Source organism: Streptomyces sp. PA03-3a (genome assembly GCF_033792735.1).
Classification (GTDB): domain Bacteria; phylum Actinomycetota; class Actinomycetes; order Streptomycetales; family Streptomycetaceae; genus Actinacidiphila.
In genome coordinates this window covers 1-55984 of sequence record NZ_JARAVM010000012.1, presented here as the reverse complement: position 1 = coordinate 55984, position 55984 = coordinate 1, and the positions used below count along the sequence as shown (strand labels likewise).

The 55984-nt window shown below is 71.7% G+C and carries 55 protein-coding genes and 1 tRNA gene (1 of these 56 cut by a window edge); 22 read left to right on the top strand and 34 right to left on the bottom strand.

Translation table 11 applies throughout. The features are described 5' to 3' along the window. Window positions 1-201, top strand: the final stretch of a protein-coding gene (locus PV342_RS16625) for an SLATT domain-containing protein (protein ID WP_329186973.1). 549 nt of this gene lie to the left of the window's left edge; 201 of the gene's 750 nt are visible here — the last part of the coding sequence; its start codon lies off the left edge, out of view; its stop codon occupies window positions 199-201. A 30-nt stretch (window positions 202-231) separates the two neighbouring features. Here the strand turns inward: PV342_RS16625 and PV342_RS16620 are convergent, their stop codons facing one another. The 4 genes from PV342_RS16620 to PV342_RS16605 all read right to left on the bottom strand — a co-directional run bounded on the left by PV342_RS16620 (window position 232) and on the right by PV342_RS16605 (window position 4524). Further along, window positions 232-885 (bottom strand): putative DNA-mimic protein, encoded by a 654-nt coding sequence (locus PV342_RS16620; RefSeq protein ID WP_500317660.1) that lies wholly within the window; start codon window positions 883-885, stop codon window positions 232-234. A gap of 57 nt (window positions 886-942) precedes the next feature. Further along, a complete protein-coding gene (locus PV342_RS16615) occupies window positions 943-1629 on the bottom strand; it encodes a GntR family transcriptional regulator (RefSeq protein ID WP_018558385.1) in 687 nt (228 codons plus the stop codon). 127 nt (window positions 1630-1756) lie between these two features. Next, on the bottom strand, window positions 1757-3115 hold the full coding sequence (locus tag PV342_RS16610; protein WP_500317658.1) for an aspartate aminotransferase family protein: 1359 nt from the start codon (window positions 3113-3115) through the stop codon (window positions 1757-1759). 125 nt (window positions 3116-3240) lie between these two features. Beyond that, window positions 3241-4524, bottom strand: coding sequence for an adenylosuccinate synthase (locus tag PV342_RS16605; protein ID WP_026250860.1), 1284 nt, complete (start codon window positions 4522-4524; stop codon window positions 3241-3243). 188 nt (window positions 4525-4712) lie between these two features. Here PV342_RS16605 and PV342_RS16600 point away from each other — a divergent pair, with 188 nt between their 5' ends. Then, on the top strand, window positions 4713-5501 hold the full coding sequence (locus tag PV342_RS16600) for a diacylglycerol kinase catalytic domain-containing protein (protein ID WP_018558382.1): 789 nt from the start codon (window positions 4713-4715) through the stop codon (window positions 5499-5501). Between the two features lie 16 nt (window positions 5502-5517). On the opposite strand, the gene PV342_RS16595 is transcribed toward PV342_RS16600, so the two are convergent. Then, complete coding sequence (locus PV342_RS16595) at window positions 5518-5979, bottom strand: GbsR/MarR family transcriptional regulator (protein ID WP_400805263.1); 462 nt, start codon at window positions 5977-5979, stop codon at window positions 5518-5520. Between the two features lie 101 nt (window positions 5980-6080). On the opposite strand from PV342_RS16595, the gene PV342_RS16590 reads away from it, so the two are divergent. Continuing rightward, on the top strand, window positions 6081-7037 hold the full coding sequence (locus tag PV342_RS16590) for an ABC transporter ATP-binding protein (protein WP_400805262.1): 957 nt from the start codon (window positions 6081-6083) through the stop codon (window positions 7035-7037). Further along, complete coding sequence (locus PV342_RS16585) at window positions 7037-8620, top strand: ABC transporter permease (RefSeq protein ID WP_500317655.1); 1584 nt, start codon at window positions 7037-7039, stop codon at window positions 8618-8620. Before PV342_RS16590 ends, PV342_RS16585 begins: the two co-directional genes overlap by 1 nt. Window positions 8621-8705: 85 nt before the next feature. Here the strand turns inward: PV342_RS16585 and PV342_RS16580 are convergent, their stop codons facing one another. From PV342_RS16580 to PV342_RS16515, 14 genes are all read right to left on the bottom strand, one after another. Beyond that, window positions 8706-9923 carry a cytochrome P450 gene (locus PV342_RS16580; protein WP_329186968.1) on the bottom strand — a complete coding sequence of 406 codons (1218 nt, stop codon included), beginning with the start codon at window positions 9921-9923 and terminating at the stop codon, window positions 8706-8708. A 24-nt stretch (window positions 9924-9947) separates the two neighbouring features. After that, window positions 9948-10616 (bottom strand): response regulator, encoded by a 669-nt coding sequence (locus PV342_RS16575; RefSeq protein WP_018558377.1) that lies wholly within the window; start codon window positions 10614-10616, stop codon window positions 9948-9950. Then, on the bottom strand, window positions 10613-11908 hold the full coding sequence (locus PV342_RS16570; RefSeq protein ID WP_500317653.1) for a sensor histidine kinase: 1296 nt from the start codon (window positions 11906-11908) through the stop codon (window positions 10613-10615). Before PV342_RS16570 ends, PV342_RS16575 begins: the two co-directional genes overlap by 4 nt. A 95-nt stretch (window positions 11909-12003) precedes the next feature. After that, a complete protein-coding gene (locus tag PV342_RS16565; protein ID WP_400805258.1) occupies window positions 12004-12948 on the bottom strand; it encodes an alpha/beta hydrolase family protein in 945 nt (314 codons plus the stop codon). Window positions 12949-12951: 3 nt separating this feature from the next. Continuing rightward, window positions 12952-14178: a kynureninase gene (gene kynU / locus PV342_RS16560; RefSeq protein ID WP_392604385.1), complete on the bottom strand. Its 1227-nt coding sequence runs from the start codon at window positions 14176-14178 to the stop codon at window positions 12952-12954. After that, window positions 14171-15004, bottom strand: a complete 834-nt coding sequence (locus tag PV342_RS16555) for a tryptophan 2,3-dioxygenase family protein (RefSeq protein WP_386987741.1) — start codon at window positions 15002-15004, stop codon at window positions 14171-14173. The genes kynU and PV342_RS16555 overlap by 8 nt, the downstream gene beginning before the upstream one ends. Window positions 15005-15210: 206 nt before the next feature. Then, window positions 15211-15624, bottom strand: coding sequence for a DUF3151 domain-containing protein (locus PV342_RS16550; protein ID WP_400805256.1), 414 nt, complete (start codon window positions 15622-15624; stop codon window positions 15211-15213). Between the two features lie 75 nt (window positions 15625-15699). Then, entirely contained in the window at window positions 15700-16722 is a 1023-nt protein-coding gene (gene fbaA, locus PV342_RS16545) for a class II fructose-bisphosphate aldolase (protein ID WP_018558371.1), read from the bottom strand. Between the two features lie 190 nt (window positions 16723-16912). Further along, complete coding sequence (gene pyrE / locus PV342_RS16540; protein ID WP_037731532.1) at window positions 16913-17452, bottom strand: orotate phosphoribosyltransferase; 540 nt, start codon at window positions 17450-17452, stop codon at window positions 16913-16915. 11 nt (window positions 17453-17463) lie between these two features. Further along, entirely contained in the window at window positions 17464-18294 is an 831-nt protein-coding gene (locus PV342_RS16535; protein WP_392604387.1) for an aldose epimerase family protein, read from the bottom strand. 9 nt (window positions 18295-18303) lie between these two features. Beyond that, window positions 18304-19215 (bottom strand): SRPBCC domain-containing protein, encoded by a 912-nt coding sequence (locus PV342_RS16530; RefSeq protein ID WP_500317649.1) that lies wholly within the window; start codon window positions 19213-19215, stop codon window positions 18304-18306. 57 nt (window positions 19216-19272) lie between these two features. Then, window positions 19273-20841 (bottom strand): polyamine aminopropyltransferase, encoded by a 1569-nt coding sequence (locus PV342_RS16525; protein ID WP_500317647.1) that lies wholly within the window; start codon window positions 20839-20841, stop codon window positions 19273-19275. A 109-nt stretch (window positions 20842-20950) separates the two neighbouring features. Next, entirely contained in the window at window positions 20951-21502 is a 552-nt protein-coding gene (locus PV342_RS16520; protein WP_400805249.1) for a DUF2617 family protein, read from the bottom strand. 307 nt (window positions 21503-21809) lie between these two features. Then, a complete protein-coding gene (locus tag PV342_RS16515; RefSeq protein WP_400805385.1) occupies window positions 21810-22094 on the bottom strand; it encodes a hypothetical protein in 285 nt (94 codons plus the stop codon). Window positions 22095-22205: 111 nt separating this feature from the next. Between PV342_RS16515 and PV342_RS16510 the strand changes: the two genes are divergently transcribed. After that, the gene (locus PV342_RS16510; protein ID WP_018558364.1) at window positions 22206-23369 is read left to right on the top strand and encodes a pyridoxal phosphate-dependent aminotransferase; all 1164 of its coding nucleotides are present in this window, start codon (window positions 22206-22208) and stop codon (window positions 23367-23369) included. A gap of 112 nt (window positions 23370-23481) precedes the next feature. On the opposite strand, the gene PV342_RS16505 is transcribed toward PV342_RS16510, so the two are convergent. Beyond that, window positions 23482-24006 (bottom strand): type III secretion system chaperone family protein, encoded by a 525-nt coding sequence (locus PV342_RS16505; protein WP_026250857.1) that lies wholly within the window; start codon window positions 24004-24006, stop codon window positions 23482-23484. A 106-nt stretch (window positions 24007-24112) separates the two neighbouring features. Beyond that, on the bottom strand, window positions 24113-26710 hold the full coding sequence (clpB, locus tag PV342_RS16500; RefSeq protein ID WP_361000072.1) for an ATP-dependent chaperone ClpB: 2598 nt from the start codon (window positions 26708-26710) through the stop codon (window positions 24113-24115). A 481-nt stretch (window positions 26711-27191) separates the two neighbouring features. On the opposite strand from clpB, the gene PV342_RS16495 reads away from it, so the two are divergent. The 5 genes from PV342_RS16495 (at window position 27192) to PV342_RS16475 (ending at window position 31457) form a co-directional block, all read left to right on the top strand. Continuing rightward, on the top strand, window positions 27192-27596 hold the full coding sequence (locus tag PV342_RS16495; RefSeq protein WP_018558361.1) for a pyridoxamine 5'-phosphate oxidase family protein: 405 nt from the start codon (window positions 27192-27194) through the stop codon (window positions 27594-27596). A gap of 105 nt (window positions 27597-27701) precedes the next feature. Continuing rightward, complete coding sequence (locus PV342_RS16490; RefSeq protein ID WP_400805234.1) at window positions 27702-29297, top strand: Hsp70 family protein; 1596 nt, start codon at window positions 27702-27704, stop codon at window positions 29295-29297. A 22-nt stretch (window positions 29298-29319) separates the two neighbouring features. Beyond that, window positions 29320-30459, top strand: coding sequence for a tetratricopeptide repeat protein (locus PV342_RS16485; protein WP_500317644.1), 1140 nt, complete (start codon window positions 29320-29322; stop codon window positions 30457-30459). After that, window positions 30456-31109 carry a nucleotide exchange factor GrpE gene (gene grpE / locus PV342_RS16480; protein WP_500317642.1) on the top strand — a complete coding sequence of 218 codons (654 nt, stop codon included), beginning with the start codon at window positions 30456-30458 and terminating at the stop codon, window positions 31107-31109. Before PV342_RS16485 ends, grpE (PV342_RS16480) begins: the two co-directional genes overlap by 4 nt. Window positions 31110-31160: 51 nt before the next feature. Then, window positions 31161-31457, top strand: a complete 297-nt coding sequence (locus PV342_RS16475) for an NIPSNAP family protein (RefSeq protein ID WP_361000085.1) — start codon at window positions 31161-31163, stop codon at window positions 31455-31457. Here PV342_RS16475 and PV342_RS16470 read toward each other — a convergent pair. After that, window positions 31415-31897, bottom strand: coding sequence for a hypothetical protein (locus tag PV342_RS16470; protein ID WP_400805229.1), 483 nt, complete (start codon window positions 31895-31897; stop codon window positions 31415-31417). The two genes, PV342_RS16475 and PV342_RS16470, sit on opposite strands and share 43 nt — an antisense overlap. A 210-nt stretch (window positions 31898-32107) precedes the next feature. On the opposite strand from PV342_RS16470, the gene PV342_RS16465 reads away from it, so the two are divergent. The 3 genes from PV342_RS16465 to PV342_RS16455 all read left to right on the top strand — a co-directional run bounded on the left by PV342_RS16465 (window position 32108) and on the right by PV342_RS16455 (window position 34458). After that, window positions 32108-32686 carry a fibronectin type III domain-containing protein gene (locus PV342_RS16465; protein ID WP_400805227.1) on the top strand — a complete coding sequence of 193 codons (579 nt, stop codon included), beginning with the start codon at window positions 32108-32110 and terminating at the stop codon, window positions 32684-32686. A 66-nt stretch (window positions 32687-32752) separates the two neighbouring features. Beyond that, window positions 32753-33919 (top strand): ImmA/IrrE family metallo-endopeptidase, encoded by a 1167-nt coding sequence (locus PV342_RS16460; protein ID WP_449706189.1) that lies wholly within the window; start codon window positions 32753-32755, stop codon window positions 33917-33919. Then, window positions 33916-34458 carry a PIN domain-containing protein gene (locus PV342_RS16455; RefSeq protein ID WP_386987681.1) on the top strand — a complete coding sequence of 181 codons (543 nt, stop codon included), beginning with the start codon at window positions 33916-33918 and terminating at the stop codon, window positions 34456-34458. The genes PV342_RS16460 and PV342_RS16455 overlap by 4 nt, the downstream gene beginning before the upstream one ends. A gap of 28 nt (window positions 34459-34486) precedes the next feature. Here the strand turns inward: PV342_RS16455 and PV342_RS16450 are convergent, their stop codons facing one another. The 4 genes from PV342_RS16450 to dnaK are packed head-to-tail and all read right to left on the bottom strand — an operon-like array spanning window position 34487 to window position 38680. Beyond that, entirely contained in the window at window positions 34487-34951 is a 465-nt protein-coding gene (locus tag PV342_RS16450; protein ID WP_018558354.1) for a heat shock protein transcriptional repressor HspR, read from the bottom strand. 4 nt (window positions 34952-34955) lie between these two features. Next, window positions 34956-36134 carry a molecular chaperone DnaJ gene (dnaJ, locus tag PV342_RS16445; protein WP_026250853.1) on the bottom strand — a complete coding sequence of 393 codons (1179 nt, stop codon included), beginning with the start codon at window positions 36132-36134 and terminating at the stop codon, window positions 34956-34958. A gap of 33 nt (window positions 36135-36167) precedes the next feature. Beyond that, a complete protein-coding gene (gene grpE, locus PV342_RS16440; RefSeq protein WP_018558352.1) occupies window positions 36168-36839 on the bottom strand; it encodes a nucleotide exchange factor GrpE in 672 nt (223 codons plus the stop codon). After that, window positions 36836-38680: a molecular chaperone DnaK gene (gene dnaK, locus PV342_RS16435; protein WP_018558351.1), complete on the bottom strand. Its 1845-nt coding sequence runs from the start codon at window positions 38678-38680 to the stop codon at window positions 36836-36838. Before dnaK ends, grpE (PV342_RS16440) begins: the two co-directional genes overlap by 4 nt. A gap of 354 nt (window positions 38681-39034) precedes the next feature. Between dnaK and PV342_RS16430 the strand changes: the two genes are divergently transcribed. Beyond that, a complete protein-coding gene (locus PV342_RS16430) occupies window positions 39035-41302 on the top strand; it encodes a (Fe-S)-binding protein (protein WP_500317636.1) in 2268 nt (755 codons plus the stop codon). Between the two features lie 96 nt (window positions 41303-41398). Here PV342_RS16430 and PV342_RS16425 read toward each other — a convergent pair whose 3' ends face one another. After that, entirely contained in the window at window positions 41399-42199 is an 801-nt protein-coding gene (locus PV342_RS16425) for a thioredoxin domain-containing protein (protein ID WP_500317764.1), read from the bottom strand. A 188-nt stretch (window positions 42200-42387) separates the two neighbouring features. On the opposite strand from PV342_RS16425, the gene PV342_RS16420 reads away from it, so the two are divergent. From PV342_RS16420 to PV342_RS16410, 3 genes are all read left to right on the top strand, one after another. Beyond that, window positions 42388-43869, top strand: coding sequence for an FG-GAP and VCBS repeat-containing protein (locus tag PV342_RS16420; RefSeq protein ID WP_400805218.1), 1482 nt, complete (start codon window positions 42388-42390; stop codon window positions 43867-43869). Between the two features lie 106 nt (window positions 43870-43975). After that, window positions 43976-44833, top strand: coding sequence for a Yip1 family protein (locus tag PV342_RS16415; RefSeq protein ID WP_500317634.1), 858 nt, complete (start codon window positions 43976-43978; stop codon window positions 44831-44833). A 322-nt stretch (window positions 44834-45155) separates the two neighbouring features. Next, window positions 45156-46112 (top strand): calcium-binding protein, encoded by a 957-nt coding sequence (locus PV342_RS16410; protein WP_500317632.1) that lies wholly within the window; start codon window positions 45156-45158, stop codon window positions 46110-46112. Window positions 46113-46212: 100 nt separating this feature from the next. On the opposite strand, the gene PV342_RS16405 is transcribed toward PV342_RS16410, so the two are convergent. Both PV342_RS16405 and dcd read right to left on the bottom strand, forming a co-directional pair. After that, window positions 46213-46713: a phosphoribosyltransferase gene (locus PV342_RS16405; protein ID WP_500317630.1), complete on the bottom strand. Its 501-nt coding sequence runs from the start codon at window positions 46711-46713 to the stop codon at window positions 46213-46215. 4 nt (window positions 46714-46717) lie between these two features. Beyond that, a complete protein-coding gene (gene dcd, locus PV342_RS16400; RefSeq protein WP_018558345.1) occupies window positions 46718-47293 on the bottom strand; it encodes a dCTP deaminase in 576 nt (191 codons plus the stop codon). Between the two features lie 500 nt (window positions 47294-47793). On the opposite strand from dcd, the gene PV342_RS16395 reads away from it, so the two are divergent. Next, window positions 47794-47867: transfer RNA gene (locus PV342_RS16395), tRNA-Gly, on the top strand. Between the two features lie 585 nt (window positions 47868-48452). On the opposite strand, the gene PV342_RS16390 is transcribed toward PV342_RS16395, so the two are convergent. The 3 genes from PV342_RS16390 to PV342_RS16380 all read right to left on the bottom strand — a co-directional run bounded on the left by PV342_RS16390 (window position 48453) and on the right by PV342_RS16380 (window position 51381). Continuing rightward, on the bottom strand, window positions 48453-50675 hold the full coding sequence (locus tag PV342_RS16390) for an FG-GAP repeat domain-containing protein (RefSeq protein ID WP_500317628.1): 2223 nt from the start codon (window positions 50673-50675) through the stop codon (window positions 48453-48455). 296 nt (window positions 50676-50971) lie between these two features. Continuing rightward, window positions 50972-51151, bottom strand: coding sequence for a DUF1877 family protein (locus tag PV342_RS16385; protein WP_500317626.1), 180 nt, complete (start codon window positions 51149-51151; stop codon window positions 50972-50974). Then, window positions 51151-51381 (bottom strand): DUF1877 family protein, encoded by a 231-nt coding sequence (locus PV342_RS16380; protein WP_500317624.1) that lies wholly within the window; start codon window positions 51379-51381, stop codon window positions 51151-51153. Before PV342_RS16380 ends, PV342_RS16385 begins: the two co-directional genes overlap by 1 nt. 209 nt (window positions 51382-51590) lie before the next feature. Between PV342_RS16380 and PV342_RS16375 the strand changes: the two genes are divergently transcribed. The 3 genes from PV342_RS16375 (at window position 51591) to PV342_RS16365 (ending at window position 52621) form a co-directional block, all read left to right on the top strand. Next, window positions 51591-51833 (top strand): DUF5302 domain-containing protein, encoded by a 243-nt coding sequence (locus PV342_RS16375; protein WP_500317623.1) that lies wholly within the window; start codon window positions 51591-51593, stop codon window positions 51831-51833. Window positions 51834-51903: 70 nt separating this feature from the next. Then, complete coding sequence (locus PV342_RS16370) at window positions 51904-52128, top strand: hypothetical protein (RefSeq protein WP_500317621.1); 225 nt, start codon at window positions 51904-51906, stop codon at window positions 52126-52128. Between the two features lie 175 nt (window positions 52129-52303). Further along, the gene (locus tag PV342_RS16365; protein ID WP_386987642.1) at window positions 52304-52621 is read left to right on the top strand and encodes a hypothetical protein; all 318 of its coding nucleotides are present in this window, start codon (window positions 52304-52306) and stop codon (window positions 52619-52621) included. 45 nt (window positions 52622-52666) lie between these two features. Here PV342_RS16365 and PV342_RS16360 read toward each other — a convergent pair whose 3' ends face one another. After that, entirely contained in the window at window positions 52667-54121 is a 1455-nt protein-coding gene (locus PV342_RS16360) for an FG-GAP and VCBS repeat-containing protein (RefSeq protein WP_500317619.1), read from the bottom strand. Between the two features lie 279 nt (window positions 54122-54400). Here PV342_RS16360 and PV342_RS16355 point away from each other — a divergent pair, with 279 nt between their 5' ends. Further along, the gene (locus PV342_RS16355; RefSeq protein ID WP_400805195.1) at window positions 54401-54949 is read left to right on the top strand and encodes a GNAT family N-acetyltransferase; all 549 of its coding nucleotides are present in this window, start codon (window positions 54401-54403) and stop codon (window positions 54947-54949) included. A gap of 170 nt (window positions 54950-55119) precedes the next feature. On the opposite strand, the gene PV342_RS16350 is transcribed toward PV342_RS16355, so the two are convergent. Further along, window positions 55120-55984 (bottom strand): ABC-2 membrane transporter-related protein (locus PV342_RS16350; RefSeq protein ID WP_500317618.1); only part of this gene is annotated, 865 nt, incomplete at its 5' end.

The window sequence follows — 55984 nt, the reverse complement described above, 5'->3', positions numbered from 1 at the left end:
GTGCGCTGCGAGACCGCCGACTGGATGGTGGACTTCCGGGCCGGTGCCGCCCCGCTGCGGACCCAGTCCCTCACCTGGGCGGGGAGCACCCGGGGCGCTGAGGGCGCCGCGTCCGGCAGCGGCGGCCGGTTCCCGCTGCTGCCCGGCGGTCGGCCGAGCATGCCGCGCCAGCGCCCTCCGGAGGGCCCCCGCGCGAGCTGACCACCGCCGGGAGCGCCCCCGGACCCGGGCCTAACTGAAGACGATCATCGAACCCTGACCCAGCGCACGCGTCGCCGCCGCGTGCAGCCCGAGCCACACGTGGCGCTCCCGCGCGAAGGGGCTGCCGTCGTGGTACGCCGGCGGGGCCGCCGGCTCCTCCAGCTCGGTGGGTCCGGCGGGCGGCGCCGGGGCGGGCGGAGGGTTGCGCGGGTCGATGCCGATCACCGCGGCGACGAACTCGAGCTCGCGCAGCAGTCCGTGGGCGGAGCCCAGTGGTCCGCCGGCGTCGAGGAGTTCGTCGTTGACCAGCGGGTGGGCGAAGTCGACGGGGACGTACGCGCCCGCGTGGTCGTAGTGCCAGACGAGATGCGACTGCTGGGCGGTGGTCTCGAACATCTCCAGCAACTGCTCGTAGTCACCGCCGAGTTCGTCGACCGGGGCGACCGCGAGGCCCTGGATGTGCAGCAGGTACGCGCGGCGCAGGAAGTGCAGCGCGTCGTAGTCGAAGCCCGCGACCGGGGCCACGTCGCCGGACAGGCCCGGCATGTAGCTGTAGACGGGCACCGGGGGGAGCCCGGCGTCGTTCAACGCCTTGTCATAGCGGGCGATCTCCTCGGCGAACGGGTTGTCGGGGCTGTGGCAGAGCACGTCCACCAGGGGAACCAGCCACAAGTCGCAGGCCACAGGCGCTCAAAGTCCTTCCGTGCGTGGTCGGACCAGCGTAGTGGGCGGCGGCCGTTCCTACCGGCCCGCGGCCAGTCGCCGCATGAGCGCGAGGGAGTGGTCGTTGAACTCCTCGACGACGCGCTGGGCCGCCTCCGTGTCCCGCTTCTCGATCGCGGCGACCAGGGCCACGTGGTCCGACCAGCACAGACCCGCCACGTCCGGCCGGCCGCGCAGATAGGGCACGGCGTACACCCAGGTCTGGGTGCGGATCCGGTCGAGGAAATCGCCGACGTGGGCGTTCCCGGCCAGCGCGGTCAACTCGCGCCAGAAGCGGATGTCGTAGCCGATGAGGACGTCCAGCTCGCCGGCCCGGGAGGCGCGCGAGGCCGCCTCGGCCCGGCGCCGTACGGAGGCCAGCTCCTTGGGGTCCACCTCGCGCATGCCGCGCGCGGCGATGCGGCGGAAGATCCCCTCGACGACGAGGGTGCGCGCCTCCACCATGGAGCGGAACTCGGCGTCGGTGAAACGCCGTACCTGGAAGCCGCGGTGGTGCTCGACGTCGAGCAGCCCCTGCGCCGCCAGGTCGACCAGGGCCTCGCGGACCGGGGTCGCGGACACGCCGTACAGCTCCGCGATCTCCTTGACCGTGAAGTGCCGCCCGGCCGTCATGCGCCCGGTGAGCACCTCGTCGCGGAGCGCGTCGGCTATCTGCTGCCGCAGACTGCTCCGACGGACGGTTCCGCCCGCTGGGCCTTCCGGCATGCCGGTGCCTCCCTACAAGATGTGGCGGTGCGCTTACGGCTCCGCCACACCTTATGCGAGGCCGGGCCGCGAGTGGTCCACACCTGTGGTGCGGCTCACCGACGGCCCCGGCACCCGCGGGGCGCGCTCAGCGCGTGTGCTCGTCGGCGACGGCCAGCGCCGCGTCGAGGAGCGCCAGGCCCTCCTTGGCCTCGGCCTCGGTGATGTTGCAGGCGGGCACCACATGGGTGCGGTTCATGTTGACGAACGGCCACAGTCCGCTCTTCCTGCAGGCCGCCGCGAAGGCCGCCATGGGGGCGTTCGCCTCGCCCGCCGCGTTGTAGGGGACCAGCGGCTCGCGGGTCTCGCGGTCGCGCACCAGCTCCACCGCCCAGAAGGCGCCCAGGCCGCGCACCTCGCCGACCGAGGGGTGGCGTTCGGCGAGTTCCCGCAGGCCGGGGCCGATCACCTTCTCACCGAGCGCGGCGGCGTGCTCGACGACGCCCTCGTCCTCCATCACCCGGATCGTGGCGACGGCCGCGGCGCAGGCCAGCGGGTGGCCGGAGTAGGTGAGTCCGCCCGGGTAGGGGCGGGTGGCGAAGGTCGCGGCGATCTCCTCACTGATCGCGACACCGCCGAGCGGCACATAGCCGGAGTTGACGCCCTTGGCGAAGGTGAGCAGGTCGGGGATGACGTCGAACCGCTCGGCGGCGAACCAGCTGCCGGTGCGGCCGAACCCGGCCATGACCTCGTCGAGGACGAAGACGATCCCGTACCGGTCGCAGATCTCGCGCACGCCGGCCAGGTAGCCCGGCGGCGGCACCATGATGCCCGCGGTGCCGGGCACCGTCTCCAGGACGATCGCGGCGACGGTCTGCGGGCCCTCGAACACGATGGTGTCCTCGAGGTGCTGCAGCGCGCGGTCGCGCTCCTGCTCCTCGGTCTCCGAGTGGAAGGGCGAACGGTAGAGGAACGGCGCCCAGAAGTGCACGACGCCGGCCGAGCCGCTGTCGGAGGGCCAGCGGCGCGGATCGCCGGTGAGGTTGATCGCGGCCGAGGTGGCACCGTGGTACGAGCGGTACGCGGAGAGCACCTTGGGGCGGCCGGTGTGCAGCCGGGCGAGCCGTACCGCGTTCTCGACGGCCTCGGCGCCGCCGTTGGTGAAGAAGATCTTGTCCAGGTCGCCGGGCGTACGCTCGGCGATCAGCCGGGCGGCCTCGGAGCGCGACTCCAGGGCGAAGGCGGGCGCGAAGGTGACGAGCTTCGCGGCCTGCTCCTGGATGGCGGCGACGACCGCGGGGTGCTGGTAACCGATGTTGGTGAACACCAGGCCGCTGGTGAAGTCCAGGTAGCGGTTGCCGTCGTAGTCCCAGAAGTAGGCGCCCTCGGCCCCCGCGACCGGCAGCGGGTCGATCAGTCCTTGCGCGGACCAGGAGTGGAAGACGTGGGCGCGGTCGGCGGCCTTGACGGCGGCACCGGTCTCGGGGTCGGCGAAAGGAGGGGTCATGCGCCCAGGCTAAGCAACGGCCCGGGCGCACGACATTGGCACCCTGTATGACGGTGGCCACGCGCGCCGACAGGTTGTAGCGCGCGCCGCCGCCGTCCCTCGGAAACGTCGCCCGGAGGCGTCTCTCAGAGGAAGGAGTTGATCTCGATGGTCTCGGTGCGGCCCGGGCCGACGCCGATGGCCGAGATCGGGGCCCCGGACATCTCCTCCAGCGCCTTGACGTACGCCTGGGCGTTCTTCGGCAGGTCGGAGAAGGTCTTCGCCTTGCTGATGTCCTCGCTCCACCCGGGCAGGGTCTCGTAGACCGGCTTGGCGTGGTGGAAGTCCGTCTGGCTGAACGGCAGTTCCTCGACGCGCTTGCCGTCGATCTCGTAGGCGACGCAGACCGGGATCTGCTCCCAGCCGGTGAGCACGTCGAGCTTGGTGAGGAAGAAGTCGGTGAGGCCGTTGACCCGGGTCGCGTAGCGGGCGATCACCGCGTCGAACCAGCCGCAGCGGCGGTCGCGGCCGGTGGTGACCCCGCGCTCGCCGCCGATACGCCGCAGGGCGTCGCCGTCCTCGTCGAACAGCTCGGTCGGGAACGGGCCCGCGCCCACGCGGGTCGTGTACGCCTTCAGGATGCCGATGACCCGGCTGATCTTGGTGGGGCCGATGCCGGAGCCGGTGCAGGCGCCGCCGGCCGTCGGGTTGGACGAGGTCACGAAGGGGTACGTGCCGTGGTCGACGTCCAGCAGGGTGCCCTGGCCGCCTTCGAGGAGGACGACCTTGCCCTCGTCGAGCGCGGTGTTGAGAACCAGCGTCGTGTCGGCGACGTAGTCCTTGATCTGCTCCGCGTAGCCCAGGTACTCCTCGACCACCTGGTCGATGCCGATGGCACGGCGGTTGAAGATCTTGATCAGGACCTGGTTCTTGTCGTGGAGTGCCGCCTCGACCTTCTGACGGAGGATCGACTCGTCGAAGAGGTCCTGGACGCGGATGCCCACGCGGTTGATCTTGTCGGCGTAGGCGGGGCCGATGCCGCGGCCGGTGGTGCCGATCTTGCGCTTGCCGAGGAAGCGTTCCGTCACCTTGTCGAGCGTCTGGTGGTACGGCGTGATCAGGTGCGCGTTACCGCTGATGAGGAGCTTGGACGTGTCGACGCCGCGCTCGTTCAGCCCGCTCAGCTCGGAGAGCAGGACCGCCGGGTCGACAACGACGCCGTTGCCGATGACCGGGGTGCACCCCGGCGACAGGATCCCGGAAGGCAGGAGGTGGAGCGCGTACTTCTGGTCGCCGACGACGACCGTGTGGCCGGCGTTGTTGCCGCCCTGGTAGCGCACCACGTAGTCCACGGAGCCACCGAGCAGGTCGGTGGCCTTTCCCTTGCCCTCATCACCCCACTGAGCACCGAGCAGCACAAGTGCGGGCACAGGCGTACACCCCTTCCGGGCGGGGCATGTCCAACGTGGCTCCCCATGGCGGGGAGAGCCGTCGGACCGGTGCCCCGGAAATAGACGAAGCCCCTGGCGCAAGGCAGCGCAAGGGGCTCTTGCACCGAGATGTTACCTGAGGAAGGACCAAGGTGTCGGCTCAGCGACCGTCCGGGCAGCCTCTGCTCGTGGTCATCGACCCTGCCGCCCGCGTCATGGACGGCGAATCCGTACGCATCGCGAAGGACGTGCTGTGCGGGGGAGCCCCCTCCGTGAAGATCGCTCTTCCGGAGTCCGAGGAGGAGGCCGTCCGGGTGCTGGAGCACCGGGGCCGGCGGCGCCCGGTGGTCGTGGGCGACGACGCGGCGCTGCTGCGCACGGTACGGACGCTGCACTCGGCCCGGGGGCTGGGCGAGGCCGTCGTCGGCCTGGTGCCGGTCGGACGGCGGACCGGCCTGGCGCGGGCGCTGGGCGTGCCGGGCGGAGCGGTGAGCGCGGCCCGGGCGGTGCTGGACGGGGCGGAGCGGGAGCTGGACCTGCTGCTCGACGACAGCGGCGGCATCGTGCTGGGCGCGCTGCGCATCGGCTCGGCGACGCCCGCCTGGTGGACGCCGGTGGAGCGGCGGGCCCGCTCACTGGCCCGCACGCTGAGCCTGAACGGCCACTCCCCGCACCTGGGGCTGGGGATGCGCGGCGGCCACCGGCTGCGGATCGAGGCGGACGGGATGGTGCTGGCCGACCTGGACGACTGCGTCGAAGAGGTGTCGGTCTCCACGGCGGTGCCCGGCGTCGCCGAGGTGCTGGTCCGCAGGGAGGGCGTGGCGCCCGCGGGCCCGGTGCACGCCCGGAGCGTCACCGTCTCCGGACGGGACTTCCGCTACACGGCGGACACCGCGCCGGCCGGCCCCGTCCGGCGCCGGACCTGGACGGTCGTGCCCTCGGCCTGGCGGCTGACCGTCCCGCGGTCGGCCTACTAGGCCGGCCGGAGGGCCGTCACAGGACGCCCTGTTCCCGCAGCTCCGACTTGCGCTCGCGCCAGCGGGCCATCATGTCCACGAGTTCGTCCTGCAGGAAGTCGAAGAAGGCGGCGGTCTCCGCGAGCCGCCGGCCGGCCGCGGTCTCCGGGCCGAGCGTGTCGATGCCCGAGCGCAGGGTGTTCTCCCAGCGGGCGAGGACCTGGTCGCGGCGGGTGAAGGTCTCGTACCACTGGTCGCTGTGCACCCGGTAGCGCTCGCGCCGTGAGCCCGGCTCGCGTTCGCGGGTGAGCATGCCGACCTGCGCCAGGTAGCGGACCGCGCCGGAGACGGCGGCCGGGCTGGCCTGGAGCCGTTCGGACAGCTCGGCGGCGCTCAGCACGCCGGTGTCCGAGGCGAGGAGCGCCGCGAACACGCGCGCCGCCATGCGCTGCATGCCCGCCTCGACCAGCTCCGCCGCGAAGCGCTCGACGAACGTCATCGGCTCCAAGGAATCCTCCGCCACCGTCATCGCCTCCCGTCCCGAAGTTTATACATTTCCTTAGCTTCACAAATTTGTGAAATTACTGTACGTTCGGAATCATGACGAAGGCAATCAGCGTGGCCGGACTGCACAAGTCCTTCGGCCGCACGCACGCGCTGGACGGCCTCGACCTGGCCGTCGAAGAGGGAGAGGTGCACGGCTTCCTGGGGCCCAACGGCGCCGGCAAGTCCACCACCATCCGCATCCTGCTCGGGCTGCTGCGCGCGGACCGGGGGGCGGCCCGGCTGCTCGGCGGCGACCCGTGGCGCGACGCCGTCACGCTGCACCGGCGCCTGGCCTACGTCCCGGGTGACGTCACCCTGTGGCGCAACCTCAGCGGGGGCGAGGCCATCGACCTCCTGGGCCGGCTGCGCGGCGGCCTGGACGAGGCGCGCAGGCGGCGGTTGCTGGAGCGCTTCGAGCTGGACCCGACGAAGAAGGGGCGGGCGTACTCCAAGGGCAACCGTCAGAAGGTGGCGCTCGTGGCGGCGTTCGCCTCCGACGTGGACCTGCTGATACTCGACGAACCCACCTCCGGCCTCGACCCGCTGATGGAGGAGGTCTTCCGCGAGTGCGTCCGCGAGGAACGCGACCGCGGCCGGACGGTGCTGCTGTCCAGTCACATCCTCGGCGAGGTCGAGGCGCTGTGCGACCGGGTCAGCATCGTCCGGGGCGGCCGCACGGTGGAGACGGGGAGCCTCGGCGAGCTGCGGCACCTCACCCGCACCTCGGTCACCGCGGAGCTGGCGGGCCGGGCGGAAGGGCTCGGCGGGCTGCCGGGCGTGCACGACCTCGAGGTGCGCGGCGACCATGTGCGGCTGCAGGTCGACACCGACAAGCTCGACGCCGTGCTGCTGCGGCTGGGCGAGACGGGAGTGCGCAGCCTCACGAGCACTCCGCCGACGCTGGAGGAGTTGTTCCTGCGGCACTACGAGAACGGCCCGGGCGGCTCCGTCGGCTCTGAGGGCCCGGCCGTCTCCACCGGCGCCCTCGCGGCGGACGCGGAGGCCCGGTGATGAACGCCCTCACCGGGACGGGCGCGCTCACCCGGCTTGCGCTGCGCAGGGACCGCGTCATGATCCCCGCCTGGGTCGTGCCGATCGCGCTGCTGGTCGCGTCCACAGCCTCGGCCTTCGGCGGCCTCTACGACACCCCGGCGGAACGGGCCGGGGTCGCGGCGAGCACCGCGGGCAACGGCTCGCTGCGCGCCCTGTACGGGCCGGTGTTCGACACCGGCATCGGAGGCCTGACGGCCTGGCGCATGACGGCCTTCGGCTCGGCGCTGGCGGGCCTGATGGCGATCCTGCTGGTCGTGCGGCACACCCGGGAGGAAGAGGAGGCCGGCCGGCTGGAGCTGGTCGGCGCGGGCGCCGTCGGACGCCGGGCGCCGCTGGCCGCCGCCCTGGTCACCGGCTTCGGCGCCGCGCTGCTCCTGGGGCTGCTGGTCACCCTGGCCCTGCTCGGGCAGGGTGCGCGGGGCGCGGTCGCCTTCGGGATCGCCTTCGCGGGCGCGGGCTGCTCCTTCGCCGCGGTCGCGGCCGTCGCGGCGCAGCTGACGGAGAGCGCCCGTGCGGCGCGGGGCATCTCGGGCGCGGTCCTCGGCCTCGCCTTTCTGGCACGCGCCGTCGGCGACGCCGGGAGCGGCACCCTGACCTGGCTCTCGCCGCTGGGCTGGGCGGAGAACATCCGCCCCTTCGCGGACGAACGCTGGTGGGTGGCCGCCCTGTTCGCGGCCTGGGCCGCCGGTCTCGTCGCCGTCGCGTACGCCCTGGTGGCCCGGCGCGACATCGACGCCTCCCTGCTGCCGTCCCGCCCCGGTCCGGCCACCGCCGGTCGCCGTCTGCGCTCCGCCCAGGGGCTGGCCTGGCGGCTGCAGCGGGGCTCGCTGTGGGGATGGACGGCGGGCTTCGCCGCGGGCGGCGCCGCGCTGGGCGGCCTCGCGGACGGAGCCGCCGACCTCGTCCGGGACAACGAGCGGCTCGCCGATGTCATGCGCGACATGGGCGGCGCCTCCGGGCTGGTCGACTCCTACCTCGCCTCGATGACCGGGGTGATGGGGATGATCGCCGCTATCTACGCCGTCCAGGCCGTACTCCGGCTCCAGGCCGAGGAGAACACCGGCCGCGCCGAGCCCGTACTCGCCACCGGGGTGGGCCGGGTGCGCTGGGCCGCGGGCCATGCGCTGCTCGCCTTCGCCGGTTCCGTCCTCCTGATGGCCGTCTCCGGCTTCACCATGGGGCTCGGCTACGGCGTGACGACCGGCGACGCCGGTGGTCAGACAGCTCGGCTGACGATGGCGGGCCTGGTGCAACTGCCCGCGGTCTGGTTCGTGGCCGCGGTGGCACTGCTGCTCTACGGCGCGGCGCCGAGGGCCGCGCGGGCGAGCTGGGGGGTGGCGTCACTGACGCTCGCCATCGGGCTCTACGGGCCCGCGCTCAGGCTCTCGCCCTGGGTGATGGACCTGTCCGTCTTCACACACCTGCCGAAGGTGCCCTCGGCGGACGTCACCGTGGCCCCGCTGGCGGTGCTCACCGTACTGGCCCTCGCGCTCGCCGCCCTGGGCCTCGCGGCGCTGCGCCGCCGCGACATCACGACGTGAGCCGCGGGACCCGCCCACCGGGCCCGGTCCCGCGGTCGTACGGGGCCGGGGCCCCGGCGACCGTGTCGTCCTACCTAGGCCGGGCCTAGCAGGTGACGCGCAGTTCGCGCAGACCCCGGATGACGTAGCCCTCGTTCCAGGCGGGCTCCGCCGCGAGCTCCAGTCGCGGGGCGCGGCGCAGCAGCTCGGTGAAGGAGGCGGCGAGCTCGATACGGGCCAGCGGCGCGCCGAGGCAGTAGTGGATACCGGCGCCGAAGGTGATGTGCGGGTTGTCGGCGCGGGAGAGGTCCAGCCGGTCGGGGTCGGCGAAGCGCTCCGGGTCGCGGTTGGCGGAGCCGAAGAGCAGCGCCACCTCGCTGCCGCGCGGGATCACCGTGCCGCCCACCTCGATGTCGTCCAGCACCCAGCGCTCGAACATCTGCAGCGGGGTGTCGAAGCGCAGCAGCTCCTCGATCGCCGTGGGCAGCAGCTCCTCCGGTGCCGCACGCAGCTCCGCCAGTTGGGCGGGGTGCCGGAAGAGCGTCCACCAGCCGTTGGCGGTGGTGTTGACGGTCGCCTCGTGGCCCGCGTTCAGCAGCAGCACGCAGGTGGAGACCATCTCCTGCTCGCTGAGCCGGTCACCCTCGTCGTGCGCGGCGATCAGCGCGCTGATGAGGTCCTCGCCGGGCGTCTTGCGGCGTTCGGCGATCAGCTCGCGCAGATAGGCGGAGAACTCCTCGCTGGCGCGGACCGCCTTGCGCGCGGCCTCCTCGGAGGGATTGAGCTCGAACATCCCGACGATGTCGGCCGACCAGGGCCGCAGCAGGTGCCGGTCCGCGGCCGGTATTCCCAGCATCTCGGCGATGACGGCCACCGGCAGCGGCTCCGCGACCATGGCGACGAGGTCGCCGCCGCCCTCCGCGACCAGCCGCTCCACCAGTTCCCCGGCGAGCCGCTGCACGGTCGGCGTGAGCCGCTCGACCGTGCGCGGGGTGAACGCCTTGGAGACCAGCCGCCGGATACGGGTGTGGTCGGGGGCCTCGAGGTCGAGCAGGCCGTTGCCGTTGAGTGTGGTGAAGGGCTCGTGCTCAGGCGGCGGCGCGGTCCGGCCGAACTCCTCGTGGGTGAAGCGGTGCAGATACGTCCGCCCGAGCCGCCGGTCCCGCAGCAGCGCGCTGACGTCCGCGAAGTGCGGGATGAGCCACTGCCCGCTCGGCTCGAACCAGTGGGCGCGCCCCTCGGCGCGCAGCCGGGCGTAGGCCGGGTAGGGGTCGGCGACGAACTGCGGCGACCAGGGATCGAAGGCGGTGGCGGTGCTGCTCATGTGCGGAGACTACCCTCCGCCCGCTCAGCCTCCCGGGGTGACCAGCCGCGCCTCGTAGGCGAAGACCGCCGCCTGGGTCCGGTCGCGCAGCCCCAGCTTCACCAGGACCCGGCTCACATGGGTCTTGACCGTCGACTCGGCGACCACCAGGTGGTCGGCGATCTCCGCGTTGGACAGCCCCTGGGCGACCAGCACCAGCACCTCCGTCTCGCGCTCGGTGAGCTCCCCGACCCGGTCCTGCGCGGGCGGCCGGGGCGTGCCCAGCCGGTTGAACTCGGTGATCAGCCGCTTGGTGATCGCCGGGGCGAGCAGCGCGTCGCCGGCGGCCACGATCCGCACGCCGTCCGCGAGCTGGCGGGCCGAGGCGTCCTTGAGCAGGAAGCCGGACGCGCCCGCGCGCAGCGCCTGGTAGACGTACTCGTCGAGGTCGAAGGTGGTCAGCACGAGCACCTTCGCGTCGGCGTCCGCGGCGACGATCTCCCGGGTGGCCTCCAGCCCGTTGAGCTCGGGCATGCGGATGTCCATCAGCACGACGTCCGGCCGCAGCGCCGCGACCTGCTCGATCGCCTGCCGCCCGTCGACGGCCTCGCCGACCACTTCGATGTCCGGCTGGGCGCCCAGCAGCACCGAGAAGCCCTCGCGGACCATCATCTGGTCGTCCGCGATCAGCACCCGGATGGTGTTCCCGCTCATGCGCGCTCCCCGGGGACCGGGATGAACACGCTGACCTCGTAGCCGCCGTCCTCCGCCGGCCCGTCGGTCATCTCGCCGCTCAGCATCGCCACCCGCTCCCGCATGCCGGCGATCCCGTGCCCGGCGCCCGGTGAGGGCTTGACCAGCCCGCGCGGCGGCCCGTTGACGACGCGCAGCCCGAGCCCGCCGAGGACGTAGCTGACCTCCACCCGGGCGGCGGCGCCCGGCGCGTGCCGCAGCGTGTTGCTCAGTGCCTCCTGGATGATCCGGTACGCCGACAGCTCCACGCCCTGCGGGAGCTCGCGCACCGCGCCAGTCACCGTCCGCTCCACGTCCAGCCCCGCCTCGCGCACGTTGGCGACGAGCCGGTCGAGGTCGGCGAGGGTCGGCTGCGGCGCGTCGGGGGCCTGGTAGTCCTCGGCGCGTACGACCCCGAGGACGCGGCGCAGCTCGGTCAGGGCTATGACGGCGTTCTCGCGGATGATCGAGAAGCTCTTGGTCAGCTCCTCGGGCGGGTTCTCCACGCGGTACGGCGCGGCCTCAGCCTGGATCGCGATCACGGACATGTGGTGGGCGACGACGTCGTGCAGCTCGCGGGCGATGGTCGTGCGCTCCTCCAGCAGCGTGCGCCGGGTCCGCTCGACCTCGGTCACGGCGACCTGGGCGGCGACCTCCTGCCGGGACTGGCGCAACCCGCGCACCGCCGACACGACCGACAGCACGACGGCGGAGAGGAAGATCATGATGAACGGGTCCGAGCCGTACATGCCCGACAGCGGCTGGAAGACCAGCGCCAAGGCGGCGGTGAGCAGCCACATCTCGGCGGCCACCCGCGCCCGGGTGCGCGCCGCCACCACGGCCAGCACCGTCAGGTGCGCGACGAAGCCGGTGTCCGTCCACGGGTAGGTGGACGACCACGATTCACCGGTGAACACGCCGGTCAGCACCGTGGCCCCGACGGACAGCCACCACGCCCCGATCGGCCGGAACATCGTGGTGAGCAGGGGCACGGCGATCAGCAGGGCCAGCGCCAGGCCGCCCGGCCCGCCCTGGCTCTCCAGAGAGACGAACATCAGGAAGAAGGTGAAGGCGGTCAGCGCCGCGTGCGGCAGCCAGCGCCCGTACCCCCGGAGCCTGCGCGGCACCAAGGCGAGCAGCGCGTGCCCTTCCCGCAGCGGCGCCATCGGCCGGAAGGCGAAGGCATCGGTGATCAGATCGTGCCGCAGCCCGCTGAGGGCGCCGCGGGCCATGCGGAGCTCGGTCCGCAGCGAGGTCTGGCTTGTCTCGGTCACGCTCTCACGGTAGGGACTCCGTACGTCGCCGTCGTCACCTGCGAAGACGATGTACCGGCGTCATCCTCAAGGAGGACCCCACACGCGAGGAGCCCTCACCAGGCGAGCTGGCCGATCTCCTCGGCGACCACGGCAGCCGCGTCCGCCGCCGGGTCGATCACCGGGAAGTGGCCCACGCCCTCAAGCAGCGTCAGCTGGACCTCCTCCCCCGCCTTCGCCGAGGCCGCCGCGAAGGCCTCCGCGACCTGGGGCGGAACGACCTCGTCGCCGTCGCCGTGCACGACGGTCACGGGGATGCCGGTGGGCAGCAGCGCGGCCGGGTCGGTCTCCGCCCGGCGCCCGGCGAGCAGTTCGGGCCCGCCGAGGAGTTCGGCGACCGCTCCGGAGCACACGTCGCGCGCGAGCGCGGCATCGAAGTCGGCGATGGGAGCGAGCGCCACCACCCCGCGCAGCGCGGGCGCGACGGGGCGGTGCCAGCGCGACCCGGCCGGCAGCACGTGCCGGGCGGCCGCCCACAACGCGAGGTGCCCGCCCGCCGAGTGACCGGTCAGCACGATCCGCCGGACGTCCACGGCGTCCGCGCCGAGGGCGGTCACGGCCAGCTCCGGCACCGCGTCGGTGGCGGCGGCCACGTCGTCGAAGGTGTCCGGCCAGCGGCCCGCGGCCGTACCGCCGTTGCCCCGGCGGTACTCCACCGAGGCCACCGCGAAGCCGTGCCGGGCGAGCAGGCCGGCCAGCGGCGAGACGTGCGTCCTGTCGTACGCCGCCCGCCAGGCGCCGCCGTGCAGCAGCACGACCAGCGGCCCCGGCCGCGCGCCGCCGGCCGCGTGCCGCGGGCGGTAGAAGTCCACGACCTGGTCCGGGTGCTCACCGTAGGCGGCGGTGGCGTCCGGCGGGACGGGGGCGTGCGAGAACGCGGACGCCTCCTCGGCCGCGATCCGCTCCGCGCGGTCCCGCGGAACGGACGCCGGCCCCACCGCGTCGGCGCGGCCGTCGGCGCGTGCCGGAATGGTGTCGCTCGACGAGGTGGGGTCGGACATGCGTTACCGCGTCCCTTCCAGGACCTGGGCCAGTACCCGCGCCGCCCGCTCCGCGTCGGCGAAGCGCGTGTACAGCGGGGTGAATCCGAAGCGGAGGATATCCGGCTCACGGAAGTCGCCGACGACGCCCCTGGCGATCAGCTCCCCCATCACCGCGCCCGCGTCGGAGCAGCGCAGCGCGACTTGGCTGCCCCGCTCCGCGTGCGCGGCCGGGGTGACCGACCGTACGACGCCGTCCGGCACGTACGCCGCGACGCACTCCAGGAAGAAGTCGGTGAGGGCGAGGCTCTTGGCCCGGACGGCGTCCAGGGACACGCCGTCCCAGACGTCGAGGGCCGTGTCCAGCGCCAGCAGCGACAGGATCTCCGGGGTGCCGACGCGACCGCGGACGCTGCCGTCGGCGGGCCGGTAGGCGGCCTCCATCGCGAACGGGTCGCGGTGGGAGTTCCAGCCCGGCAGCGGGGAGTCGAAGCGCGGCTGCAGGTCACGGCGGACGTACAGGTACGCGGGCGCGCCGGGGCCGCCGTTGAGGTACTTGTACGTGCAGCCGACGGCCAGGTCCACACCGTGCTCGTCCAGGCCCACCGGCAGGGCCCCGGCCGTGTGGCAGAGGTCCCAGACCACCAGGGCGCCGGCCGCGTGCACGGCGGCGGTGGTGCCCGGCAGGTCGTGCAGCCGGCCGGTGCGGTAGTCGACGTGGTTGACCAGCGCGACGGCGGTGCGCGGGCCCGCCGCGGCGGCGATGTCCGCGGCGTCGACCGCGCGGATCGTGCACCCGGTCATGCGGGCCGCGGACTCCGCGATGTACCCGTCCGTGGGAAAGGTGGTGGCGTCGACCAGTACCTCGTCGCGGGCCGGATCGGTCTGCTGGGCCATCCGGACGGCGCCGACGACGGCCTTGAAGACGTTGACGCTGGTGGAGTCGCCGGCCACGATCTGCCCGGGGGCGGCACCGGTCAGCGCGCCGATGCGGTCGCCGATCCGCTCCGGCGCCGTCCACCAGCCGCTCTCGGTCCAGGAGCGGATGCGCAACCGCCCCCACTCGCGCGCGACGACGTCGGCCATGCGGTCCTGCACGCCCGCGGGCAGCGCGCCCAGCGAGTTGCCGTCCAGGTAGACGGTGGCGTCGTCCAGGACGAAGCGGTCGCGGAGCTTGGCCAGCTCGTCGGCGGTGTCGAGACGGGCGGCCTTCGCCGCGGGGGACTCGGTGGGCTTCGTCGCGTCAGACATGGCTGCGGGCCGTCCAGAGCTCGGGGAAGACGTTCTTGGTGGCGCGCTTCTCCAGCCAGGAGACCCCGGCGGAGCCTCCGGTGCCGGTCTTCGCGCCCATAGCGCGGCGGGTCGCCACCAGGTGGTCGTTGCGCCAGCGCCACACCAGCTCGGCCACCTCGGTCAGCGCCTCGCCCAGCCGGACGAGTTCGCTCTCCTGGTCACCGGAGTACACGGCCTGCCAGGCCCGCTCGACGGCCGGGTCGGCCTCGTAGCGCCGCGAGAGGTCGTCGCGCTGCGGGATGTCGTGGCCGCGGCGGGCGAGCAGCCGCAGCACCTCGTCGTAGAGGCTGGGCTCGTGCAGCGCCTTCTGCAGTTCGTCGTGCACCCGCGGCGCTCCGCGGTGCGGGACCAGCATCGACGCGGACTTCTCGCCGAGCAGGAACTCCATGCGCCGGTACATCGCCGACTGGAAGCCCGAACCCTCGCCCAGGGCGGCGCGGTAGGCGTTGAACTGCGCCGGGGTGAGGTGCGCGATGGGCTCCCAGGAGGCGTTGAGCGACTGCAGTTCGTAGGTGCTGCGCTTGAGCGCGGCCAGCGCCGTGGGCAGGTCGTCGGCCGCGAGCGCACGGGAGGCGGTCTCCCATTCGTGCACGATGACGGTGAACCACAGCTCCATGACCTGGGTCGTCACCAGGAAGACCATCTCGCCGGGGTCGTCGGAGCGGGGGTGCTGCAGATGGGTGAGGACGTCCGCCTGGACGTAGTCCTCGTACGGGGTGGTCCCTTCGAAGTCCAGGTTCGGGGCCTCGGGGGCCGCCTGGGAAACGTCGGGGCGGTGGGACATCGGTGTCTCCGTGGATACGAGCTACCAGGTAGCGGTCTGTCCCGCACGCCGTCGCGGCGGGACCCCGGTCCCCTCGGGCCCGCGCTCTACCGGCGCCGGGCCCAACGGGCATCATGCGTGGTCAGAGCCCGCTACGGCAAGACCTGCCCGGCGGGCTCGCCGGGCAGGTCGGGGGCGGATGCCGTGGTCGGCGACGGGGCGGTGGCTCAGCCGAGGGTGTCGGCGGCGGTCTGCGAGGACTCCCGCAGGAAGGTGCTGCAGCGCTCGTACTCCTCCTGCTCGCCGATCGCCTGGGCGGCCCGCGCCAGGGCGTGCAGCGCCCGCAGGAAGCCGCGGTTGGGCTCGTGCTCCCAGGGCACGGGACCGTGGCCCTTCCAGCCGTTGCGGCGCAGCGCGTCCAGGCCGCGGTGGTAGCCGGTGCGGGCGTAGGCGTACGACTCGACGACCCGGCCGGCCTCGAAGGCGTCGTCCGCGAGCTGCGCCCAGGCCAGGGAGGACACCGGGTACTTGGCGGCGACCTCGGAGGGGGCCGCTCCCGAGGCGAGCAGCTCGCGCGGCTCGGGGTCGTCGGGCAGGTTCGTCGGGGGCGGTCCCCCGAGCAGGTTCTCGTGAATGGCCATGGGTTCCAGTATGGCCGGGGCCCGGCCCCTCCACGTGGAAGGGCCGGGCCCGGTGCGTGCCGCCGAGCGGGGCGGTTACTTGAGCCTGGTGCCCGCGGAGCGCAGGTCCTGGCAGGCCTCGAGGACGCGGGCCGCCATTCCGCCCTCGGCCAGCTTGCCCCAGCTGCGCGGGTCGTAGGTCTTCTTGTCGCCGACCTCGCCGTCGATCTTCAGCACGCCGTCGTAGTTGCGGAACATGTGGTCCGCGACGGGGCGGGTGAAGGCGTACTGCGTGTCGGTGTCGATGTTCATCTTGACCACGCCGTTCTCCAGCGCGGTGGCGATCTCCTCCTTGGTGGAACCGGAGCCGCCGTGGAAGACGAAGTTGAACGGGTCCTGCTTGCCGAACTTGGCGGCGACGCCCTCCGCGAGCTCCTTCAGCAGCTCGGGGCGGAGCACGACGTTGCCCGGCTTGTAGACACCGTGGACGTTGCCGAAGGAGGCGGCGAGCAGGTAGCGGCCCTTCTCGCCCAGACCGAGCGCCTCGGCGGTGCGGATGGCGTCCTCGACCGTGGTGTAGAGCTTGTCGTTGATCTCGTGGGTGACGCCGTCCTCCTCGCCGCCGGTGGGGGTGATCTCCACCTCGAGGATGATCTTCGCCTTGGCGGCCTCGGCCAGCAGCTCCTGGGCGATGGCCAGGTTGTGGTCGAGGGTCTCGGCGGAGCCGTCCCACATGTGCGACTGGAACAGCGGGTTGCGGCCGGCCGCCACACGCTCCTGGGAGATCGCCAGCAGCGGGCGCACGTAGCCGTCCAGCTTGTCCTTCGGGCAGTGGTCGGTGTGCAGCGCGATGTTGACGGGGTACTTCTCGGCGACGACGTGCGCGAACTCGGCCAGCGCCACCGAACCGGTGACCATGTCCTTCTTGTACTGGCCACCGAGGAACTCCGCGCCGCCCGTCGAGATCTGGACGATGCCGTCGCTCTCCGCCTCCGCGAATCCGCGCAGCGCGGCGTGCAGGGTCTGGGTCGAGGTCACGTTGATGGCCGGGTAGGCGAACTTGCCGGCCTTCGCCCGGTCGAGCATCTCGTTGTAGATCTCGGGGGTTGCGATGGGCATGTGTCCGCTCCTTGTGATGTGCGGGTTGTTCGGTGAGTGACCCTGACCTGGGATCGACGTCATCGTCGACCCCATCTTGGCAGACTCGCGCGAGAGCTCCACACACTGCGCACCACGGACATACCTCAGGGGTGAAGGGTTTCACGTGAAACCCTTCACCCCTGAGGAAAAGCGCAGGTCAGACAACCAGTCAGCCCAGGTCGAGATCGTCCAGACCGAACGCGCGGACGTACGGAAGACCCGCCTCCGCGATGGCCGGTGCGGCACCCCGCTCGACGATCACGGCGACGGCCACGACCTCGGCCCCGGCCTCGCGCGCGGCCTCCACCGCGGTCAGCGGCGAGCCGCCCGTGGTCGAGGTGTCCTCGACGACCAGCACCCGGCGGCCCTTGATGTCCGGACCCTCGATGCGCCGCTGCATTCCGTGCGCCTTCTGCGCCTTGCGCACCACGAAGGCGTCCAGCCTGCGGCCGCGGGCCGCGGCGGCGTGCAGCATCGAGGTGGCGACCGGGTCGGCGCCCAGGGTGAGACCGCCGACGGCGTCGAAGTCCAGGTCGGCGGTGACGTCGAGCATCACCTGGCCCACCAGCGGAGCGGCTTCGGCGTCCAGCGTGATCCGGCGCAGGTCGATGTAGTAGTCGGCCTCGAGACCCGAGGAGAGGGTCACCTTGCCGTGCACCACGGCCTTGTCCTTGATCTGCTGCAGCAGGGCATCACGCGCGTCGCTCATGGGTCACGAGCCTAGCCCAGCGACTCCCAGGCCCAGGTCGCGCGGATCTCCAGCGGATCGATCGGGGTGACCAGGCGCGGCGCGGTGTTCAGCCCGTTGGGGGGACCCGACTGCGGCTCCACGCAGACGGCCGGGGGCTGTTCGTCGTAGACGACCACCCACTCGGCGGGGCTGGTGATCCGCAGCCGCAGCTCGTCCGGCCAGGTCAGGGTGACGTCCACGCCGTCCGGCATGCCGAAGCAGTCGTCCCAGGGGCGGGGCTTCGGCTCCACCCGGCGGCCGGTGGGCAGGTGGTCGTCGCCGCGCTCCTCCATCCAGCCGGGGGTGAAGTCGATCAGGGCGTCCTGCCCGCCCCGGCCGAGATTGCGCAGGAACCAGGGGTGCCAGCCGGCCTGGGCCGGGAAGGAGTCGTCCGTGGTCTCCACGCTCATCGTGAGGTCGAGGCGGTCCTCGGACAGCTCGAAGCGCTGGCTGACCCGGCCCTTGTACGGCCAGGGCTCGGCCAGGTCGTAGTAGAAGCAGGCGCTGCCGCCGGTGGTGCCCGGGGCCGTGTGCCACGCGACGTGCCGGCCGGTGCCATGGATGGCGTGCGGGCCCGCGTCGCGCGGCATCTGGTGCAGCACCCCGCCGTTGCGGAACTGCCCGTCCCTGGTGCGGCCGCACCACGGGACCATGGGGAAGGAACCGAAGTTGGGGCCCTGCCGCAGCAGCTCGACGCCGCCGACCGTCAGCGAGCCGACACGGCAGCCGAGATCCGGAAGGATCGTCAGCCGCGCCGGTCCGGCTTCGAGTTGGACAGCGTGCTCGTCGTCTCGCCCGTCAGGGGTCTCATCCGTGGCCACGGTGAGACCCTACGGGAACGAACGCCTGCGCCGCCGCAGCACCCGCCCCGCGACCACGGCGGACAGCAGCAGAGCCGCCGCGGCCGGCGCGTAGCGGCGCAGAGAGGCGGTCGCGGCACCGCTCTGCGGTGCGGGCACCGGGGCGTAGCGGCCGCGCGGCGGGGCGTGGTCGACCTCCTCGGCGCTCCGGCCGATCAGGGTGCGGCGGGCGTGCGCGGCCTCGGCGGGCAGGTCGATCCCGGCCGGGTCCTCGGGGATCGCGGCCGCCGTGCCGCCCGCGGGCGGCACCTCCCCGGCGGCCTCGCCGTCCGCGTCCTCCGGCTCGGGAAGTCCCTGCAGGTCCTGCAGCTCCTGGGCGTCGTGCCCGGCGAACTCGTCGAGCTGGGCGGGCAGGTCGTCGGTGAGGTCCTCGACGGTGTCCTCCGCGAAGGGCTCGACGGGGGAGTCGACGGAGGCGTCGGCGGGGGGCTCGGACGCCCCGGCCGGGGCATGCTCCTCCAGGTCGGAGGTGAGCGCGGCGACGAAACGGTCCAGCAGGCGGTGGCCGGCCGCGGTGACCGTCGCCTCGTCGTGGTCGGCGAGCCGCCCGTCGGCCTGCACGGAGCCGGTGACGGTGAGCAGCGCACCGCCCGACACGCCGTCCACCCCGAGCTCCAGCGCCAGCTTGACCGTGCCAGCGCCGCGCGCCTCCACCGCCTCGCCCTCCACGGTGAGCCCGCCGCCGCGCGGCACCAGCCGCAGCGTGCCGCGGTAGGTGATGGTCGAGCCGCCGATCCTGAGCCTCAGCCGGCCGGCGAGCCCGTCCTCGGCGCCGGCGTCGCGCTGGAGGCCGGGCACGCAGCGGGCCACGCGCTCCAGATCGGCGAGGGACCGGCGAATGGTTTCGGCCGGAAACGGAACGAACACCTCATGCGGCTCCATGCCGCGAGCCTAATCCGCCGGGCGGCCCTTCGGTGCCCTTTCACCGCCGGTTCGCCCTCACCCGGAGCGCGGATGCATCAGTGTCGACGGGGGCAGGTCCCGCAGCGGGGCACGCGCGGCGCGCCGGGCCGCCGAGGCGAGCGCCGCGGGGGACAGCGACCGCGGCCGCGGCGCGTCCGCGGCGAGCCACAGCGCCGGGGCCCGGAGCGGGGCGGCGAGGACGAAGCCCCAGTCCTCGTCCCCGCGGCCGGTGCCGATCCAGTAGTCGGCGGTGCGCAGTCCGGCCGCGCGTACGCTCGCGTCGACCGTCCAGAAGCCGCGCCGGTCGGCACCCGGTGCGCCCGCGTGCACCGCGAGCCGGCCGCCCGGAGCGAGCGCGCGCCGGACCAGTCCGTAGAACTCCTGCGAGTACAGCTTCGCGCTGCGCGAGATCCCCGGGTCGGGGAGGTCGGCGAGCACGACGTCGTATCCGCCGGGCGGCCGCGGCGGCCGCTCCCGCCGCAGCCAGTCGAAGACGTCGGCGGCGGCCACCCGGACCCGGGGGTCGCGGTAGGCGTGCCGGTTGAGCCGGGCCAGCGCGGGATCGTCGCGTGCCAGGGCGACCAGCCGGGCGTCGGGGTCCACGAGGGTCACCGAGCCGACCCCCCGGTGGCGCAGCACCTCGCGCAGCGCCAGGCCGTCACCGCCGCCGAGGATCAGCACCCGGCGGTGCCGCCCCGTCATCGCGGGGTGCACCAGTGCCTCGTGGTACCGGTACTCGTCCCGGCCGCGCACCCGCAGCCGGCCGTCGAGGAAGAGCTGCAGCGGCGCCGCGGTGAGCACGACCTCCTGGACCCCGGTCTGTTCGGCGAGCCGTACGTCACCGCCGTACACCGCCTGCCGGGCGGCCCGCTCGAAGGGCCCGGCCGCCCAGGCCGCGCCCGCGAGCACCGCGAGGACGACGACGTCGGCGGCGAGCAGCCGGGCGCGGGCCCGGGGCGTGATGTCACCGCGGAAGAGCCACAGCACGATGGCGCCGCCCGCCACGGCGTTGACCGCGCCCGTGACGAGCGCACCGGTCAGCTGGCCGTAGCAGGGGAGCAGGAGGAAGGGGAACGCGAGGCCGCCGACCAGCGCGCCCACGTAGTCCGCGGCGAAGAGGTCGGCGACGGCGCCGCCCGCGTCCTGCCGCCGGATCCGCTGGATCAGCGTCATCAGCAGCGGGATCTCGGCGCCGATGAGCACACCGATGACGAAGGCGAAGACCGCCATCGCGGGCCGCGACTGGCCGAACCAGGCGAAGCTCGCGTACAGCGCCATCACCGAGAGCCCGCCGACCAGCGCCAGCGCGATCTCGACGGCGGCGAAGCCGATGGCCGGCGCGCAACTGAGCCGCTTGGCCAGCAGCGAGCCGACGCCCATGGCGAAGACCATCACGGACAGCACGATCGAGGCCTGGGTCACGGAGTCGCCGACCAGGTACGAGCCGAGGGCGACCAGTTCGAGTTCGTACACCAGGCCGCAGGCGGCGCAGACGAAGACCGCGGCCAGGACCAGCGCCCTGGCCGCGGCCGGCGGGACGGGGAACCGCGACCGGCGCAAGCGCGGGGCGGCCCTGGCCGTACGGGAGGCGGACTGGTCGATCATGACTGAACGCTATGTCAGGTTTTGCCGGTCCACGTCACCCACAGGGGTGCAATTCGTGTCACGTCGGCGGCGCGTTGACGCCGTGCCGGGCGCTTGCGTACCACCGCGCTCACGGGTGCGCGCTGAGGGTCGAACGGGTCGCCACCAGCCGTCCTTCCTGGGGGTACGCGTGCCAGGTGCGCCACAGGACGCTGCCGCCGCGGTACTGCAGCAGCATCGCGGTGAAGGCCAGCGGATCACCCGGGAAGGTCCCCGCCAGGCCGTTGGGGTGATCGGCCACCAGGGCGAGCAGCTCCTGCGCCCGCCCGGCGAAGCACCCGCGGGAGAGCGTCTCGATCCGTGCCGCGAACTCGTAGTCCCAGCCGGCGATCCGCCGCGCCACGCCGAACGGCAGGGGCGCGCTGCTGCCCGGCATGCAGGCGACGGTCTCCGAGCAGCGGCCGCGCGGCGAGTCCAGGATGACCTGGTGGGAGGCGCCGAGCAGCCGCAACTGGACCTGCACGCGGGGCGCGGCGGGCACGGCGGGCACGGCGGGCACGGCAGCGGTGCCGGGTAGCTCGCGGTCGAGCACGGCGAGCGCCGGCAGTTCGTCCTTCCCCAGACACCAGGCCAGGTCGCCGGCGCGGGTGTCGGTGTAGGCGGTCTGAAGCGTGGTGAGCATGAAGTCGGCTCCGCAGGCACATCGCGAGCAAGCGAGGGAAGGTCACGGGCATCGGGGGAGGACACGCCGACCCGCGCCTGTGAGGGAGGACGTCCGTCGGCTCGTGCCCACGGGGGGTCGGTGAATACGCAATCATGAATGGCGCGTCGCCTTCAGCGTTTTTACCCATCTCCACCCGCTTTACATCCCCAAGGGCATCCCCAAGGGCCCGGACGGGTTCAGGTGTTCACTACAAATGCGCCCGACGGGTGAACAACCCGCCGGGCGCATATGCGATTCGGCACGGGCAATACGCAATTTCGTATCGTCAGCTTCCGCCGCCGCAGCCACCGCCCCCACCGCACGAGCTGCCGCCTCCGCCGCACGAGCTCCCGCCGCCGCAGGAGTGGTGGCCTCCCCCGTGGTGGCCACCGCCTCCCCCGTCCCCGGAACCCGAGTCCCCCGCCCACCAGCTCATCCCGCCCCCGGCCTCGGCCCCAGCCACGCCGGAGCCGCGCGAACGCCGCCGCTGGTGGCCGCGGCCGGTGTTCCACGCCACCAGGACGAGCAGCCCTATCGCGCCGAAGACCAGCAGAATGATGAAGGCCTCCATCGTTCCCACCCCCGTTTTCCTTGCTTTCCGTTGTGCGACGGTGATGCCCCCGCCGTCCGGGGCCGAAAGCAAAGTTGAGGAAGTCCAGAGGTTCGGCGGAGGATAGCGGTCATGACCTCCTCGCGACCCCCGCTCAACCGCGCACTCGCCGAGTTCGGGACCACGATCTTCGCCGAGATGTCCGCCCTCGCCCTCCGTACCGGTGCGATCAATCTGGGCCAGGGCTTCCCGGACACGGACGGTCCGGAGGAGGTACGCGAGGCCGCCGTACGCGCGCTGCGCGACGGCCGCGGCAACCAGTACCCGCCCGGGCCCGGTGTGCCCGAACTGCGGCAGGCCGTCGCCGAGCACCAGTCGCGCTTCCACGGGCTCGGCTTCGACCCCGACACCGAGGTGCTGGTCACCGCGGGCGCCACCGAGGCCATCGCGGCCGCCATGCTCGGGCTGCTGGAACCCGGGGACGAGGTGATCGCCTTCGAGCCCTTCTACGACTCGTACGCCGCCTGCATCGCCATGGCCGGCGCCCGGCGCGTCCCGCTCACCCTGCGCGCGCCGTCCTTCCGCCCCGACCTGGACGCCCTGCGCGCGGCGGTCACCCCGCGGACCCGGCTGCTGCTGCTGAACAGCCCGCACAACCCGACCGGCATGGTCCTGACCCGCGAGGAGCTGGCGGCCATCGCAGAGCTGGCCGTCGAACGCGACCTGATCGTGGTCACCGACGAGGTCTACGAGCACCTGACGTACGGGGTCGAGCACGTGCCGCTCGCGTCCTTCCCGGGGATGCGCGACCGCACGGTCACCATCTCGAGCTCGGGCAAGACGTTCTCGTTCACCGGCTGGAAGGTCGGCTGGGTGACGGCCGCCCCCGCCCTGGTCAGCGCGGTGCGGGCGGCCAAGCAGTACCTGACGTACGTGAGCGCGGGCCCGTTCCAGTACGCCGTGGCCGAGGCGCTCCGGCTGCCCGACGCCTACTACCGGGACTTCCGCGAGGACCTGCGGCGCAAGCGGGACCTGCTCTCCGACGGCCTGGAGCAGGCCGGGTTCCGGGTCTTCCGCCCGGAGGGCACGTACTTCGTGACCACCGACATCCGCCCGCTCGACGAGAAGGACGGCCTGGCGTTCTGCCGGGCGCTGCCCGAACGCTGCGGGGTCGTCGCGGTGCCCAACGTGATCTTCTACGACGACGCGGAGGAGGGCCGCAGCCTGGTGCGCTTCGCCTTCTGCAAGCGCGAGGACGTGCTGCGGGAGAGCGTGGAGCGGCTGCGCCGGCTCTGAGGCCGCGCGGGGAGCGGAACACGGCAGCCCGCCCGCGCACGCCCGCCGGGCGGCGGTCGCGTGGCGGACGGGCTGCCCCGATGCGGTCGTTGCGCGCCCGTGCGGGGCGGGATCAGTCCTCGCCGTCGTCGTCCGTGGACTCCGCGTCCTTCTCCAGGCCGAGGGCCTCGAGGATCCACTTCTCGAACTCGATGGAGGCCCGGACCCAGCTGACGGTGCTGGAGACGAAGTGCTCCAGACCGACGCCGAGGCCGATCAGCATCTGGGCCTCGCCGATCAGACGGACCGTGCCGTCGTCGTGAGTGTGGGTGTAGACCTTCGGCCACAGGGTGCGGCGGTTCCAGTCGTCGAGCGCCTCGTGCAGCTGAGGCTTGTCCTCGATGCTGTACGGCCGGTCGTAGAAGGTGCGGACCGCGAAGATCTGCTGGTCCTCCTCACCTCGGAACATGAAATAGGTGCGGAACTCCTCCCACGGCGCGGCGAGGTCACCCTCCTCGTCGACGACGTACTTGAGCTCCATCTGCTCCAGCAGCTGCTTGACCAGATCCTGGTCAGGAATGACCACGTTCCCGGCAGAGCCGGGCTGGGGGTCCGGCTGGCCCCCGAAATTCGGAATCGAGGACGGGTCGATGCTCACCTTGGAGTTCCCTTCGTACGGATACCCCCATCCTCCCTCACGGCGGGCCGCTCCGTGCAAGCGCGGCCCGCCGTAGCCCGTTAGCGTGGGATTCGCGCGGGAGGACTCAGAGGGTCTTGCCGGTGGTGGCGCCCACCAGCAGCCGGTCGCCGGCCCGGTCGACCCGCACCGTGTCGCCGTCCCTGACCTCGCCGGCCAGGATCTCCCTGGCCAGCTGGTCGCCGATGGCGGTCTGCACCAGGCGGCGCAGCGGACGGGCTCCGTAGGCGGGGTCGTTGCCCTCCTCGGCGAGCCAGTCCAGGGCCCCGTCGGTGACGTCGAGGGCGATCCGCCGGTCGCGCAGCCGGACCGCGAGGCGGTCGGTCTGCAGTCGGGCGATGCGGCGCAGCTCGTCCTTGTTCAGGGCGCTGAAGACCACGATGTCGTCGAGCCGGTTGAGGAACTCGGGCTTGAAGGACGCCCGCACCGTCTCCAGCACGCTCTCCTTCTTCTGCTCGTCGCCGAGCACCGGGTCGACCAGGTACTGGCTGCCGAGATTGGAGGTGAGGATGAGGATGGCGTTGCGGAAGTCGACCGTACGGCCCTGCCCGTCGGTGAGCCGGCCGTCGTCGAGCACCTGGAGCAGGACGTCGAAGACCTCAGGGTGGGCCTTCTCCACCTCGTCCAGCAGCACCACGGAGTACGGGCGGCGGCGCACCGCCTCGGTCAGCTGACCGCCCTCCTCGTAACCGACGTAGCCGGGCGGGGCACCGACCAGGCGGGCGACGGAGTGCTTCTCCCCGTACTCGCTCATGTCGATGCGGACCATGGCCCGCTCGTCGTCGAAGAGGAAGTCCGCCAGCGCCTTGGCCAGCTCGGTCTTGCCGACGCCGGTCGGGCCGAGGAAGAGGAACGAACCGGTCGGACGGTCGGGGTCCGCGATGCCCGAGCGCGAGCGGCGCACCGCGTCGGACACCGAGCGCACGGCCTCGGACTGGCCGATCAGGCGCTTGCCGAGCTCCTCCTCCATACGCAGCAGCTTCTGGGTCTCGCCCTCCATCAGGCGGCCGGCCGGGATACCGGTCCAGGCGGCGACCACGTCGGCCACGTCGTCCGGCCCGACCTCCTCCTTGACCATGGTGCCCCGCTTGGCCACCTCCTCGGCCTCGGTGGCCTCGGCGAGCTCCTCCTCCAGCTTCGGCTTCTCGCCGTACAGCAGCTTGGAGGCGGCCTCGAAGTCGCCGTCGCGCTGGGCGCGCTCGATCCGGGTCGTCAGGTCGTCCAGGCGCTCCTTGAGCTCGCCGACCCGGTTCAGGCCCTCCTTCTCCTTCTGCCAGCGGGCGGTCAGAGCGCGCAGCTCCTCGTCCTTGTCGGCGAGGTCCTTGCGCAGCTTCTCCAGGCGCTGCTTGGAGGCCTCGTCGGTCTCCTTGTCCAGCGCCATCTCCTCCATGCGCAGACGGTCGACGGAGCGCTGCAGCTCGTCGATCTCGACCGGCGAGGAGTCGATCTCCATGCGCAGCCGCGAGGCGGCCTCGTCGACCAGGTCGATGGCCTTGTCGGGCAGGAAGCGGGCGGTGATGTAGCGGTCGGAGAGCGTCGCCGCCGCGACCAGGGCGGCGTCGGCGATCTGCACCTTGTGGTGTGCCTCGTAGCGCCCCTTCAGACCGCGCAGGATCGCGATGGTGTCCTCGACGCTGGGCTCGGCCACCAGCACCTGCTGGAAGCGGCGCTCCAGGGCCGGGTCCTTCTCGATCCGCTCGCGGTACTCGTCGAGGGTGGTCGCGCCGACCATGCGCAGCTCGCCGCGCGCCAGCATCGGCTTGAGCATGTTGCCCGCGTCCATGGCGGAGTCGCCGCCGGCGCCCGCGCCGACGACGGTGTGCAGCTCGTCGATGAAGGTGATGATCCGGCCGTCGCTCGCCTTGATCTCCGCGAGCACGGCCTTGAGCCGCTCCTCGAACTCGCCGCGGTACTTGGCGCCCGCGACCATCGCGCCCAGGTCGAGGGCGACCAGGCGCTTGTTGCGCAGGCTCTCGGGCACGTCGCCCTTGACGATGCGCTGCGCCAGTCCCTCGACGACGGCGGTCTTGCCGACGCCGGGCTCACCGATGAGCACCGGGTTGTTCTTGGTTCGCCGCGAGAGCACCTGCACCACGCGCCGGATCTCGTTGTCCCGGCCGATCACCGGGTCGAGCTTGCCCTCGCGGGCCGCCGCGGTGAAGTCCGTGCCGTACTTCTCCAGCGCCTTGTACGTGCCCTCGGGGTCGGGTGTCGTCACGCGCTGACCTCCCCTGATCTGCTCGAAGGCGTCCTGCAGCCCGCTGCCGGTCGCACCGTTGTGGTTCAGCAGCTCACCGGCGGCTCCGCCCTTGAGGGCGATGCCGATGAGCAGGTGCTCGGTGGACACGTACGCGTCCCCGAGTTCCTTCGCCCGCGCCGCCGCGTCGGCGATCACGGCGAGCAGTTCGCGGTTCGCCTGCGGCGGCGCCACCGTGCTGCCCTGCACGCTGGGCAGCCCGCCCAGCAGCCGCTCGGCGCCGGAGCGCACCGCCGCGGCGTCCGCGCCGCTCGCCGCGAGGACGTCCAGCACGCTGTCGTTCTCCGGCTGCTCCAGCAGCGCCAGCAGCAGGTGCGCGGGGGTCAGATCCGCATGCCCGGCCGAGACCGCCTTGCTGTTGGCGGCGTTCAGGGCCTCCCGGCTCTTGTTGGTCAGCTCGGTGTCCACGTCCGCCTACTCCTCCTTCTCGACCTCACCATCGAAGCTGCTTTTTCCAGCGTAAGACAAGTTGAGTCTATTCCACTCAAGGTTGGTTTTCCAAGGCGCGCCCGCCATCCGGCCCACGCTTGGGCGGAAAGGCCACCCACCGGTGTCGGCCACACGTGCGAGCATCCTCCGGGAGGGGGTCTCCACCGTCCTTACGCATCAGGGCGGCCCAGGCCGCGGCCATGACCGTTAACGTCGGCGCGACCTTCCTCGTGCTGCCCGCGGGGGCCGCCCACGCGGCCACCCCTGCTCCACCGGGGTCCGGGTCGCGTCGACCACGCGAACGCCACCTTCAATGGCACCCCGAGGAAAACCGCCTGCGACACCTCGAGCGACGAGAACCACGACCCCGCCGGCGCCACCCGCTCTCACCTCGACGGCACCCGCAAGATCGACCTTTGGGGCCGGGGGCGCGGCCACGAGGTGACGTAACCTCGCGAACATGGCCATCGACCCCCGCAGCCCCGACCCCGGCTACCTCGCCTTCTGGCGGGAGTACCTCATGAGCACCCTCACCACGCACCGCCTCGACGGCACCCCGCACGTCGTGCCGGTGGGCGTGACGTACGACCCGGAGGCCGGACTGGCCCGGGTGATCACCAACAAGGCGAGCCGCAAGGTGGCCAACGTGCTGGCGGCCGGGCCGGAGGGCGCCCGGGTCGCGCTGTGCCAGGTCGACAAGGGGCGGTGGGCGACGCTGGAGGGCGTGGCCCGGATCAACACCGACCCGGACGCCGTCGCCGACGCGGTGCGGCGCTACGCCGAGCGCTACGGCCGCACCCCCGCCCCCAACCCGGACCGCGTCGTCGTCGAGATCGCGCTGACCCGCGCCATGGGCCGCGCCTGAGCCTCATCCGCCCCGTCGATCCCGTCCCGCAAACACCCCTGCGTGCTGCATGATTGACGCTCCGGCAGATTCGGACGACGTACGGCTACGGGGAGGTGCCCGGCTGTGGCACGGGTTGTGGGAATCGATCTGGGCACGACGTACTCCGCGGTCGCGGTGGCGGACCGGACCGGGACCGCGTCCATCGTCCGCAACCGCGAGGGCGAGAACATCACCCCCTCCGTGGTGATGTTCCAGGGCGACGTCGTCGTCGTCGGCTCGCAGGCCAAGCGCTCCGCGGCCACCGCCCCGGACCATGTGGTGCAGTTCGTCAAGCGCTACATGGGCGAGCCCACCCCCGTCTACACCTCGGAGTCGGGCACCCCCTTCCGCCCCGAGGAGATCTCCGCGCTGATCCTCAAGCGGCTCAAGGAGGACGCCGAGATGATGCTCGGCGAGCCCGTCGAGCGCGCCGTGATCACCGTCCCCGCCTACTTCGACGACGCGCGCCGCAAGGCCACCCAGGACGCCGGCCGGATCGCCGGCCTGGAGGTGCTGCGGATCGTCAACGAGCCGACCGCCGCCGCCCTCGCGTATGGCCTCGACCAGGACGAGGGCGAGCGGGTCGGCACCGTCCTCGTCTACGACCTGGGCGGCGGCACCTTCGACGTCACCGTGATGAAGGTCGAGGACGGCGAGTACGACGTCGTCGCCACCGACGGCGACCGCAACCTCGGCGGATTCGACTGGGACGGGGCGCTGATGGAGCACCTCAACGGCGCCTTCATGGCGGCCGGCGGCCCCGACCTCACCGACGACACCGCCACCCTGGCCGAACTGCGCGACAAGGCGGAGATCGCCAAGCGCACCCTGTCCAACGCCCCGCAGGCGGTCGTCATGCTCTCGGCCGGCGGCCGGCACGAGCAGATCCGCATCACCCGCGAGAAGTTCGACGAGCTCACCGCGGAACTGCTGGACCGCACCCGCATCCTCACCGAGGGTGTGCTGGAGGAGTCCGGCCTCACCTGGGACGACATCGACAAGGTGCTGCTCGTCGGCGGCTCCACGCGGATGCCGCAGGTCCCGGCCCTGGTCGGGCGGCTGTCCGGGAAGAGCGCGGAACGCGGCGTCAACCAGGACGAGGTCGTGGCCCTGGGGGCCGCGCTGATCGCCCTGGACGCGGAGGTCCGCGCCGAACAGGCCGCCGAGCGCAAGAAGTACATCGGCAGCGGCGCGCACGTGGAGTCCGCCCCCGGCGACGGCCTCGCGCGGCTCACCAAGGGCAGGGTGAAGTCCATCAAGGACGTCACCTCGCAGTCCCTCGGCATGGTCGCCGTCCACGACGACGCCCCGCGTTCGCCGGAGTACAACGCGGTGATCATCCCGCACAACACCACGGTGCCCGCGAAGGAGAGCGAGACCTTCTACACGGTCCGCGAGCGCCAGGCCGCGCTGCGGGTGCAGGTCACCGAGGGCGAGGGCGAGGACCTGGACTACGTGAAGGTCGTCGGCGAGAGCACCCTGAGGATCCCGCCGTACCCCAGGGGCGCGCCCTTCGAGGTGTACTACGCCTACGACGTGGACGGCATCATCCACGTCGAGGTCAAGGACCTCACCTCGGGCGAGTGGCTCGGCGAGTTCGAGGTCGAGCGCCCGGACAACCTGGGCGGCGAGGAGCTGGAGGAACTCAGCGACCGCGTGTCCCGCACCGCGGCCCTCTGACCGGAGCGGGAGCCGACACGCCATGACCACGACGGACGTGCCCGACTACTACGCCGAGTTCGGCATCGGCACCGGCGACAGTGCCGAGGAGATCGGCAGGAAACTCGACCGCGAGCACCGCAGCTGGGCGGGGAAGGCGAGCAAGGCCCCCACCTCCGACAAGCGCCGCGAGGCCGAGGACAAGGTGCGGCGCGTGCTGGAGGCCCGCAAGGCGCTCACCGACCCCTCCGCGCGCGCCCTGTACGACCAGCGGCTGGCACGCTCCCGCAAGAAGGCGCCGGAGCCCCGGGAGCCCAGGGGCCCCCGGCCCGCCCCCGGCGGCACCGTGCGCGACTGGGTGGGCATCGCCGAGCGGAACATCGCCGACGGCGACCTCCAGGCCGCCGAGTACGAGTTGCGGCAGGCCGTGCACCATGACGACCGCAACGCCTACGCCTGGCGGCTGCTTGGCGCCGTCCACCAGGACCTCGGCGCGTACCAGGACGCCCTCCAGGAGCACCGCAGGGCGCTCCAGCTGGCCCCGGACGACGCCGCGAACCACGTCCTGATCGGAAACGTCCACACCGCGCTCGGCGACCACCACACGGCCCTGACCTGGTACATGAAGGCCGACGAGCTGTCCCCGGGCGACCTCGCGACCGAGCTCGCCGTCGGTGACGGCCTGTATGCCTCCTCCCGCTTCGACGAGGCGCTGACCTGGTACGAGAAGGCCCTCGCGCACAGCCCCGGCCACACCGGGCTGCGCGACCAGATCAGCCGCATCTGGTCGCTGCGCGCCGAGGGCGCGATGATCACGCACCCGGTCAGCCGCCGGCTGGTCGTCGCCTCCGAGGAGGCCGCCCGGCGCATCCTGCACTGCGTCGACCAGGGCCTGGCCGTACGCCCGGCGGACCCGGACCTGGTGGGGCGGCTGGAGTTCTACCGGGGACTGGCCGCCGAGTCGCTGGGCAAGACCTGGCGGTGGCACAAGAGCATGCTCTGGGTCCTCGTCCCGGCCGTCGTGGTGCCGCTCACGCCGGCCAGGCCCTATGCCGTCTTCGTGGCGCTCGCCGCCCTCGCACTCGTCGCGTGGATCGGCTTCCGGCCGCGCTGGTGGCACACCCGCGCCTCGCTCCCCCGGAACCTCCTCACCCCGCCGCAGCAGTCCTGGAGCCGCGCATGAGCATCCCGCCGCCGCAGCCGCCGCAGCCGCCGCTGGTCCCGCCCGTGCCGCCCGTGGCTCCGCCGGGGGCACCGCCCCTGCCGGAGATGCCGCCGCCCCCCGCACCGCCGGTGCCGCCGGCACCGCGGGAGGAGACCGGCGCGGACTCCGTCCCGCAGGGCGCGGACGAGCCCGCGTCCGACCCGTTCGCGGTGGTGGCCGACGCCGTCGACGGGCTGCGCGAGGAGATGGCCGCGCTCGGCGACCAGTTCCGCCGCCGGCTGCTCAACGACCGCGAGGGGCGGCGCGGTCTGGACGAGCTGCGCGCCGAACTCGACCACACCCGCAGGGCCGCCGAGGGCCGGCTGGCGCAGCCGCTCCTCTACGACCTCGTCCTGCTCCTGGACCGCGTCGACCGCCACCTCGGCCTCGACGGCGGCTTCGCCGACTCGGTCGGCGCCGAGCTGCTGACCCTCCTGGAGAAGTACGGCATGACCAGGATCCCGGTCACCGCCGGGCGCTTCGACCCCGCCCTCCAGGAGGCCGTGGGCACCGTCCCCGCGCCCCGCCCGGAGCTCGCCGGGGACGTCGCCGAGGTCGTACGGCACGGCTACCGCATGGGGGACCGCGTCGTCCGCCCCCAGCAGGTCCGCGTGCACGCGCCCGCGTGACCGGGGGAACGAGCAGCGAGCACCGGGCCGAGCACCCGAGGGAGCCCCGCATTGCCCAGGACCACTCAGTTGCGGACGTACACCATCAAGCCGGAGATGCTCGACGCCTGGCTCGGCCTGTGGCACGCGGAGATCGTGCCGCTGCGCCGTGCTTACGGCTTCGAGATCGGCCAGGCCTGGGTGGACCGCGAACACAGCCGGTTCGTCTGGCTGATCGCCTACGACGGCGAGGACGGCTTCGCCGCGGCCAACACCCGGTACTGGAACAGCCCCGAACGCGAACGGATGCCGCTGCAGCCCGAGGACTACCTCGTCGGCAGTGAGGTCCGCGACGTCGAACCCGCCTGAGCCGCCGCCCACATCGCGGCCGCCACCCACACCGGCAGCCACGCGGTCGCCACCAGGGCCCCAGCCCCGGCCGCCGCACCCGCGACGCCGATCCCCCGGCGCCGCGCCCACACGGACCCTGCGCCGCCCACCACCAGCAGAGCCGCCACCACCGGGACCGGCACCAGCCCCGCGTACCGCGGCACGCCCACGTCGCCGTACGCCGCGACGCCCACGCTCACCAGGACCAGCGCCATCAGGCCGGCGATCCACCACGGCCCCTCCCGCCGCGCGGCCAGCCGCAGCCCGGCCCACATCGCCACGGTCGCCAGCCCCACGTCCAGCCCCTCGGCGCCCCAGCGCGCGCCGAGCGGCATCGCACCGGCCACCATTCCCACGGCCAGTCCCGCCACGATCCCCGCTCCGACGCCCTTGTGCGGCATACGGAGCGTCTTCCCCACCACGCGCCCCACACGCACGCCCCGCCACGGGAGCCCACCTTTTCGGCGGACGCGGGACCGGGCCGGCACCGCGCGGCACGGCCTGATCACGAGCAACCGAATCGACTTGGCACGGGTGTTCGGGTCCTGCCAGGATTCGGCTCCTCAGGGAGGGATCTTTGACCACATCCATACGCGCCGCCCCCGGCCCTGGTCTCCGGCCTGACCGTCGTGCCGACCGAGTACGGGGTGCGCCTGCACTGGGACCCCAACACCGAGCCGGACCTCGCCCGTCACACGGTCTACCGCGGTGAGGTGTACGAGGACGAGGAAGAGCGGGTCTGCCTCGCCTCCGCGGTCGAGTGGCTGAGCCCGGGCACCACGGAGTACTTCGCCGAGCGGCTGCCCGACGGCGAGGAGGGCTGCTACTTCGTCGACGCCACGGACACCTCGGGCAACTCCCTGTTCCTGTCGGAACGCGAGACGAATGTGGTGGAGTTCAAGGAACTCGACCTCACCCCGTCCGTCGGGACCCCCGAGGGCTCCCCGGTCGGCTTGACCGCGCACGCCGTCAGCGACGGCGTGCGGCTCGGATGGAACGACGTGGCCGACGCCGTCGGTTACCTCGTCTACCGCTGGGACCTCGACACCGGCCGCTACGAGGGCGTCACCCCGGAGCCGGTCACCGGCACCGCCTGGACCGACACCACCGCCGCCCGCGGCACCACCCACCGCTACTGGGTGCGCGCCGTGTACGCGGACGGAACGGAGTCGCTGCCCGGCGGGGGCCACGCGATCCTGACGCCGTGACGTCCTGGGACGACCGGGAAAGGGCGGGCCTTGCGATTTTCGCAAGCCCTGCCTTATTCTGTAGACATGGACCCGTTTGTCATCGAACGCGTACGCACCGTGATGGACGCGGCGGCGATGACCAAGGCCGCGTTCGCCCGGTCGGTTGGGCTCACGCCCGACAAGCTGTCGAAGTCGCTGAGCGGCGTGCGCCGCTTCACCTCGCTCGACCTGGCGCTGATCGCCGAGGCGGGCGGCACGACCGTGGACTGGCTGCTGACCGGCACCGAGCCGCTGCGCCCCGCGCTCGCGGCCCGTACGCGCGGCGACACCGCCGCCGACCCGGTGGGGGCGCAGGAGGTCGCGGCGCGGTTCGCCGCCGCCTACGAGGTGCTGGAACTGCTCGGCCGTGCCGCGCAGTTGCCGCCCGTACCCGAGGTGGACGCGACGGCGGACCGGTACGCGGCGCAGGGCGAACGGCTGGCGGCCGGGGTGCTGGAGCTGCTGCCGGCGGCGGAGCTGGGCACGGACGAGCTGATCGCGGCGATGGAGGACCGCTTCGGCGTGGACGTCGCCCTCACGGCCCTTCCCCAGGGTGTGGACGGCCTGGCGTGGCAGGCCGACTCCTTCCGCCTGGTCCTCCTCGCGCCCACCGACCTGTGGACACGGCAGCGCTTCACCCTGGCCCACGAGCTCTGCCACATCCTCGCCAAGGACGCGCGGAGCGTGGTCGTGGAGTCCCGGGTCGCCCCCGGCAGGCAGAAGGACCTGGCCGAGGTGAGGGCCAACGTCTTCGCCTCGCATCTGCTGATGCCCGCGCGGGAGTTGACGCGGGCCGCGGCGAAGGAGGCGGCCGGGGGCGGGCTTTCGGACGCCGGCTTCCAGCGCCTGGTCGTCCGCTTCCGGGTCTCGCCGAGCGCGCTCGCGGCCCGGCTGCACCAGCTGGGGCTCGTCGACGCCGCCCACCGCAAGCGGCTGCGCGCCCTCACCACGGAGGCCTGCCACCTGCTCGCCGGAGCCGGTGACGCCTACCAGAAGCAGGCCTCGCGGGCCTCGGCGGAGCGTTTCCCGCCCCGTGTCGCCTCGGAGTTGTACAAGGCCTACCTGGCGGGGGAGACGACCCTGCGCCCGCTCGCCGCGCTTCTGGACACGGACGTGGAGCGGCTGCACGATCTCCTCGCGCCCGAACCGCCCCCGGGCAACGGCGTCGAGCAGCAGGACGCGGAAGAAGGGGATCCGGTCTTCCAGCCATGACCACGTGGTGGTTCCCCGACAACACCGTCCTGTGCAACTTCGCGGCCGTCGACCGGCTGCTCCTGCTGGAGAAGGTGCTGGACGGCCGCGGCCGCTGGACCCAGGCCGTGGCCTGGGAGGCCGCCCGCTCCGCGCGCTTCCTGCCGCGGCTGGCCGGTCTGGGGGAGGCCGGATGGCTCGGCGAGCCCGTGGAGATCACCGACGGCGCCGAGTTGCGGGAGGTCGACCGGTTGCGCCGGGCCGTCTTCGGCGGCTCGTCCCACCAGCCCACCAAGCACCTCGGCGAGGCCGAGACATGTGTGCTGATCACCCGCCGCCGCGAGTTCCGGGGCGCGGTCTGGATTACCGACGACCGCTCGGCCCGCGACTTCGCGCGCCGGCGCGGCATCACCACCAAGGAGACCTTCGACCTGATGCGTCAGGCCTGCGCCGAGGGGTTCGTGCCCGCGGCGGAGGGCCACCGCCTGCTGGAGGCGATGGTCGCCTCGGGGCGTCATCTGCACCACGTCTCGCGCGGCCCCGCCGACCTGCTCCCCTAGGCCGTGCCGCCCCATGAGCGGCCGCCGCTCACTCCGGCCGCTTGGGCCGCCACACCACCAGCGCTGAGGTCTGCTGGACGTCCTGGTAGGGCACCAGGTCGCGCCGGTACGAGGCGTGGACGGCGGCCTCGCGCTGCTGCATGGCCACCGCCGCGCCCTCGAGTGCCGCGGAGAGCTCGGCGACCCGCGACTGCAGGGCCGCCACCTGGTTCTCCAGTTCGATGATGCGCTTGATGCCGGCCAGGTTGATGCCCTCGTCCTGGGAGAGGCGCTGGACCTCGCGCAGGAGTTCGATGTCACGAGCGGAGTAACGGCGGCCCCGCCCGGCCGTACGGTCGGGCGAGACCAGGCCGAGACGGTCGTACTGGCGCAGCGTCTGCGGGTGCAGCCCCGAGAGCTGGGCCGCCACCGAGATGACGTAGACGGGGGATTCGTCAGTCAGCTCGTACGGGTTGCGACCCCGCCCACCACGCATGCCGCCGCTCGTGTTCATCGGGTCAGACTCCCTTCGCGGCCTGGAACAGCTCTGCCCGCGGGTCGGTGTCCGCGGTCGCCTCCCGGTACGCCTCAAGGGCGTCCAGCGCCTTGCCCTCGGTGGCCGCCGGGACGGCGACCTCGATCGAGACCAGCAGGTCCCCGCGGGTGCCGTCCTTGCGGACCGCGCCCTTGCCGCGGGCCCGCAGCGTACGCCCGTTGGGTGTGCCCGGGGGCAGCTTCAGGGTCACGGGGGGACCGCCGAGCGTCGGGACCTTGATCTCCCCGCCCAGCGCCGCCTCCACGAAGGTGACGGGCACGGTGACGGTGAGGTTGTCGGCCTTGCGGCCGAACACCGGGTGCGCGTCGACGTGCACGGTGACGTAGAGGTCGCCGGCCGGGCCCCCGCGCTCACCCGGCGCGCCCTTGCCGCGCAGCCGGATGCGCTGCCCGTCGGTGACGCCGGCCGGGATGCGCACCTGCATGGTGCGCGCCGAACGGGCCCGGCCGCTGCCGTTGCAGACCTCGCAGGGGTCCTGCGCGATCAGGCCGCGGCCCTTGCAGTCGGTGCACGGGTCGGTGAGCGAGAAGCTGCCGCTGCCGCCGCGCGAGACCTGGCCGGTGCCGACGCAGGTCGGGCACACCCTGGGCGTGCCGTTCTTGTCGCCGGTGCCGGAACAGGCCTTGCAGGGGGCCTGGCTGGTCATCTTCAGCGGAACGGTGGCGCCGTCCACGGCCTCGGTGAACTTCAGCGTCACCTCGGTCTCGATGTCCTGGCCGCGCCGCGGCTGGGTACGGGTGGTGGCGCCGCCGCGGTTGAACAACCCGCCGAACACGTCCCCGAGGCCGCCGCCGAAGCCGCCGCCCTGGGGGGCCGTGCCACCGGGGGCACCGCCGAAGAGGTCACCGAGGTCGAAGCCGAACCCGCCCGCGCCGGCCGGGCCGGCGCGGAAGCCGCCGTTGCCGAAGAGGGCGCGGCCCTCGTCGTACTCCTTGCGGCGCTTGGCGTCCGACAGGACGTCGTTGGCCTCGGAGATCTCCTTGAAGCGCTCCTCGGCCTTGGCGTCGCCCTTGTTGGCGTCCGGGTGGAACTCGCGGGCGAGCTTCCGGTACGCCTTCTTGATCTCCGCCTCGGTGGCGTCCTTCGGGACGCCGAGGACCTTGTAGAGATCCTTCTCGAACAAATCCCTGCTGATGCTCATCCCCGGCGTCCCTCCTTCCTCACATGACCTACGTCAGCCCTGTTCGGGGCCACCGTTCTCCTCGTCCGCCGTGTCATCGTCCTTCTGCGGGCCCTGCGTGCCGGGCTGGGGCTCGGCGACGGCCACCCGCGCGGGGCGGATGGTGCGTTCACCGATGCGATACCCGGGCTGCAGGATCTGCACGCAGGTGGTCTGCGTGACATCCGGCGAATAACTGTGCATCAGGGCCTCGTGCACCAGCGGGTCGAAGGGCTCGCCCTCCTTGCCGAACTGCTGCAGGCCCAGCTTCGCGGCCACCGTCTCCAGCGACTCGCCGACCGACTTGAAGCCGCCGACCAGCTCCTTGTGGTCCCGGGCGCGACCGATGTCGTCGAGCACCGGGAGCAACTCGGTGAGCAGGTTCGCGACCGCGATCTCGCGGACCGCGATGCGGTCCCGCTCCACCCGGCGGCGGTAGTTCTGGTACTCCGCCTGGAGCCGCTGGAGGTCCGCCGTGCGCTCACCGAGCGCCGTCCGCACCTGGTCCAGTTGCGCCTGCAGAGCGACGTTGACGTTCGCGTCCCCGGCCGGGCCCGCCGGGCCCGCCTGGTCGGCGGGTCCGGCGCCGGGCCCCGCCTCGCCGGGGGACTCCCCCGGCGAGGTGGAACCGGCCTCGGCAGAGGGGACGACAGGCTCCTCCTCGAAGCCCGGGGTCTCCTCCGTCACGCGGCACCGTCCTTCTTGTCCTCGTCGACGATCTCGGCGTCGACGACGTCGTCGTCGGCCTGGGCCCCGCCCTCGGCACCGGCGGCACCGGTCGCGCCGCCCTCGGCCTGGGCGTTGGCGTACAGCGCCTGGCCCAGCTTCTGCGAGGTGGCGGCGACCTTCTCGGTCGCCTCGCGGATGGCGGCGGAGTCCTCGCCCTTCAGCTTCTCCTTCAGGTCCGCGACGGCCGCCTCGACCTCGGTCTTGACGTCACCGGGGACCTTCTCCTCGTTGTCCTTGAGGAACTTCTCGGTCTGGTAGACGAGCTGCTCGGCCTGGTTGCGGGTCTCGGCGGACTCGCGGCGCTTGTGGTCCTCCTCCGCGTACTGCTCGGCCTCGCGCATCATGCGGTCGATGTCGTCCTTCGGCAGCGCCGAGCCACCGGTGACCGTCATGCGCTGCTCCTTGCCGGTACCGAGGTCCTTGGCGGAGACGTGCATGATGCCGTTGGCGTCGATGTCGAAGGCGACCTCGATCTGCGGGATGCCGCGCGGGGCCGGCGGGAGACCGGTCAGCTCGAACATGCCGAGCTTCTTGTTGTACGCCGCGATCTCGCGCTCGCCCTGGTAGACCTGGATCTGCACCGACGGCTGGTTGTCCTCGGCCGTGGTGAAGATCTCCGAGCGCTTGGTCGGGATCGTGGTGTTGCGCTCGATCAGCTTGGTCATGATGCCGCCCTTGGTCTCGATGCCGAGGGACAGCGGGGTCACGTCGAGGAGCAGGACGTCCTTGACCTCGCCCTTGAGCACACCGGCCTGGAGCGCGGCACCGATGGCGACGACCTCGTCCGGGTTGACGCCCTTGTTGGCGTCCTGACCGCCGGTCAGCTCCTTGACGAGCTCGGCGACGGCGGGCATACGGGTCGAGCCGCCGACGAGGACCACGTGGTCGATCTCGGAGAGCTGGATGCCCGCGTCCTTGATCACGTTGTGGAACGGGATCTTGCAGCGCTCCAGCAGGTCCGTGGACAGCTGCTGGAACTGGGCGCGGGTGAGCTTCTCGTCCAGGTGCAGCGGGCCCTCGGCGGACGCCGTGATGTAGGGCAGGTTGATCGAGGTCTCGGTGGACGAGGACAGCTCGATCTTCGCCTTCTCGGCGGCCTCGCGCAGACGCTGCAGCGCCATCTTGTCCTTCGACAGGTCCACGCCGTGACCCGAGGCGAACTGCTTCACCAGGTAGTCGACGATGCGCTGGTCCCAGTCGTCACCACCGAGGTGGTTGTCGCCGTTGGTGGCCTTCACCTCGACGACGCCGTCGCCGATCTCCAGCAGCGAGACGTCGAAGGTGCCGCCACCGAGGTCGAAGACGAGGATGGTCTGGTCGTCCTTGTCCAGGCCGTACGCCAGGGCGGCGGCCGTGGGCTCGTTGACGATGCGCAGGACGTTCAGACCCGCGATCTCGCCGGCCTCCTTGGTGGCCTGGCGCTCCGAGTCGTTGAAGTACGCCGGGACGGTGATGACCGCGTCGGTCACCTTCTCGCCCAGGTACGCCTCGGCGTCCCGCTTCAGCTTCTGCAGGATGAAGGCGCTCATCTGCTGCGGGTTGAAGTCCTTGCCGTCCAGGTTGATCTTCCAGTCGGTGCCCATGTGGCGCTTGACCGACCGGACGGTCCTGTCGACGTTGGTGACGGCCTGGCGCTTGGCGACCTCGCCGACGAGCACCTCGCCGTTCTTGGCGAAGGCGACGACGGACGGCGTGGTCCTGGCGCCCTCGGCGTTGGTGATGACGGTGGGCTCGCCGCCTTCGAGAACGCTGACGACGGAGTTAGTCGTGCCCAGGTCGATGCCGACCGCACGTGCCATGGTGGAATCCTCCAGCTGCCTACTTGAGTGGAACTGGCTCAAGGGTGCCCCACACCTCCGTTCCTGTCAACAGACCTGAGTCGTGGCGACTCAACTTATGGGCCACCCCTCCGCGCACGGGCGGCCACGGCGAGCGACCGCGGGGTCCCGCCGCACGCCTCCGCGGGCCCCGGAGGCCCCACAGCCCCGGCGGGGCCGAGGAGAGGCGCCCCTCAGCGACACAGATCACCGGCGGCGCGGCTGCGCAGGCACGCCGATACTGGGTAGTCTCAGGAGAACCGCATAAGTTACTGCTTAGTATTCAGCCGGGCACAGCCCCGAGCCTCCCCTCTCGCAGGTCCGAGGAGCCCCGAAATGCAACTCGCCGCGATCATCGTGTCGCTGGTACTCGCCGTGGTCGGCGTTGCGCTGTTCAGCCGCGCCATCGCCCAGATCCACCGGTTCGTACGCCTCGGCCAGGACGTCCCCGCGGGCACCCGCACGGACGACTGGCGGGCGCGCACCGTCACGGTGGTCCGGGAGTTCCTCGGCCACACCCGTATGAACCGCTGGGGCGTGGTCGGCGTCGCGCACTGGTTCGTCGCCGTCGGCTTCTTCTCGCTCGTGCTCACCCTGGTGAACGCCTTCGGCCAGCTCTTCGAGGCCGAGTGGGTGCTGCCGGTCATCGGCCACTGGCTGCCGTACGAGGTGTTCGTCGAGTTCATCGGCCTGATGACCACGCTCGGCATCCTCACGCTGATCACGATCCGCCAGCTGTCCCGGCCGGGCCGGGCCGGCCGCAAGTCCCGCTTCGCGGGCTCCAACACCGGCCAGGCCTACTTCGTCGAGTCCGTCATCCTCATCATCGGCCTCGCGATCATGACCCTGCGCGGCCTGGAGGGCGCCCTGGCGGGGGTGCACGGCTACGAGGCCGCCTACTTCGCGTCCTACCCGCTGGTCGCGGCCTTCAAGGGGCTGAGCGTCGGCACGCTGCAGAACCTGGTCTACCTGACCGCGATGATCAAGATCGGGACGTCCTTCGTCTGGATGATCGTGGTCTCGCTCAGGACCGACATGGGCGTCGCCTGGCACCGCTTCCTGGCCTTCCCCAACATCTGGTTCAAGCGGAACGCCGACGGCGCCGTGGCGCTCGGCGCCCTGCTGCCGATGGCCTCCGGCGGCAAGCCGATCGACTTCGAGGACCCGGGCGAGGACGACGTCTTCGGCGTCAGCCAGGTGGAGCAGTTCTCCTGGAAGGGCATCCTCGACTTCTCCACCTGCACCGAGTGCGGCCGCTGCCAGTCGCAGTGCCCCGCCTGGAACACCGGCAAGCCGCTCTCCCCGAAGCTGCTGATCATGTCGCTGCGCGACCACGCGCACGCCAAGGCGCCCTACCTGCTCGCCGGCGGCGGCAAGACCGCGGAGGGCGAGGAGAAGGCGGGCGAGGAGCAGCTCGCCGGCGTCCCCGCAGCCGCCCTCGCCGAGGCCGAGCGCCCGCTGATCGGCACCGCCGAGGAGAACGGTGTCATCGACCCGGACGTCCTGTGGTCCTGCACCACCTGCGGCGCCTGCGTCGAGCAGTGCCCGGTGGACATCGAGCACATCGACCACATCGTCGACATGCGCCGCTACCAGGTCATGATCGAGTCCTCGTTCCCGTCCGAGGCGGGCACGATGCTCAAGAACCTGGAGAAGAAGGGCAACCCCTGGGGCCTGCCCAAGAAGCAGCGGCTCGCCTGGGTCAAGGAGGTCGAGTTCGAGGTCCCCGTCGTCGGCGAGGACATCGAGGACCTCACCGAGGTGGAGTACCTGTACTGGGTCGGCTGCGCCGGCTCCCTGGAGGACCGCGCCAAGAAGACCACCAAGGCCTTCGCCGAGCTGCTCCACATCGCGGGCGTCAAGTTCGCCATCATGGGCGGCGAGGAGAACTGCACCGGTGACTCCGCCCGCCGCCTGGGCAACGAGTTCCTCTTCCAGCAGCTCGGCGCCGAGAACGTGGCCATGCTGAACATGGCCTTCGGCGAGGACGACGAGGACGAGAGCACCAGGAAGCCCAAGGCGCAGAAGAAGATCGTCGCCACCTGCCCGCACTGCTTCAACACCCTGGCGAACGAGTACCCGCAGCTCGGCGGCGAGTACGAGGTGATCCACCACACCCAACTGCTGCAGCACCTGGTCGACGAGGGCAAGCTCGTCCCCGTCACCCCGGTCGAGGGCATCATCACCTACCACGACCCCTGCTACCTGGGCCGCCACAACAAGGTCTACACGCCTCCGCGCGAGATCATCGCCAGGGTGCCGGGCCTGCGGAACGAGGAGATGCACCGCCACAAGGAGCGCGGCTTCTGCTGCGGCGCCGGCGGCGCCCGCATGTGGATGGAGGAGCGGATCGGCAAGCGCATCAACAACGAGCGCGTCGACGAGGCGCTGTCCCTCGACCCGGACATCGTCTCCACCGCGTGCCCGTTCTGCCTGGTGATGCTCTCCGACTCCGTCAACGGCCGGAAGAACGAGGGCAAGGCCAAGGAGTCGCTCCAGGTCGTCGACGTCTCCCAGCTGCTGCTGGACTCCGTGAGGACCCCGCTCGACCCCGACGGCGAGCCGGAGACGGCGGACGAGCCGCAGCCGGAGCCCGCGAAGTAGCACCTCTCGCGGACGCACGTGGGAACGCCGGTGGGCGCGTACGGATCCCGTACGCGCCCACCGGCGTTCGTGTGCTCCTCCCGCTCCCCGGCGTCCTCAGCCGCCGATGCCGGACTGCCGCAGCAGCGCCGCGAAGGAGACCGGGTCGAACAGCTTCTGCAGGTCGGCCTGGGACACCGCCTTACCGTCGATCTTCACGTAAGGGGTGCCCGTGGCACCGCTCTTGACGAAGGCGTCCTCGGACGCGGTCACGAAGTCCGCGTGGGACTGCTCGCGCACCGCGGAGTCGAAGGCCGCCCCGCGCAACCCCTTCACCTTTCCGGCGAGTTCCAGCAGGTACGCGTCGGTGAAACCGTCCACCTGCTCCTGCGGCTGGTTGGCGTAGAGCAGCTCGTGGTATGTCGCGAAGGCGCCGGTGCCCGCCTCCACGGACGCGCGCAGGGCGCCCGCGGCCTTCTTGGAACCGCTGCCCTTGAGGTTCTCGTCCAGGAACGAGGCCAGGGTGTACTGCAGCCTGACCTCACCGGTCTTCGCCAGCGCCGCCAACTGGGGCCCGGCGGACGCCTCGAACGCCTTGCAGATCGGGCAGCGCGGGTCCTCGTAGATGTGGACGGTCCTCGGCGCCGCCGGGTCGCCCACCGTGATCGTCGTCCCGTCCGACTCCAGGCGCGCGGGCAGCGCGGCCAGCACCGCGGGGTCCGCCTTCACCGGCACGTCGCCCACGGCGGAGGACGAGGCGGGGGAACTCGCGGCCGCCGGAGCGTCCGGGGAACCGGAGTCGGTGGTCAGCAGCCCGCAGCCCGTCACCGCCAGGGCCACCAGCCCCGCGACCGCCGCGGCCCGCGCTGAGGTGCGCGCGGTCCCGCGCGCGGCATTCCGTACGGCCCTGACAACCATCGGCACTTCCCGTCCCTTCGATCCGCTACGCCCCGAACGGTAGGGCTTCGCGGGCCCACATGCCCAACCGCGCACCGGCCGTCCGGCGCCCCCACCCGAGGCCGTTCACCCCGGGTGCACCCGGACACAACCTTCCGGCCACCCGGGGTGTCACACAGTCACCAGTTCCTCACCCGATGGGAGCCGCCGTGCGTGTCCGCGTCCTCGCCCTTGCCCTCACCGCGACGGCGGCCTGTCTCGCCCTGCCCTCACAGACCGCCGTGGCGGCGTCACCCGCCAAGCCGTACGACTTCAACGGCGACGGCCACCCCGACCTCGCGATCGGCGTGCCGGACGGCACCGCGGCCGGCAAGAAGGCCGCCGGGTACATCGCCGTGATCCCCGGCTCCGCGAACGGCCCCCGCACCTCGGCCCGCACCACCGTCAGCCAGTCCACCGCGGGCATCCCCGGCTCCTCCGAGACCGGCGACCGCTTCGGGGCCCGGCTGACCAGCGGCGACCTCGACAGGAACGGCTACGCGGACCTGATCGTCGTCGCGCCCGGCGAGGACCTGTCCGCCCTGGAGGACACCGGCCGCATCACCGTCCTGTGGGGGAGCGCCTCCGGCTTCACCCGCGGCACGATCCTGCCCGGGTCGGTCGCCTACAAGGGCACGGGCTTCGCCGGCCTCGCCGCGGCCGACGTCGACGGCGACGGGAACCTCGACATCGTCACCGGCAACAGGGGGGACGAGAGCGGCGGCCTCTCCGTGGCCCTCGGCCCGTTCGCCCCCGGCCGGGCACCGGCCGCGCTCACCACCGTCACCGACGACGGCATCCCCCACTTCGTCCAGCGCATACGCCTCGCGGCGGGCGACATCGACGGCGACGGCCGCACGGACGTGGCCGTGGCGTACAACGGCCTCGAAGGCGGCGGCACCGCCTACCTGCGCGGCACCCCGGCCGGTCTGGTCCGGGCACCGTCCTGGTACGGCGAGACCACGGGCGAGTCCCTGGCGGTCGGCGACTTCGACGGGGACGGCCGCGCGGACCTCGCCGTCGGCCTCGCGGCCTTCGGCACCCATGACACCGAGGAGCCGTGGGTGCCCGAGCACCCGCTGCCCACCCGTACCGGCGGCATCGTCCGCGTCCTGTACGGCAGTGCCCAGGGCCCCGCCGCCACACGGCTCCCGGTCGACCTCGACCAGAACACGGCGGGCGTGCCCGGCAGCGACGAGGCCGGCGACCGCTTCGGCCTGACCCTGGCGGCGGCGGACCTCACCGGCGACGGCCGCGCGGACCTCGCGGTCGGCGTGCCCGGCGAGGACGTCGGAGCCGTGGTCGACGCGGGCAGCGTGACCGTGCTGCTCGGCTCCCCTTCCGGCCTGACCACGGCCGGTTCCCGGGCCGTCCACCAGGACACCGCAGGGGTGGCCGGGGGCGGCGAGCGCGGCGACGGCTTCGGCGGCGCCACCGGCTGCGGGCTCCTCCTGCGCGACCTGAACCGCGACGGACGCGCCGACCTCACCGTCGCCGCCACCGGCGAGGACGCGGCCAGCGGCCGGGTGTGGACCCTGCGCGGCACCCCCACCGGGATCACCACCACGGGTTCGGCCGCCTTCTCTGCGGCCAGCCTCGGGCTGCCCGGCCCGACCGGCGGCCTGGCCTTCGGATCGACGCTCTGCCCCTGAGGTGCCGCCGTCCGGCGGACGCTGAATCTGTCACAGCTTGGCAGCAAAGCCCCTCCCGGGGCGGGGGGCACCGTCCTCCGCCCCCGGGACCGGGTACGTTCGAAGCGTGGCTGGATTCAGGAACGGACGCGGACGGGACGGGGACGTGCAGCACCCGCATCAGCAGTACGGCGGCAACCCGCAGCAGAACACCTCGCCGGGCGGGCAGCAGCCCCACCACGGCTTCGCGCCGGCCGCCGAGGGCGAGCCCGAGTACTTCGGCTCCGCGGCGTCGACGCCGACGTACGACGACAACCCCGGGCACACCCGCGCCTTCTCCATCGGCGACGCGCCCGACGCCTACGACCCCTACGAACCGCAGTCCCCGCAGCCGGACCAGGTGTCCACCTACCGCGCGGGCCACACCACGGCGCCCCCGGCCGGCCCCCGGCTCCGCTGGAAGCCGCTGCTGAGCGGGATCGTCTTGCGCCCGTCCGCCACCTTCTGGCAGATGCGCGACTACCAGGTGTGGGGCCCCGCCCTCATCGTCACCTTCCTCTACGGGCTGCTCGCCGTCTTCGGCTTCGACAGCGCCCGCGAGGACGTACTCGACGCCACGCTCTCCAACAGCGTCCCGTGGGTGGTGTGCACGGCCATCGCCGTCATCCTCTGCGGCCTGATGCTCGGCGCCGTCACCAACGCCCTCGCCCGCCAGCTCGGCGGCGACGGAGCCTGGGCGCCCACCGTCGGCATGGCGATGCTCATCACCTCGCTGACGGACGCCCCGCGACTGGCCTTCGCCGTCTTCCTGGGCAGCGCCAACAGCTTCGTCCAGTTCCTCGGCTGGGCCACCTGGCTCGGCTGCGCGGCCCTGCTGACCTCCATGGTCTCCAAGTCCCACGACCTGCCCTGGCCCAAGGCTCTGGGCGCGGCGTCGATCCAGCTGATCGCGCTGCTGGTGCTCTTCAAGCTGCCGGTGATCTGAGGCCGCCCGCCGCGCCCCTCCGGCGCGCGCGAGACGGACCACAGGTAAGGGGCGCCACTCCTGGAGTGGCGCCCCTTACCTGTGCGCCGGTGGCGAGCCTCCCGTGCCAAGAGCCCCACTGACCGACGAGGGGGCGGGCCTTGGCGGAGCGGCCTGAGCGGGGGACGGCCGTCGGAGAGGTTCTCACCGGCGCGCGCCCGGGCCTGACCCGTGAAGTGAGCAGGTGGGGCGCGGTCGCCGCCCTGATGAAGAGGCGGGACGGTGTGGGATGTGGCCTGCTGTACGAGGTGAGTGATTCTTCTGCTGCGGAGGGTGCACGTCGATGGAACCGGAGCTGTTCGTTCGTCGCCGCGACCAGCGTGCAGGGGCGGGCCGGACCCGCCGTCTGCTGCTGCCTCTGCTGGCCTTGGCGACCGCGGGATTCTTCACGACCGCCGGCCGCCCACCCGCTGTGGTTCCCGTCGCCTACCAGCAGACCCCCATACCCGGCACCCCGACCTGTGCCGTGCCCGCCACGATCGTCGGGACGAACCGCGACGACAACCTCGTGGGCACTGCGGGCAACGATGTGATCGTTGTCCTGCGCGGGAACGACCACGTGGACGGCCTCGGCGGCAACGACCTCATCTGCGGCGACGGCGGCAACGACATCCTCTCCGGCAGTACCGGAAGTGACATCGTCTTCGGCGGCGACGGCCGCGACAGCCTCGACGGCAGCGTGGGTAACGACACGCTCAACGGCGGGAAAGGCAACGACGCCCTCTCCGGTGGCGACGGCAACGACACCCTCGACGGCGAGGCCGGAGACGACAGTCTCTACGGCGGCGCCAACAGCGACGACCTCAACGGTGGCGACGGCGACGACGCCCTCAACGGCAGCGCCGGTATCGACGGCCTCGACGGCGGCGCCGGTGACGACAGCCTTTATGGCGGTGCCGGCGACGACATCCTGCGCGGCGGCGTCGGCGGCGCCGTTCTCCACAGCGCCGACGCCCACGACGGTGCCCGCGCCGGGAATGACGACCTCTTCGGCGGCGACGGCGACGACCGCCTCTTCGGCGGCGACGGCGACGACCGCCTCTTCGGCGGCGACGGGAACGACGGGCTCTTCGGCAACCCGGGCAACGACGCCCTCAACGGCGAGGCCGGCGACGACGACCTCTTCGGAGGCGAAGCCAATGACTCCCTCAACGGCGGTACCGGCTCCAACATCAATAACGGGGGAGCCGGCACCAACACCTGCACCAACCCCGCCACCGGGCCCGGCTGTCCGGTATGACGGCCGCCCCGCAAGCCGCCTGGTGGTACCGGGCAACGGGCCGTTCCCGGCCCGGGGAATCAGGTCCGGTGCCGGTGCCCATGGCCCTTGCCGCCACCGGTCAGGCGTCGAAGACCTGACCCTCACGACGGACGACGGGGCCGTCGACGCTCCAGGGGAAGTTGATCCACTCGTCGGTGCGCTTCCAGACGTAGTCGCACTTCACGAGCGAGTGCGACTTCTCGTAGATCACCGCGCTGCGCACCTCGGCGACGTGTTCCGCGCAGAAGTCCCGGACGAGCTTGAGCGTCTTGCCCGTGTCGGCCACGTCGTCCGCGATCAGGACCTTCTTGTCCGAGAAGTCGATCACGTTCGGCACCGGGGCAAGCATCACCGGCATGTCCAGAGTCGTCCCGACCCCGGTGTAGAACTCCACGTTCACGAGGTGGATGTTCTTGCAGTCCAGCGCGTAGGCGAGACCGCCCGCCACGAACACCCCGCCGCGGGCGATCGAGAGCACGATGTCCGGCGCGAATCCGTCGTCGGCGATCGTCCGCGCCAGATCCCGCACCGCCTGCCCGAAGGCCTCGTACGTCAGGCTCTCCCGCGCCGGCCCGCCCATGCGCTCAGACCTGCGTCCGGTGGAAGTTCAGGTAGGAACGTGACGGCGTCGGCCCCCGCTGCCCCTGGTACCGCGAGCCGTACTTGTCCGAGCCGTACGGGAACTCCGCCGCCGAGGTGAGGCGGAAGAGGCACAGCTGTCCGATCTTCATGCCCGGCCAGAGCTTGATCGGCAGCGTGGCGACGTTCGACAGCTCCAGCGTCACGTGGCCGGAGAAACCGGGGTCGATGAAGCCCGCGGTCGAGTGCGTCAGCAGCCCCAGCCGGCCGAGGCTCGACTTGCCCTCCAGACGCGAGGCGATGTCGTCCGGAAGGGAGATCACCTCGTACGTCGAGGCCAGCACGAACTCCCCGGGGTGGAGGATGAACGCGTCGTCCTTCTCCGGCTCCACCAGCCGCGTCAGGTCCGGCTGCTCGACGGCCGGGTCGATGTGCGGGTACCGGTGGTTCTCGAACACCCGGAAGAAGCGGTCCAGCCGGACGTCGATGCTCGACGGCTGCACCATCGACGGCTCGTACGGGTCGATCCTGACCCGTCCGTTGTCGATCTCGGTCCGGATGTCCTTGTCAGAGAGAAGCACGCAAGCAGGTTACGCGGGGACGGGGCTCCGGGCCGAATCGAGCCGACCCGGCCCGAAGCCCCCACGTCACGTCCGACCTGCGCGTCCGGACGTCCGCTGCTACTTCCCGATGTCAGCCGCCACGGGGACGGCGCTGCGCAGCCGCGCACACCGCGGACACCTGATCAACCGCCCTGGGCCGAGTCTTCCGGCGCCCAGGTTCTGCATCGGGAACGTAGCGGTGCTGAAAACGTGCCCTTCGGCACAACGAACGACGGTGCGATCCATCGCTCCCCTTCTCCCCGGTACCTCAACGACGAAAGCCACATTAGGGGATGAACCCACCCCCGCCTCACGCGGCACTCCGCCCTCTCGGGCACCTCGGGTCCCCCTCACCGTACGCCCCCCGCGCCTCCCGGCGCACACCTTTCCGAAGCAACACGAAGGCCCCGGGCAGCATGCGTCCGGGGCCTGGCATGGGGTACAGTGTGCGAGGTCAGAAGCCTCAACAGGCGTCTTACGCGGGTGTAGTTTAATGGTAGAACATGAGCTTCCCAAGCTCAGAGCGCGGGTTCGATTCCCGTCACCCGCTCCAGCAGAAAGCCCCAGGCGAACCGCCCGGGGCTTCTTTGTTGTCCAGACCTCCTCATCCCTCCCGTGCCCGTTGCGTGCCCGATGTGCCGTCGTCGTGCTCGACGTGCGGTCAGCCCTCTCAAGGGCATCAGCAAGGCAGCTCCAGCCCAAAGCCGCTCCGCCGACCTCACTCGATTTCGGACCACGGCCCACTGGTCTCAGTCTTCGGGATCGACAGCAACGGTTGGCTTGCACGGCGGCACTCCTCCGCCCCCTCTTGACACGGTCCACCGGCGCCGGCGCACCCTGCGATCCCGTCCCAAAGAAGCGCCGCCACAGCCGTCCCGCTCTTCATCGTCGCGCCCATACGGTCCATGTCGAAGTCACCGCTGTGGAGCGGTCCGTAGGAGGCAAGTTGGGACCATCAACCGTCGGCGCGGGCCGACGCCGTACCGCAGACTGCCCGATTCGCGGCCAGCTGGGGTTCCCCTGGCTGTGCGGGGGAACCCCACGGGCGCCCTGGTTGCTGATCGAGATGTGCATCGCGGTCGCCTGGCATCGTCCGGCCCGCTTCAGGCGTGACACTCCCGCAGTGGCTTTCGGAGTGTCAGAAGACAGCGATGTTCTTGACGCTGGGCCAGGTTCCCATCGTCTTACGACGAGGAGCGAAGGGTGCCCGCCAGTCGCCCGTGCTCGTGTACACGTAGGCGAGGCCGGCGCCGTAGGCGACGAGGTCGGCGCGGCCGTCGCGGTTGGCGTCACCGACCGAGACGAGGTGGCTGTAGGCGTTCCAGCCGCTGCCGATCCTGGTCCGGGCCGCAAAAGTGCCGTCGCCCTTGCCCAGGTAGAGCCAGAGAACGCCGCCCTTGTCGCGGGCGACGAGGTCACCGGCGCTCGCTCCGGCGATGTTGCCGACGGCGGTGATCCCGTTGTAGGTGCCCCAGCCACCGCCGATCTTCTTGCGCGGGGAGAACGGCGCGCTGATGTTGCCGGTGCCCGTGTAGAGCCACAGAACCCCGGCGTTGTCGGTGGCGAGCAGGTCGGGCTTGCCGTCGGCGTTGAGGTCACTCCCCCCGGTGATCTTGTTGTAGATCTGCCAGCCGGGTCCGACCTTCTTGCGCGGTGCGAAGGGTGTGTCGCGAGTGCCGGTGCCCTCGTAGATCCAGAGGCCGCCCGTCTTGTCCCGGGCCACGATGTCGGCGTGCGAGGTGCCGCCCAGGTTTCCGGGGGCCGTGAACCTGTCGTAGATCTGCCAGCCCGGTCCGACGGCCGAGACCGACGGCCACTGGTACCAATTGATGTCGAGGAAGAAGGCGCTGTCGTGGCGGTTGAGGCGGCCCGTGGGGTCGACGACGAGCAGGTCTGGAGAGCCGTTGTCGCTGAAGTCGTGGGGTGCCTGCTTGCGGACGACGGTGAAGGCCCCGGAGGCCTCCGCCACGGGACCGATGCCGTTGAGCGGCGTCGCCTTGATGCGCCAGGTGTAAGCGCCGTTGTAGGCGGCCGCGAAGTTCCCCGTCTCACCCGACACCGGATTGAATCGGCCGTCCCATGGAACCTTTATGGTCTCGGCACCGGACTCCCAGGACTCCTGGACGGCCCTCGTCGCCGTCCACCGCCGCTGAGAGGCTGTGTGGGTCAGCTCGATCTCCAGTCGCGTAGTGGGGCGGCTGACCGTCGTGTCCAGGGAGATGACGCCGCGATCGCGGTCGAGGTCGATCACGTTGGGAATGGTGTGCTTCAGAATGGTGACCTTGGTCGGCTCGCCGGTGCTCGCGACCATGGTGGCGGCCGGTATCCCGTCGGAACCGAGGGATATCCGGTACAGGCCTTCGCCCTGCGCCACGGTGCCACCTTGTGCAACGAGCGAACCATCAGCCGCGGCCATGCCACCGAAGAGAGTGTCGTCCAACAGCTTGACCGTGGCACCGGTCTTCAAGGAGCGCGCGGTCAACGCGTAGAGCGGGTCGGCGTGTGCAGCCGTGCGGCCCCCCGACTGCGCGTACAGAACCCAGTCGCCAAGCAGGTCGACCCTGAGGAGACCGTTGCCTCCCAGCCCGATGCGCTCGGGCTCGCCCTCGCCGCGTGGAGCGACAACGACGGTCCGGCCAGCCTCACGACTGTACTCATTCCAAGCCATGCGCGTTGCCGATGCGGAAACGGACACCACAGGCTCGTCGTTGCGGGTCTCACGCGTCTCGATCACGGTTCCCGTGGCGACATCCACCAGGGCAAGGCGGCTCGTGGTGGCTGTGGGGACGGTGTAGCGGACGAGCAGCGTGCCCGCTGGAGCGTCGATGCCGGCGGTTTTGAAGGTGGCATTCGCCGGCAAACCCGTCACCTTTCGGTCCCGCAGCGTGCCGTCCGTTGTGTCGACGAAATGTAGATCGGTCCCGCCGGCTGTGTTGGGGGCCGTCATGACGAGCGTGGCGCCGACGAACCGGCGCAGGCTGTAGCTGCTGTTCAGGGCACTCCGGTCGATCCGTACAGGGGCGGTGCCACCGGTCATGTCCTTGAGGATGTAGGCGTCCCCTTGGTCCACAAGAATGAGGTCCGAGGACGAGCCCCAGGTCTTGCCGTTCATGTCGGTCGTTGCGCCGTCCGCAAATCGCGTCCATGTCCACCGAGGGTTGCTGCCCTGAACCACGGTGAGGAAGCCGGTCATGCCGACGCCGAGCACCTCGCCATCAGGCGGCATGGCAATCGAGGTCTGCTCGGAGGTCACGGCAGCGGCCCGGGCACCGTCGGTGGTCGTGCCGGAAGCTGCCGCGGCCATGGGCGGAGCAAGTAGTACGGAAGCCGAAGTGCCGGCCGTGATGGCGAGTACGGTCATGGCAGCCGCCGTCAGCCGACGACGGGCCCCCGGACGTGCGTGAATCAAAGTCTGTTCCCTCCCACAGCCACCAGCGCAACACGCGCCGCTGCTGTGAGACATTCGCCCGGTCCGCAAAGTTGTACCAACCGCTTGCAAATCGGCGGAGGCTCTCGCCCATGGCGGCTCCGTAAGTTGGTGGGTGACCCAGGGGGCGAGTGTGGCTGATGGCAGCTTGTCCTTGGTGACTCGGCTGGAGTGGCCGCCTGCCCCTTCGGGGCACCGCCCATAGGTCGCGTCGATGGTCAGGGATCGCTTCAAGTAGCGACGGTGAAGAGGACAGCGCGGCCGGCGTCGGCTGTTACGCGATAAAAGTCTCGCATCTCGACGAAGCTACCCCAGGTGTATTGGAAGTCCTCTTCGTCCCCTCGGCCTTTGTAGTCGCCGAGATCGAGCGCGAAAAACCGTTCGCGTACCCAAGCCTCGTTGAGCAGCATCAGCGCTGCGGAGACCTCCCGACCTCGTCGGCCGCAACGAGCGTGATGATGTAGTCGTCACCGTCGTACAGCGGTCGTCCGCCCAGGATTGCATGCGACAGCGGGTAGTCCCCGGCACTGAACCTGAGAGACCCGTCAGTCAGGCAACGGTGTAGGGCGTCCCATGCTTTGTCGGTGTCGGCCAGCCATGGCCTCTGCCACTCCTCCTCGATCTCCTCGATCTGCTCCATCGTCTCGTCGGCACCAGCACGCTCTAGCAATAGCTGCCCCAGCGCGAAATTCCCGGTGACTCCCAAGCTCAGAGCGCGCGTTCGATTCCCGTCACCCGCTCCAGCAGAAAGCCCCAGGCACGTAGCCCGGGCTCCGGCCCGCGGGGGTCCCCGCAAGGTGGCCCGCATGACAAGCTGTACTTCCCACTGCCCGAGTCCAGGAGGTCACCATGACTGCAGCGTCTCCATCGCAAGAAGGTTCCGAGCCGGCTAACGCCGAGAGCCCTGCCCTGGCGCCTGACGAGGACGGCCAGTATGACCTGAAGGCCAAGTTTCGGGAGGCCCTGGCGCGCAAACGCGGCATGCAGGCGGAAGCCACGGCCCTCGCTGCGAACACCGACGCGTCGAAGGTCCGCGGCGCGCACGGCCCGACTACCGGCCAGCGCTCGTTCCGACGCAAGAGCGGCGGCTGAGAGGTCGTTCTCGGTGGCGTTACACGGCCTTCAGCCACTGGATGCTCACCGGGCCGCCCACCACCTGGCCGTGAGCCACTGCGGCACCGGTATCGACCTGTCAGCGTTCGGTGACGAGGTCAGCATCACGGTGCCCTACTGGCACGTCGGCGACGGTGCTGCAACGGTGCTCGGCAAGCTCTTTGCTCTCTCCACGATCGTGGAGAAGGAGACCGGCCTGACTGCCTCCCTCTGTGAGCGGATGGATGAGTGCGCGATAACGGTCGAATGCCTCGCGAGCCTCGCCAGCACGTGATCTTGCTCATCGACCCGCTCAACCAGTTCACCCATGAGCCACACCATGGCAGTGGGTGAGGATCTGAGACCGGCAGACCTAAGGATCGAGCCGACCACGTACGGGTTCGCTCAATGGTGGCGAAGTCGGCTCGAGCGCGCCGAGCGGAAACTCGGGACCTGCCAGGGTGAGGACCATGCGGTACTGCGAGCGCCATGAGATGCACAACTGCGCGGACTGCGGTCCACGCCCACCCCTCAGCGGTGGACCCACCGACGAATGGGATGGCTGGCCGGCGGCCTCGATCATCATCCACGCCAGCGGCAAGGCCCACCTTCCCGGTTGCACGCACATCGTTCCGGCCGACATCCGGCCACCCGTCTACGGCTGGGTGCCCGCCCCGTCCCCGGGGGCATGGCGCCGTCTCGCGCCCTCCAGCCCGCTCCACGCCACCCAAGGCAACGTCGAGCGGGTGGCGGTGAGCCGCTGCCAGAGCTGCGACGCGGCCCAGTAGCCCGGCCGCGTCGCCACCGTCGTCGGCAGGGACGCACTCGCCCGGTCAGTGCGTGAAGGGGCCGCTGAGCGTGGTGTACGACAGCTTGAGCGAGATCACGGAGTACGCCTTCGAGCCGGTGCCGGTGGTCCCGGACGCCGAACCCTTCAGCATGTGGACCAGGCCCTGCCGGGGGTTGTCCAGCCACTCGTTCGTGTCCACCATGAGGTCGGCACGACCGTCCCGGGTGTAGTCGGTGAGCTTGAGGTTCAGTCCGAAGGAGTCGTCGTTCTCCACGGCGCCCGCGACACCGGAGGTGCTCTGGCTGTACGCCTTGGCGCCGCTGCCGGACAGACCCCCCGCACGGCCGAGCAACACCGTGACCATGCCGGCCCGGCGCTTGCCCGAAAGAGCCTCGCCGGGGGCTCCGATGGCGAGGTCCGCGTATCCGTCACCGTTGACGTCGCCGGCGGAGACGGCGGCGCCGAAGAAGTCCTCGTTCTCGGAAGCGCCGGGTACGCCCGCCGTGTCCTGAGTGAACTTCACCGGCTTGCGCGCCGTGTTCGGCCCGACAGGCCCGCCGTACTGGACCGTGACGTAGCCCCGTTCCCGGTCCGGCTGCTCGTTACCGCGGCCGATGGCCAGGTCGCCGTAGCCGTCCTTGTCGAAGTCGCCGACGGTGGTCACGGGGCCGCTGCCGATCTGGTGGCCGCCGTCGTCGGGCACGCGCGTCTCGCCCGCGCGCCGGGTGAAGTCGCTGCCTCCGCGGTGGAAGTAGGCCCGCAGGTCAAGGTCGTCGTCACCTTGGAGGTCACGGCCGAGGATGTACAGGTCGGTGGCGGCGTCGGCGGTGACCCGGCCTGCCGCCAGCTGGGAGGCGTCCAGATAGCCGTAGCCGTCGCCGAGGGACTGCCAGCCGGCGCGGCCGCCGGCCCGGGTGAAGGGGCCCTTGAGCAGGACGACACCGGCCCGGCTGCCGCTGACAGCGGCGAGGTCCTGGTCACCGTCGCCGTCGAAGTCGCCGGCCACGACGTCCCGCCCGAATCCGTCGCCCTGACCCGGGTTCACCGACGCGATGGGCGAGTGGAAGACGGTGCCGGAACCGAGACCCTTGGCACCGCCCCAGACGACGGTCAGCCCGCCTCGGTCCCGGATGTCGCCGACGTCCTCGCCCGGTGAGGCGACGACCAGGTCGGCGTAGCCGTCGCGGTCGAGGTCGGCGCTGGTGGCGGCGAATCCCCATTCGTCGTCCTTCTCCACCGCGCCGGGTATGCCGGGCGAGTCCTGATGGATGGTCTGGACTCGCGTGCCGGGGCCGGTCGACGTGCCGTAGACGACGGTGACCCTGCCGTCCTTGCCATGCGTACCGCCGAGCATGACGAAGTCGCGGTAGCCGTCGCCATTGAAGTCGTCGGCCAGCCTGGCGGGAGCCGCGACCGCCGAAGGGGCGATGAGAAGCGAGCTGCAGACCGCCGCCGCGAGCGCCGCGGCGGTGGCAAGGGCAGTACGGGTGGCGCGCATGGCTCTCCGGTGTCCGATGGCGGGCGGTGACGCTTGAACCGCGATCTTTGACCCGTCGGGATACCTGATGGTTGTACGCCGATGACGGGCGGTGTCGCGGTACGGCGGCGTCAGCCGTGCGGAGGGCTGTGGCGGCCTTCGAGGGTCGCCCGCTCGCGTCGCCGGGAGGGCGCCGGTGTGGCGGAGGGCCGTCCCGCAATAGGCCAGGACCTGATGCGGGTCCGTTTCCCATTGGAAAGCCCTGAGCTCCCGCCGAAGGGCCTGGGTAGGCTGCCCGCCATGAGAGAGCTCGGACCTGTCGCCTGGCCGCCTGCCCCGATCAGGACCGAACGGCTCGTGCTCCGTGAGCCCGGGGCCCGGGACCGTGCGGCGGTGATCGAGTTGCTGGCCTCGCCGGAGGTGGGCACCTACATCGGCGGTGCACGACCGCGGGACGAACTCGAGCGCACGGTGCCCGAGGTGCCCGGACGGCGTCCCGGCTTCTTCGTGGTCGATCTCGACGGGGCGCTGATCGGCACGATCACGCTCGACCGGCGCGACGCGGAGCGTCCGGGTCGTGTCCTGCCGGGTGCCGGGGAGGCCGAACTCGGCTACCTGTTCCTGCCGGAGGCGTGGGGGTACGGGTACGCCGCCGAGGCCTGCGCAGCGGCACTCGACTGGTTCACCGGCGCGTTTCCGGGCGAGCCGGTGGTGCTCTGCACCCAAACCGCCAACAGCCGCTCGGTACGCCTCGCGGAGAAGCTGGGGTTCACCGAGGTGGAGCGGTTCGAGGAGTTCGGAGCCGAGCAGTGGTTCGGCGTACGGTCCTCGGACGTGCCTTCGGCTTGAGCCCGTACTCGGCGGTCGGTGGATCAACGCGGACCGCATCGTCGGAGGCTGCCCTCCGTGTTTATGACGGGCATCCGGTTGCCCTCTGCAGCAGGGACGGCACGACCCCGGGTGGCACTGGGAGCGCCGCCCGGGGTCGTGCCGTCTCATCGCGGACCGAGGCCGTCACCTCAGACGACGCGCTTGCGGCCCCAGAGGAAGACGAAGGCCGTGACAGCGGCGGCCAGGGCGAACAGGATCGAGGCGCCGAGCCACTGCATGCCGCTCATCTGGGAGATGGGGAGGTAGTCCACCGCCCAGCCCACGATGCCCTTCTGCTGCCGGCAGGCCTCGACGGCCTTCTCGGATCCGGCGTGCACGCAGGTGCTCCAGCCCAGGGTCTCCCCGGACGACGTGACGAACGACTGATCGATCTCGTAGGCGGCGGTGGGGAGGCTCGGGGCGCCGCCGTCGACGCCCGAGTCGGTGGTGATCCTCACGACGTGGCCCAGGTCGAGCCGGTACTGGCCCCAGGCCACCTGGACGGCGACCGCGAAGAAGAAGGTCACGACCATCGAGAGCAGGGTGCGGCGCAGGACCATGCCGATCGCGACGCCGCCCAGGACGGTGAAGAGCGCGAGCGCGACGGGCACGGGCCCGGTGTTGTCGAACCCGCCGGAGGTCCAGTCCAGGACGGTGTTCTGCCTGCTGACCGGTGCCCACCACCGGCCGAAGGTGAACGAGACGGCGACCGTGCAGACCACGACCACCAGGGCGGTGATGCCGATCTTGGCGGCGAGCCAGCGGGCGGGGCTCGCGGCCTGGGTGGTGACGAGCTTGGCCGTGCCGCTCTCCAGGTCACCGGCGAGCAGCGGGGCGCCGAGGAAGACCCCGAGGAGGACGGGGACGAAACCGAGCCCGAGGCTGGCCTTCGCGAGCGCGGCGCTGTACGGGGTGATGTCCTCCATCCATGTGTCGGGGGAGGAGTGCGGCCAGCCCTTTGCGGTGAGGTGGTCGAGCAGGCCGGCGCGCTGGTAGAGCATCCACGCCACGGCG

What these genes read in the sequence shown, in the direction of transcription:
- PV342_RS16615 (WP_018558385.1), bottom strand. Translation starts at nt 1,629, where the DNA reads ATGCCGGAAGGCCCAGCGGGCGGAACCGTCCGTCGGAGCAGTCTGCGG.
- PV342_RS16610 (WP_500317658.1), bottom strand. Translation starts at nt 3,115, where the DNA reads ATGACCCCTCCTTTCGCCGACCCCGAGACCGGTGCCGCCGTCAAGGCC.
- PV342_RS16595 (WP_400805263.1), bottom strand. Translation starts at nt 5,979, where the DNA reads ATGACGTTCGTCGAGCGCTTCGCGGCGGAGCTGGTCGAGGCGGGCATG.
- PV342_RS16590 (WP_400805262.1), top strand. Translation starts at nt 6,081, where the DNA reads ATGACGAAGGCAATCAGCGTGGCCGGACTGCACAAGTCCTTCGGCCGC.
- PV342_RS16585 (WP_500317655.1), top strand. Translation starts at nt 7,037, where the DNA reads ATGAACGCCCTCACCGGGACGGGCGCGCTCACCCGGCTTGCGCTGCGC.
- PV342_RS16580 (WP_329186968.1), bottom strand. Translation starts at nt 9,923, where the DNA reads ATGAGCAGCACCGCCACCGCCTTCGATCCCTGGTCGCCGCAGTTCGTC.
- PV342_RS16575 (WP_018558377.1), bottom strand. Translation starts at nt 10,616, where the DNA reads ATGAGCGGGAACACCATCCGGGTGCTGATCGCGGACGACCAGATGATG.
- PV342_RS16565 (WP_400805258.1), bottom strand. Translation starts at nt 12,948, where the DNA reads ATGTCCGACCCCACCTCGTCGAGCGACACCATTCCGGCACGCGCCGAC.
- kynU (WP_392604385.1), bottom strand. Translation starts at nt 14,178, where the DNA reads ATGTCTGACGCGACGAAGCCCACCGAGTCCCCCGCGGCGAAGGCCGCC.
- PV342_RS16555 (WP_386987741.1), bottom strand. Translation starts at nt 15,004, where the DNA reads ATGTCCCACCGCCCCGACGTTTCCCAGGCGGCCCCCGAGGCCCCGAAC.
- PV342_RS16550 (WP_400805256.1), bottom strand. Translation starts at nt 15,624, where the DNA reads ATGGCCATTCACGAGAACCTGCTCGGGGGACCGCCCCCGACGAACCTG.
- fbaA (WP_018558371.1), bottom strand. Translation starts at nt 16,722, where the DNA reads ATGCCCATCGCAACCCCCGAGATCTACAACGAGATGCTCGACCGGGCG.
- pyrE (WP_037731532.1), bottom strand. Translation starts at nt 17,452, where the DNA reads ATGAGCGACGCGCGTGATGCCCTGCTGCAGCAGATCAAGGACAAGGCC.
- PV342_RS16530 (WP_500317649.1), bottom strand. Translation starts at nt 19,215, where the DNA reads ATGGAGCCGCATGAGGTGTTCGTTCCGTTTCCGGCCGAAACCATTCGC.
- PV342_RS16525 (WP_500317647.1), bottom strand. Translation starts at nt 20,841, where the DNA reads ATGATCGACCAGTCCGCCTCCCGTACGGCCAGGGCCGCCCCGCGCTTG.
- PV342_RS16520 (WP_400805249.1), bottom strand. Translation starts at nt 21,502, where the DNA reads ATGCTCACCACGCTTCAGACCGCCTACACCGACACCCGCGCCGGCGAC.
- PV342_RS16515 (WP_400805385.1), bottom strand. Translation starts at nt 22,094, where the DNA reads ATGGAGGCCTTCATCATTCTGCTGGTCTTCGGCGCGATAGGGCTGCTC.
- PV342_RS16510 (WP_018558364.1), top strand. Translation starts at nt 22,206, where the DNA reads ATGACCTCCTCGCGACCCCCGCTCAACCGCGCACTCGCCGAGTTCGGG.
- PV342_RS16495 (WP_018558361.1), top strand. Translation starts at nt 27,192, where the DNA reads ATGGCCATCGACCCCCGCAGCCCCGACCCCGGCTACCTCGCCTTCTGG.
- PV342_RS16485 (WP_500317644.1), top strand. Translation starts at nt 29,320, where the DNA reads ATGACCACGACGGACGTGCCCGACTACTACGCCGAGTTCGGCATCGGC.
- grpE (WP_500317642.1), top strand. Translation starts at nt 30,456, where the DNA reads ATGAGCATCCCGCCGCCGCAGCCGCCGCAGCCGCCGCTGGTCCCGCCC.
- PV342_RS16460 (WP_449706189.1), top strand. Translation starts at nt 32,753, where the DNA reads ATGGACCCGTTTGTCATCGAACGCGTACGCACCGTGATGGACGCGGCG.
- PV342_RS16455 (WP_386987681.1), top strand. Translation starts at nt 33,916, where the DNA reads ATGACCACGTGGTGGTTCCCCGACAACACCGTCCTGTGCAACTTCGCG.
- PV342_RS16450 (WP_018558354.1), bottom strand. Translation starts at nt 34,951, where the DNA reads ATGAACACGAGCGGCGGCATGCGTGGTGGGCGGGGTCGCAACCCGTAC.
- dnaJ (WP_026250853.1), bottom strand. Translation starts at nt 36,134, where the DNA reads ATGAGCATCAGCAGGGATTTGTTCGAGAAGGATCTCTACAAGGTCCTC.
- dnaK (WP_018558351.1), bottom strand. Translation starts at nt 38,680, where the DNA reads ATGGCACGTGCGGTCGGCATCGACCTGGGCACGACTAACTCCGTCGTC.
- PV342_RS16430 (WP_500317636.1), top strand. Translation starts at nt 39,035, where the DNA reads ATGCAACTCGCCGCGATCATCGTGTCGCTGGTACTCGCCGTGGTCGGC.
- PV342_RS16425 (WP_500317764.1), bottom strand. Translation starts at nt 42,199, where the DNA reads ATGGTTGTCAGGGCCGTACGGAATGCCGCGCGCGGGACCGCGCGCACC.
- PV342_RS16410 (WP_500317632.1), top strand. Translation starts at nt 45,156, where the DNA reads ATGGAACCGGAGCTGTTCGTTCGTCGCCGCGACCAGCGTGCAGGGGCG.
- PV342_RS16405 (WP_500317630.1), bottom strand. Translation starts at nt 46,713, where the DNA reads ATGGGCGGGCCGGCGCGGGAGAGCCTGACGTACGAGGCCTTCGGGCAG.
- PV342_RS16390 (WP_500317628.1), bottom strand. Translation starts at nt 50,675, where the DNA reads ATGACCGTACTCGCCATCACGGCCGGCACTTCGGCTTCCGTACTACTT.
- PV342_RS16385 (WP_500317626.1), bottom strand. Translation starts at nt 51,151, where the DNA reads ATGCTGCTCAACGAGGCTTGGGTACGCGAACGGTTTTTCGCGCTCGAT.
- PV342_RS16380 (WP_500317624.1), bottom strand. Translation starts at nt 51,381, where the DNA reads ATGGAGCAGATCGAGGAGATCGAGGAGGAGTGGCAGAGGCCATGGCTG.
- PV342_RS16375 (WP_500317623.1), top strand. Translation starts at nt 51,591, where the DNA reads ATGACTGCAGCGTCTCCATCGCAAGAAGGTTCCGAGCCGGCTAACGCC.
- PV342_RS16365 (WP_386987642.1), top strand. Translation starts at nt 52,304, where the DNA reads ATGCGGTACTGCGAGCGCCATGAGATGCACAACTGCGCGGACTGCGGT.
- PV342_RS16360 (WP_500317619.1), bottom strand. Translation starts at nt 54,121, where the DNA reads ATGCGCGCCACCCGTACTGCCCTTGCCACCGCCGCGGCGCTCGCGGCG.
- PV342_RS16355 (WP_400805195.1), top strand. Translation starts at nt 54,401, where the DNA reads ATGAGAGAGCTCGGACCTGTCGCCTGGCCGCCTGCCCCGATCAGGACC.